General features: G+C 71.1%; 40 protein-coding genes and 1 riboswitch. Of the genes, 19 read left to right on the forward strand and 21 right to left on the reverse strand.

Features of this window, described 5'->3' with window-relative positions; translation table 11 throughout:
- Nucleotides 1–59: 59 nt before the first annotated feature.
- Nucleotides 60–386, reverse strand: coding sequence for a transposase domain-containing protein (locus ACIG5F_RS46890; RefSeq protein ID WP_396526891.1), 327 nt, complete (start codon nucleotides 384–386; stop codon nucleotides 60–62).
- Between the two features lie 210 nt (nucleotides 387–596).
- Nucleotides 597–1,337 (reverse strand): class I SAM-dependent DNA methyltransferase, encoded by a 741-nt coding sequence (locus ACIG5F_RS46895; RefSeq protein ID WP_396526832.1) that lies wholly within the window; start codon nucleotides 1,335–1,337, stop codon nucleotides 597–599.
- Nucleotides 1,338–1,408: 71 nt separating this feature from the next.
- Between ACIG5F_RS46895 and ACIG5F_RS46900 the strand changes: the two genes are divergently transcribed.
- Entirely contained in the window at nucleotides 1,409–2,584 is a 1,176-nt protein-coding gene (locus tag ACIG5F_RS46900; RefSeq protein WP_396526834.1) for an XdhC family protein, read from the forward strand.
- Here ACIG5F_RS46900 and ACIG5F_RS46905 read toward each other — a convergent pair.
- The gene (locus tag ACIG5F_RS46905; protein ID WP_396526836.1) at nucleotides 2,562–3,986 is read right to left on the reverse strand and encodes an aminobutyraldehyde dehydrogenase; all 1,425 of its coding nucleotides are present in this window, start codon (nucleotides 3,984–3,986) and stop codon (nucleotides 2,562–2,564) included. The two genes, ACIG5F_RS46900 and ACIG5F_RS46905, sit on opposite strands and share 23 nt — an antisense overlap.
- Nucleotides 3,987–4,033: 47 nt before the next feature.
- Complete coding sequence (locus tag ACIG5F_RS46910) at nucleotides 4,034–5,308, reverse strand: cytochrome P450 (protein WP_396526838.1); 1,275 nt, start codon at nucleotides 5,306–5,308, stop codon at nucleotides 4,034–4,036.
- Nucleotides 5,309–5,555: 247 nt separating this feature from the next.
- Between ACIG5F_RS46910 and ACIG5F_RS46915 the strand changes: the two genes are divergently transcribed.
- Genes ACIG5F_RS46915 through ACIG5F_RS46960 form a run of 10 tightly spaced genes read left to right on the forward strand, consistent with a single transcriptional unit; the run spans nucleotide 5,556 to nucleotide 21,728 of the window.
- Nucleotides 5,556–6,911 (forward strand): Rieske 2Fe-2S domain-containing protein, encoded by a 1,356-nt coding sequence (locus ACIG5F_RS46915; RefSeq protein WP_396526840.1) that lies wholly within the window; start codon nucleotides 5,556–5,558, stop codon nucleotides 6,909–6,911.
- Nucleotides 6,908–7,474, forward strand: a complete 567-nt coding sequence (locus ACIG5F_RS46920; protein ID WP_396526842.1) for an aromatic-ring-hydroxylating dioxygenase subunit beta — start codon at nucleotides 6,908–6,910, stop codon at nucleotides 7,472–7,474. The genes ACIG5F_RS46915 and ACIG5F_RS46920 overlap by 4 nt, the downstream gene beginning before the upstream one ends.
- 15 nt (nucleotides 7,475–7,489) lie before the next feature.
- Nucleotides 7,490–7,732 (forward strand): hypothetical protein, encoded by a 243-nt coding sequence (locus tag ACIG5F_RS46925; protein ID WP_396526843.1) that lies wholly within the window; start codon nucleotides 7,490–7,492, stop codon nucleotides 7,730–7,732.
- A complete protein-coding gene (locus ACIG5F_RS46930; RefSeq protein ID WP_396526845.1) occupies nucleotides 7,729–8,595 on the forward strand; it encodes an FAD binding domain-containing protein in 867 nt (288 codons plus the stop codon). Before ACIG5F_RS46925 ends, ACIG5F_RS46930 begins: the two co-directional genes overlap by 4 nt.
- A 5-nt stretch (nucleotides 8,596–8,600) precedes the next feature.
- On the forward strand, nucleotides 8,601–9,068 hold the full coding sequence (locus ACIG5F_RS46935; RefSeq protein ID WP_396526892.1) for a (2Fe-2S)-binding protein: 468 nt from the start codon (nucleotides 8,601–8,603) through the stop codon (nucleotides 9,066–9,068).
- Complete coding sequence (locus tag ACIG5F_RS46940; RefSeq protein ID WP_396526846.1) at nucleotides 9,065–11,407, forward strand: xanthine dehydrogenase family protein molybdopterin-binding subunit; 2,343 nt, start codon at nucleotides 9,065–9,067, stop codon at nucleotides 11,405–11,407. The genes ACIG5F_RS46935 and ACIG5F_RS46940 overlap by 4 nt, the downstream gene beginning before the upstream one ends.
- Nucleotides 11,383–12,945, forward strand: coding sequence for a benzoylformate decarboxylase (gene mdlC, locus ACIG5F_RS46945; protein ID WP_396526848.1), 1,563 nt, complete (start codon nucleotides 11,383–11,385; stop codon nucleotides 12,943–12,945). Before ACIG5F_RS46940 ends, mdlC begins: the two co-directional genes overlap by 25 nt.
- 13 nt (nucleotides 12,946–12,958) lie before the next feature.
- Nucleotides 12,959–13,243 carry a phosphopantetheine-binding protein gene (locus ACIG5F_RS46950; protein WP_396526850.1) on the forward strand — a complete coding sequence of 95 codons (285 nt, stop codon included), beginning with the start codon at nucleotides 12,959–12,961 and terminating at the stop codon, nucleotides 13,241–13,243.
- Complete coding sequence (locus tag ACIG5F_RS46955; RefSeq protein ID WP_396526851.1) at nucleotides 13,240–19,428, forward strand: condensation domain-containing protein; 6,189 nt, start codon at nucleotides 13,240–13,242, stop codon at nucleotides 19,426–19,428. The genes ACIG5F_RS46950 and ACIG5F_RS46955 overlap by 4 nt, the downstream gene beginning before the upstream one ends.
- 5 nt (nucleotides 19,429–19,433) lie before the next feature.
- A complete protein-coding gene (locus tag ACIG5F_RS46960; RefSeq protein ID WP_396526853.1) occupies nucleotides 19,434–21,728 on the forward strand; it encodes an amino acid adenylation domain-containing protein in 2,295 nt (764 codons plus the stop codon).
- A gap of 48 nt (nucleotides 21,729–21,776) precedes the next feature.
- On the opposite strand, the gene ACIG5F_RS46965 is transcribed toward ACIG5F_RS46960, so the two are convergent.
- Nucleotides 21,777–23,660, reverse strand: coding sequence for a KedN5 family methylcobalamin-dependent radical SAM C-methyltransferase (locus ACIG5F_RS46965; protein WP_396526854.1), 1,884 nt, complete (start codon nucleotides 23,658–23,660; stop codon nucleotides 21,777–21,779).
- A 102-nt stretch (nucleotides 23,661–23,762) separates the two neighbouring features.
- Between ACIG5F_RS46965 and ACIG5F_RS46970 the strand changes: the two genes are divergently transcribed.
- Nucleotides 23,763–24,488 carry a thioesterase II family protein gene (locus ACIG5F_RS46970; protein ID WP_396526856.1) on the forward strand — a complete coding sequence of 242 codons (726 nt, stop codon included), beginning with the start codon at nucleotides 23,763–23,765 and terminating at the stop codon, nucleotides 24,486–24,488.
- 1 nt (nucleotide 24,489) lies between these two features.
- On the opposite strand, the gene ACIG5F_RS46975 is transcribed toward ACIG5F_RS46970, so the two are convergent.
- From ACIG5F_RS46975 to ACIG5F_RS46990, 4 genes are read right to left on the reverse strand one after another with little or no spacing between them, the layout of a single operon-like run.
- Nucleotides 24,490–25,473: a ferritin-like domain-containing protein gene (locus tag ACIG5F_RS46975; RefSeq protein WP_396526858.1), complete on the reverse strand. Its 984-nt coding sequence runs from the start codon at nucleotides 25,471–25,473 to the stop codon at nucleotides 24,490–24,492.
- Nucleotides 25,473–26,756 (reverse strand): condensation domain-containing protein, encoded by a 1,284-nt coding sequence (locus ACIG5F_RS46980; protein ID WP_396526860.1) that lies wholly within the window; start codon nucleotides 26,754–26,756, stop codon nucleotides 25,473–25,475. The genes ACIG5F_RS46975 and ACIG5F_RS46980 overlap by 1 nt, the downstream gene beginning before the upstream one ends.
- Entirely contained in the window at nucleotides 26,753–28,552 is a 1,800-nt protein-coding gene (locus tag ACIG5F_RS46985) for an AMP-binding protein (protein ID WP_396526862.1), read from the reverse strand. Before ACIG5F_RS46985 ends, ACIG5F_RS46980 begins: the two co-directional genes overlap by 4 nt.
- The gene (locus ACIG5F_RS46990; protein ID WP_396526864.1) at nucleotides 28,549–29,739 is read right to left on the reverse strand and encodes an NAD(P)/FAD-dependent oxidoreductase; all 1,191 of its coding nucleotides are present in this window, start codon (nucleotides 29,737–29,739) and stop codon (nucleotides 28,549–28,551) included. Before ACIG5F_RS46990 ends, ACIG5F_RS46985 begins: the two co-directional genes overlap by 4 nt.
- A 112-nt stretch (nucleotides 29,740–29,851) precedes the next feature.
- Between ACIG5F_RS46990 and ACIG5F_RS46995 the strand changes: the two genes are divergently transcribed.
- On the forward strand, nucleotides 29,852–31,192 hold the full coding sequence (locus tag ACIG5F_RS46995; RefSeq protein WP_396526866.1) for a class I SAM-dependent methyltransferase: 1,341 nt from the start codon (nucleotides 29,852–29,854) through the stop codon (nucleotides 31,190–31,192).
- Nucleotides 31,193–31,235: 43 nt separating this feature from the next.
- Here ACIG5F_RS46995 and ACIG5F_RS47000 read toward each other — a convergent pair whose 3' ends face one another.
- The gene (locus tag ACIG5F_RS47000; RefSeq protein WP_396526868.1) at nucleotides 31,236–32,483 is read right to left on the reverse strand and encodes an MFS transporter; all 1,248 of its coding nucleotides are present in this window, start codon (nucleotides 32,481–32,483) and stop codon (nucleotides 31,236–31,238) included.
- Between the two features lie 205 nt (nucleotides 32,484–32,688).
- Between ACIG5F_RS47000 and ACIG5F_RS47005 the strand changes: the two genes are divergently transcribed.
- The 3 genes from ACIG5F_RS47005 to ACIG5F_RS47015 are packed head-to-tail and all read left to right on the forward strand — an operon-like array spanning nucleotide 32,689 to nucleotide 38,076.
- Nucleotides 32,689–33,927 carry a hypothetical protein gene (locus tag ACIG5F_RS47005; RefSeq protein ID WP_396526870.1) on the forward strand — a complete coding sequence of 413 codons (1,239 nt, stop codon included), beginning with the start codon at nucleotides 32,689–32,691 and terminating at the stop codon, nucleotides 33,925–33,927.
- A 13-nt stretch (nucleotides 33,928–33,940) separates the two neighbouring features.
- Nucleotides 33,941–35,431: a condensation domain-containing protein gene (locus tag ACIG5F_RS47010; protein ID WP_396526872.1), complete on the forward strand. Its 1,491-nt coding sequence runs from the start codon at nucleotides 33,941–33,943 to the stop codon at nucleotides 35,429–35,431.
- Nucleotides 35,428–38,076: a condensation domain-containing protein gene (locus ACIG5F_RS47015; RefSeq protein WP_396526874.1), complete on the forward strand. Its 2,649-nt coding sequence runs from the start codon at nucleotides 35,428–35,430 to the stop codon at nucleotides 38,074–38,076. The genes ACIG5F_RS47010 and ACIG5F_RS47015 overlap by 4 nt, the downstream gene beginning before the upstream one ends.
- A 1-nt stretch (nucleotide 38,077) precedes the next feature.
- Here ACIG5F_RS47015 and ACIG5F_RS47020 read toward each other — a convergent pair whose 3' ends face one another.
- From ACIG5F_RS47020 to ACIG5F_RS47070, 11 genes are all read right to left on the reverse strand, one after another.
- Entirely contained in the window at nucleotides 38,078–38,830 is a 753-nt protein-coding gene (locus ACIG5F_RS47020) for an SDR family oxidoreductase (protein ID WP_396526876.1), read from the reverse strand.
- Entirely contained in the window at nucleotides 38,830–39,642 is an 813-nt protein-coding gene (locus ACIG5F_RS47025) for an inositol monophosphatase family protein (protein WP_396526878.1), read from the reverse strand. The genes ACIG5F_RS47020 and ACIG5F_RS47025 overlap by 1 nt, the downstream gene beginning before the upstream one ends.
- Nucleotides 39,629–40,102: an NUDIX hydrolase gene (locus ACIG5F_RS47030; RefSeq protein ID WP_396526879.1), complete on the reverse strand. Its 474-nt coding sequence runs from the start codon at nucleotides 40,100–40,102 to the stop codon at nucleotides 39,629–39,631. The genes ACIG5F_RS47025 and ACIG5F_RS47030 overlap by 14 nt, the downstream gene beginning before the upstream one ends.
- Before the next feature lie 8 nt (nucleotides 40,103–40,110).
- Entirely contained in the window at nucleotides 40,111–41,268 is a 1,158-nt protein-coding gene (locus ACIG5F_RS47035; RefSeq protein ID WP_396526880.1) for a DegT/DnrJ/EryC1/StrS family aminotransferase, read from the reverse strand.
- Between the two features lie 16 nt (nucleotides 41,269–41,284).
- On the reverse strand, nucleotides 41,285–42,259 hold the full coding sequence (locus ACIG5F_RS47040; RefSeq protein ID WP_396526881.1) for an NAD-dependent epimerase/dehydratase family protein: 975 nt from the start codon (nucleotides 42,257–42,259) through the stop codon (nucleotides 41,285–41,287).
- Between the two features lie 34 nt (nucleotides 42,260–42,293).
- The gene (locus ACIG5F_RS47045; RefSeq protein WP_396526882.1) at nucleotides 42,294–43,640 is read right to left on the reverse strand and encodes a condensation domain-containing protein; all 1,347 of its coding nucleotides are present in this window, start codon (nucleotides 43,638–43,640) and stop codon (nucleotides 42,294–42,296) included.
- A gap of 70 nt (nucleotides 43,641–43,710) precedes the next feature.
- On the reverse strand, nucleotides 43,711–45,309 hold the full coding sequence (locus ACIG5F_RS47050) for an ABC-F family ATP-binding cassette domain-containing protein (RefSeq protein ID WP_396526883.1): 1,599 nt from the start codon (nucleotides 45,307–45,309) through the stop codon (nucleotides 43,711–43,713).
- Nucleotides 45,310–45,404: 95 nt separating this feature from the next.
- Complete coding sequence (locus tag ACIG5F_RS47055) at nucleotides 45,405–46,319, reverse strand: ParB/RepB/Spo0J family partition protein (protein ID WP_396526884.1); 915 nt, start codon at nucleotides 46,317–46,319, stop codon at nucleotides 45,405–45,407.
- A gap of 144 nt (nucleotides 46,320–46,463) precedes the next feature.
- Nucleotides 46,464–46,958 carry a ribonuclease E activity regulator RraA gene (rraA, locus tag ACIG5F_RS47060; RefSeq protein ID WP_396526885.1) on the reverse strand — a complete coding sequence of 165 codons (495 nt, stop codon included), beginning with the start codon at nucleotides 46,956–46,958 and terminating at the stop codon, nucleotides 46,464–46,466.
- 99 nt (nucleotides 46,959–47,057) lie between these two features.
- Nucleotides 47,058–47,945 (reverse strand): VOC family protein, encoded by an 888-nt coding sequence (locus ACIG5F_RS47065; protein ID WP_396526886.1) that lies wholly within the window; start codon nucleotides 47,943–47,945, stop codon nucleotides 47,058–47,060.
- Nucleotides 47,946–48,020: 75 nt separating this feature from the next.
- Nucleotides 48,021–48,311 carry a hypothetical protein gene (locus tag ACIG5F_RS47070; protein WP_396526887.1) on the reverse strand — a complete coding sequence of 97 codons (291 nt, stop codon included), beginning with the start codon at nucleotides 48,309–48,311 and terminating at the stop codon, nucleotides 48,021–48,023.
- 489 nt (nucleotides 48,312–48,800) lie between these two features.
- On the opposite strand from ACIG5F_RS47070, the gene ACIG5F_RS47075 reads away from it, so the two are divergent.
- The 3 genes from ACIG5F_RS47075 (at nucleotide 48,801) to ACIG5F_RS47085 (ending at nucleotide 51,633) form a co-directional block, all read left to right on the forward strand.
- The gene (locus tag ACIG5F_RS47075; protein ID WP_396526888.1) at nucleotides 48,801–49,781 is read left to right on the forward strand and encodes a LuxR C-terminal-related transcriptional regulator; all 981 of its coding nucleotides are present in this window, start codon (nucleotides 48,801–48,803) and stop codon (nucleotides 49,779–49,781) included.
- A 283-nt stretch (nucleotides 49,782–50,064) separates the two neighbouring features.
- Nucleotides 50,065–50,523 carry a helix-turn-helix domain-containing protein gene (locus tag ACIG5F_RS47080; RefSeq protein WP_396526889.1) on the forward strand — a complete coding sequence of 153 codons (459 nt, stop codon included), beginning with the start codon at nucleotides 50,065–50,067 and terminating at the stop codon, nucleotides 50,521–50,523.
- 9 nt (nucleotides 50,524–50,532) lie between these two features.
- On the forward strand, nucleotides 50,533–51,633 hold the full coding sequence (locus tag ACIG5F_RS47085) for an integrase core domain-containing protein (protein ID WP_396526890.1): 1,101 nt from the start codon (nucleotides 50,533–50,535) through the stop codon (nucleotides 51,631–51,633).
- A 196-nt stretch (nucleotides 51,634–51,829) separates the two neighbouring features.
- Nucleotides 51,830–51,910, forward strand: a riboswitch (S-adenosyl-L-homocysteine riboswitch).
- The last annotated feature ends 187 nt before the right edge of the window (nucleotides 51,911–52,097 follow it).

Consider the following 52,097-nt stretch of genomic DNA (forward strand, 5'->3'; position numbering starts at 1 on the left):
GCCGTGGTTGCCTCGTTGCTTGGTGAAGCGGGTGAGCATGCGCGGGGTGTCGGGCACGGTCAGGGTGGTGCCGTCGATCGCGCAGACCAGCAGGCTCGCCATCGGGTCCCGCGTTGTCCGGGGGTGGCCGCTGGGCCGCGCAGCAGGTCGAACAGCCATCGCAGGGGCGCTGTCCCGACTCGTTGGCGGGCCTGGGACAGGCCGCTGGGGGTGGGTGTGGCGGTGGGCAGGCCGTCCAGTGCGGCAGTCAGCTTGCGCCACACACCCGCATACCCGGTCTCGGGGAACAGGCAGGCGGCCAGCAGCAGGTAGACCACTACCCGGGAGGGCAGGTCCCGTAGCCGGGACTGGGTCGTCCTGGTCGCGGCCAGCGCTTGGTCGACCATGTCGAAGGGGAGGTGTTGGGTGAGTTCACCGAGGTGGCCGGGCGCGTATCGGCCCCCGGCCACGGTGATCGTGCGGGTGATGACAGACTGTGTGTCCAACGGAGTTTTTGCTAGCTGGTGATCTTGGTCGACACCGTTCTAGCAGGGACTCCGTTGCTTGTTTCAGGGGGTTGACACACCGCCTCACGCGCTAACTAAACGGCCTTGGGGCTAGCGCAGGGTGGCCCGCAACATCGTGAGGTGTGGGTTCGCCAGGTAGCCGTCATAGTAGCCGTCGCCGCAGCGGGCGGCTGAATCCGGGGAGGCCGTCAAGGGCGTCCACTCGATATGGGCGAAGCCGGCCTTCTGCAACAGATTCTCGTGGGTTTCCCGGAGCCAGTGGTAGTTCCGCACTTCGACGACGACGCGGTCGCCGTCGACGAACTGCTGGTGCAGCTCGGATCCGTTGTGCCGCGGCCCACCGAGCTGGTGGATCACGAAACCGTAGCGGGCGATGCTCGGGCCGTCGGGGTCGTAGTGGGCATCGTTGAGAACGGCGATGAAACGGCCACCCGGCGGGAGGTGCGCGGCGGCCCGCTGATAGATCCGCGCCAACTCGTCCTCGGTGCGGGCGTAATGCAGCATGTTCACCGCGACGACCAGGTCGAAACCGCCGAGATCGGGCAGCTCGTGGGCATGGTGCCGCAAATAGGTCAGCCGATCCCGGTCACCCGCGTGCGTTTCGGCCAGGAGCAGCATCTCCTCGGACTGGTCGACGCCGACGACCCGGCCGGCCCCCCGGTCGACCAGGAGCCGACCGACCCGGCCGTCGCCGCAGCCGAGGTCGAGCACCGCGAGGCCGCGCACGTCACCGACGGCCTCGTGCACCGAATAGTCGATGACGTCCCGCCGAAAATCGCTGTCCGTCGCCTGAAGATACTCGTTCGCGTAGTCGTCGTATGGAGCCTTCATCGGTTTCCTTTCCTGACTTCAACCACTAAGAAATGGACACGGAAAGCAGCGCGTTGCGAAAGGGGCGGATCATGCTCGAAATCGCGGACGAACTACTCGGGTGGAGCCGGGCCGGACGGCCGTTCGCGGTCGCGACCGTGGTGGCGGTGAGCGGCAGCGCGCCACGACAGCCGGGAGCGACGATGGCCGTCGACTCGGACGGAAACGCGGTCGGCAGCATCTCCGGCGGCTGCGTCGAGGCCGCGGTGTACGAACTCGGCCTACAGCTGCTGGCCGACGGCGAGGACGCGGTCTCCCGCCTCGAACGTTTCGGGTATTCCGACACCGACGCCTTCGCGGTCGGCCTGACCTGTGGCGGCGTGCTCGATGTCTTCGTCCAGCGTGTCGATCCACGGCGCCGGCCGGAGCTGCTCGCCGCGCTGGGGGCCGGCGCGAGCGGGCGGGCCGCGGCGCTCGTCCGGATCGTCGACGGCCCGGAACACCTGCTCGGCCGGGCGGTGCACGTCCACGCGGACGGCGAGTGCGAAGGCGGTCTCGGCGACCGCGAACGCGATCGGACCGCGATGGCCCTGGCCACCTCCGCACTCGCCACCGGCGGCGTCACGACCATCGAGAGCGGCTGTGACGAGCACCGGGTCGGACTCCTCGTCGAGACCCGCACCCCGCCGCCGCGGATGCTGGTGTTCGGCGCGATCGACTTCGCCGCCGCGCTGGTGCGCGTCGGCAAACTGCTCGGCCATCACGTCACCGTCTGCGACGCCCGAGCCGTTTTCGCCACCAGGCGACGGTTTCCCGACGCGGACGAGGTCGTCGTCGACTGGCCCCATCGCTACCTCGACTCGCAGTCGGTGGACTCGAGGACGGTCATCTGCGTGCTCACCCACGATCTGAAGTTCGACATTCCCCTACTGGCGCGGGCATTGCGGCTGCCGGTCGGCTACGTCGGGGCGATGGCCTCCCGGCGCACCCACCTGCGGCGCGTGGCCGCGCTGCGGGAAGTGGGTATCACCGAGGCCGAACTGGCCCGGCTGCGCTCCCCCATCGGCCTGGATCTGGGCGGGTCCACGCCGCTGGAGACCGCGCTGTCCATCGCCGCGGAGATCGTCGCGTGCCGTCACGGCGGCACGGGGCAGCCGCTGAGCAGTCTGAGCACTCCGGTCCATCATGGACGGACGTTGCCGGACGGCTCGGGTGCAACTGTGGGAAGTCCACGGTTGAACGCCCTCATGCACCGAACTCGTGCATGACGTGCTTGATCCGGGTGTAAGCGTCGAATCCGTACACCGACAGGTCCTTGCCGTAGCCCGAGTGCTTGAAGCCGCCCAGCGGCATCTCGGTCGGGAAGCCGAGCACCGTGTTCACCCACACCGTGCCGAACTCGAGCTGTCCGCTCAGGCGCATCGCCCTCGCGTGGTCGGTGGTCCAGACCGACGAGGCCAGTCCCTGCCGGACACCGTTGGCCAGCTCGACCGCCTCGCGCTCGTCGCGGAACGGCTGCACGGTGACGACCGGGCCGAAGATCTCGTTCTGGGTGATCTCGTCGTCCTGGCGGACATCGGCGATGACCGTGGGCGCGTAGAAGTACCCGACGTCGCCGTGCCGGTGTCCGCCGGTGACCACCCGCGCGTGCGCGGGAAGCCGGTCGACCAGTCCGTCCACCCGGGCCAGCTGGGCAGCGTTGTTGAGCGGGCCGTAGTGGGCGTCCGGGTCGGACGGCGGCCCCGGGCGGACCTTGGCCGCCGCGGCGGCCAGGCCGTCGACCACCTCCCGGTAGACCTCCTCGGCGGCCAGCACCCGGGCGGTGGCCGTGCAGTCCTGGCCGGCGTTGCCGACCGCGCCCTCGATGATCTTCTCGACGGCCGTCGGCACGTCGGCGTCGGCACAGACCACGACGGGTGTGTTGCCGCCCAGCTCCAGGTGCACGCGCTTGAGCCCGGCAGCGGCCGCGGCCGCCACGTTCATCCCGGCCTCGACCGAGCCGGTCAGCGACACCATCGCCGGCTCGCGGTGCTCCACCATCAGCCGGCCGGTGTCAGGTCCCCCGCAGACGACGTTGAGCACACCGGCCGGCACGAACTCGGCAACCAGTTCCGCGTACATCAACGCGGACAGCGGTGTGGACTCGGCCGGCTTGAGCACCACCGTGTTGCCGGCCGCGATGGCCGGCGCGCTCTTGAGAACCGCCATCAGCAGCGGGAAATTCCACGGTGCCAGCTGGGCGCACACCCCGACCGGTTCCCGGCGGACGTACGAGGTCCGGCCGGGGACGTACTCGCCGGCCGACCGTCCCTCCAGCAGCCGGGCCGCGCCGGCGAAGAACCGCAGCTGGTCGACCATCAGCGGAACCTCGCCCGCGGCGGCGGCGCTGCCGGTGCAGCGGGCCTCCGCGGCGGCGAACTCGTCGGCGCGGGACTCGAGCGCGTCGGCGATGCGCAGCAGCACCTGCTGACGGTGGTTCGGGGTGGTCGACCGCCAGTCACGGAAGGCTGCCGCCGCCGCGGTCATGACCGCGTCGACGTCCTTCGGCCCGCTGCTGGGCACGCTGAGGTAGGCGGCTCCCGTGCACGGGTCGAGCAGATCAACGTGATCGCCGTCCACGGGCTCGGTCCACTTGCCGTCGACGAAGTTGCGCAACCTCTCGTGCGCCATGGCTTTCTCCTTGGTGCGTCGGGGATGTGCGGAAACCGGGGCCGTGCTCACACGACGGCCCGGCCGGTGCCGACCCGGCTCTCAGCGGCCACCTCGAGCGCGGTGAACCCGTGGAAGCCGAGGTTGTTGTTCCAGTTCAGGCTCTGCGGGTTGGACTGGAGGTCGGGCATCCGCCGGTACAGCGTGGCCAGCGCGATGCGCGTGGTCTGGCGGACCAGCGGGTCGCCGAAGCACAGGTGCCGGCCGGCGCCGAAGGTCAGGTGCCGGTTGGGGGCCGGCCGGGTCAGCACCAGCTCGTCGGGCCGGTCGAACTGCTCGCCGTCGCGGTTGGCCGAACCCACGTAGAGGATCATCGGCCGGCCGGCGCCGATCCGGACCTGCTCGCCGCAGGCCGTGGTGTAGCTGAAGTCCTCCCGGGCGACCCGTCCGACGAACTGAACCGGCGTGCAGTAGCGCAGCAGTTCCTCCACAGCGTCCCCGACGGTGGCCGGGTTCAGCAGCAGCTGCCGCTCCTGCTTCGGCCGCTGCTCCAGCGCGTGCACGCTGTTGCCGATCAGGTAGCGGATCGACGCCACGCCGGCGAACAGCAGCAGCGCGGCCTGGGCCACCACGTCCTCGTCGCTGAAGCGATAGCCGTACACCTCGGCCTTGCGCAGGTGGTATAGCAACCCCTGGTCCCGTTCCGACTGCGCGAGGCACTGCGGCGACATCAGGAACTCGGTGAGCTCGCGGGTGCTGACCTGGGTGCGCTTGAGGTGTTCGACGGTCACGTGCGTCGAGCCGAACAGGTGCGCGATGTCGTCGGTCCACCGGGTCAGCTCGGCGTGGGCCTCGGTCGGCACGCCCAGCACGTCGGCGATGACCATGGCCGGCAGTGGGAAGGCGAACTCCGCCATCAGGTCGAAGCCGCGCGGGTCGACCTTGTCCAGCAACCCGTCCACGATCCGCTGGATCCTCGGCTCCAGCAGCTCGTCGCTGAACGGCATGTAGCTGCGGTTGGCCTGGCGGCGAGACCGGGTGTGCTGCTTGCCGTCGTGGAAGGCCAGCCAGCGCTCGTACACGCTGATCATGTCGGCGAACTCGTGGCGGTGGGCCTGCGGCAGGAACCACAGCGGCACCGCGGCCCGGGCGTTGGACAGCCGTTCGTCCTTCATCAACGCCAGACAGTCGGCATAGGAGAAGAACAGCCAGGCACCGCCAAAAATTCGCTCGGACTGATACGCAGGCTTCTCGGCGCGCATCTTCTCGAAGAACGGGAACGGGTCGGGAATGTACTCGAAATCGTTGTGCGAAAAGTCGGCAGCCGACAGATCCTGCGTCATCGAGGAACACCCTTCGTGCACAGTTTCATGAGCAACAGATACGCATCGACGGATACGCCTCCGCCACTAGAGCAAATTTCCGGACGATGAACAAGCCGTCGCCCGCGACGCCACGATCCTTGACAACACCCCGATCGACGGCCCGGGGTGCGGGGCAACCCGGCGACATTGACAGAACCGACGGCCGGCCCGGAGTATGCAGACCACGCCCTGTCCAGTCACGAATAGGACCCAGTCGGAGCGTGAGATGACGCAGGATCTCCCATGGCAGGACAACCTGCCCACATATCGGCTCGACCGGCCGGCGTTCACGGACGAGGCCGTCCTGAACCGGGAATACGAACATGTTTTCCGCACGTCCTGGCAGCTAATCGGCTTCGAGAGCGAGCTGACCGATCCCGGTGATTACCTGGTCCGACGACTGGGCAACGACAGCGTCATCGTGGCGCGCGACGAACTGGGCGAGATCACGGTGCTGCTGAACTCGTGCAGCCATCGCGGCACGCAGCTGTGCCGGGCCAGTTTCGGCAATGCCGCCCACTTCCGGTGCAGCTACCACGGGTGGACGTTCGCCAACGACGGCCGGCTGGTCGGCGTGCCCGGCCTGCGGACGCACTACCCGTCCGACTTCCGCAAACAGCGCTACGACCTGCCCCGCGCGCGGGCCCACAGCTATCGGGGTTTCGTGTTCGCCACCTGGGACGAGCAGGCCCCGCCGCTGGTCGACTACCTCGGCGACCTGCGCTGGTACCTGGACGCGATGCTGGACCTGACCGGCGGCGAGTGGGAGGTGTACGGGCCGCCGCAGCGGTCGGTGATGAAGGGCAACTGGAAGCTGGTCACCGACAATTTCGCCGGCGACGGCTATCACATGCAGACCACCCACAAGTCGGCGTTCGAGTTGGGCATCTACGGGGACTCGCTGGCCAGCGGCACGCTCGGCGCCCGGGAAATGGACCTGATCGCGATCAACGTCGCCACCCCCGGTGGTCACGCGCTCCGCGCGGGCTATGTGGTCGAGAAGGGGCAGCACCTGCTGACCCACGGCACCACGGATCCGATGTATCTGGGCTATCCGCAACAGCTGTGGCCGGAGTTCACCGCGGCCCAGACCGACGAGCAGGTGCGTTTCAATTCACACTGCGAGGTGGCCCATGGCATAGTGTTCCCGAACGCCGCGTTCCTGAGCGTCTCGCACGACCGGGCCATCGGGCGGGAGTCCGATCCACTCACCAAGTACTTCGTCTGGCGCACGCATCTCCCGATCAGCGCCCGCCGCACCGAATGCCTGTACTGGACGCTGGTGCCCAAGGGCATGAGCGAGGAGTGGAAACGCCGCTCGTACGGTTTCCAGGCGCGGTCGCAGTCCGCCGGCGGGATGTTGTTCGAGATGGACGACTTCGAGAACTTCGCGCGCATCGACAGGGCGATCAGCGGCTGCGTCGCCGACTCGGCGCCCACCGATCTCAGCCTGGGGCTGGGCCTCGGCGAACCCGTGCCGGATTTCCCGGGTCCCGGGCGGGCCGAATACAGCACGTTGTCCGAGCACAACCAGCGCGGATTCTACCGGCGCTGGGCCGAGTTGATGGGGGAACCACGGTGACCGACACGGTCGACGCCGACGCCAGGCCGGTCGAGCTGCGGCCCTTCCCGGCCCGCGGGGCCCGCCGGCCGGACCTCGACGCGGTGGCCGTCGCGCTGCTCGTCGAGGAGGGCGCCGCACTGGACGAATGCCGGTACGGGCAATGGCTGGACCTGATCGACGAGGACTTCCTGTACCAGGTGCCGGTGCCGCTGCTGCGCGAGGATCCCAGCCTGCCCCGGCACAGCGAGCGGGCGCTGCTGTTCGAGGCGACCAAGGGCGTGCTGGCGATGAAGCTGGGCCGGGCCGGCAAGCAGCACGCCTGGTCCGACCGGCCGAGCGCGGTCGTCCGGCATTTCCTCAGCGGCGTGCGGGTGTTCGAGACCGACGAGCCGCAGACCTGGCGGGTGGACTGCAACGTGCTCGCGGCCTGGCATCGGGGCCAGGACGAGTCCGCGTCCGCTACCGCCGCCCGCCAGGACGTCATCGCCCACCTCGGGACGCCCCAGGCTCGCCTGCTGCGCCGCCGGGTGCTGCTGGACACCGAGGTCGCCACGCACGAACAACTTTCCATCATCTTCTGACTCGGGGACTGTGTCATGAGCGGACTGGCCTGGGATGCCCCCCAACAACAAGAAGTCGAGCTGTGCCGGATCTTCTGCGAGTCGGCGGCCGTCACGGTGCTGGCCTTCCCGACCGGCAACGGCCAGCGGCTGAAGCTGGTCTCCGAGCGCTCCGGAGCGACGGTGCTGCTGGACGCGACCGTGCTGGACGCGCTGTGCCACCTGACCCCTCCGGCCGCAGCCGAGCTCGTCCGGCTGAGCACGGAGCAGGGCCGATGAAGCCCGTCGCCTTCGACTACCTGACGCCGAGCTCCGTCGCCGAGGCGGTCGGCGCACTGGCCAGGGCCGGCGGGTCGGCGGTCGCGCTGGCCGGCGGGCAGAGCCTGGTGCCGCTGCTGAACGCGCGCCGGGTCCGGCCGGCCACCGTGGTGGACCTCAACCGGCTGCCGGAGCTGGCCGAATGCCGAATCGGCGACGAGGTCGTGCGGATAGGCGCGATGGCCCGGCTGCACTCCCTGGCCGGGAACCCGGAGCTGGGCCGCGCGCTGCCGGTGCTGTCCGAGGCCGTCGCGACCGTGGCCCACCGGCAGATCCGCCACCGGGCGACCCTCGGCGGCTCGATGTGCCATGCCGATCCGGCGGCTCAGCTGCCCGCGGTGGCGGTCGCGCTGGGAGCGCGGCTGCGGCTGCGCTCGGCGACCGGCGCCCGGGTCGAGGAGGCGCAGTCCTTCTTCGGCGGGGCCTTCCACACGTCACGGCGACCGGACGAACTGCTGGTCGCGGTGGATTTCCCGGTGCACAAGGGTTTCCGGTTTCGATTCGAGTCGGTGACCCGGCGGGGTGCCCGTGGTTTCCCTTTCGTGGCAGCGTGTTTCGGCGTGCGGCTGACCGGCTCGGTGATCTCGTCGGCCCGGCTGGCCGCGTCCGGGGTCGCGGACCGCCCGGTGCGGCTGGCGGCCGCCGAACGGGCGCTGGCCGGCCGCGCCCTGTCCGACGATCTCGGCGACGTGCTCGACACCGCCGCGGCGGAGGTCGATCCGCCCGATGACATCCATGGCAGCGCGGCGTTCCGCGCCGATCTGCTGCGGACCGTGCTACGCCGTGCCGCCGCGCGGCTGACGACCCTGAGGGGCAGCCGATGAGAGACATGACCGTCACCCTGACCGTGAACGGCGAGCAGCGGTCGGCGCGGGCCGAGGCGCGCGCGCTGCTCAGCGACTTCCTGCGTCATGAGCTCGGGCTGACCGGCACGCACGTCTCGTGCGAGCAGGGCGTCTGCGGATCCTGCACGGTGCTGGTGGACGGCGAGCCGGTGCGGTCCTGCCTGATGCTCGCGGTGCAGGCGGACCGCTGCCGGCTGGAGACCGTCGAGGGCCTCGCCGACGGCGGCGAGCTGGGTCCCCTGCAAGAGGCGATGTTGGCCGAGGGCGGTCTCCAGTGCGGATTCTGCACGCCGGGCGTGCTGATGAGCCTCACGTACGCCGACCGGGCGGGGTTGTCCGGGACCGAGGCGGTCGACGAGGTGCTGACCGGTCACCTGTGCCGCTGCACCGGATACCAGGGCATCCGGGCGGCGATCGAACGGCACTGGCAGGGAAAGGACACCCCGAGGTGAGCGGCGCGATCGGCCGGCGGCTGCCGAAGCGGAACGATCCGCGGCTGCTGCGCGGCAACGGCCACTACGTGGACGACATCGACGACAGCGGCGCGCTGCACGCCGTCGTGCTCCGCAGCACGGTGCCGCACGGCCGGATCACCCGGTTCGACGCCGGCCCCGCGCTGGCCGCCGGCCGGGCCCGGCTGGTGCTCGGTCCGGACGAGATCGAGCGGGCGACCGACGCGATTCCCCTGGCCTGGCGGCTGCCCGGCCAGACGACGCAGCGGATCGACCTGGCCACGCGCACCGCCCGGTACGTCGGCCAGCCGATCGGGGTGGTGGTGGCGGCCAGCCGGCAGGAGGCCGAGGACGCCGCCGAACTCGTCGAGATCGAGTACGAGCGGCTGCCGGCGGTCGTCGGCATCGACGCGGCCCTGGCTGACGGCGCGCCGGTGCTGTATCCCGAGGCCGGCAGCAACCTCGCGGGTGGGATCCACTTCGGCGATCCGGCCGACGAGCTGGCGCGGATCATCGAGGGGGCGCCGCACGTCGTCGAGCGCCGGCTGGCCGTGCAGCGGATCTGTCACAGCCCGATGGAGCCGCGCGGCCTGCTGGCCGAATGGGTTGCCGCCACGGCGAAACTGACCGTCTGGAGCAGCACGCAGTCGCCGCACGTGGTGCGCCAGGAACTGGCCGCCGCGCTGCGGCTGCGGGTGGACCAGATCCGGGTGGTGGCGCCGGACGTCGGCGGCTCCTTCGGCGGCAAGGTGACGCTCTACGTGGACGACGCCCTGGTCTGCCTGGCGGCCATGACGCTCGGCCGCCGGGTCAAGTGGATCGAGGACCGCACGGAGAACCTCACGTCCAGCTACCACGGGCGCGGCCAGCAAGCGACGGCCCGGCTCGCGCTGGACGCCGACGGGCGGTTCCTCGCGCTGCACGCGCACATCCACGGCGATGTCGGCGCCTTCACCATCCAGGCCGGCAGCGGGCCGTTCCAGGTGGCGGCGCTGGCCATCGAGGGTCTCTACCGGTTCCCCGCGGCCGGCGCGACCGTGACCGCGGTGCACACCAACTCGGTGCCCACCGGCGCTTATCGCGGCTACGGGATGCAGGAGGCGGCCTGGATCCGGGAGCGGCTGGTCGAGGAGGCCGCCCGCGAGCTCGGCATGGACGCCACGCAACTGCGGCTGCTCAACATGATCCGGCCCGACGAGATGCCCTATACAACCCGAACGATGCTCACCTACGACTCGGGCGACTACCCGGCGGCGCTGCGCCGAGCCGCCGAACTGGCCGCCGAGCGGACGCGAGCGTCCTCGAACACGGTGCGACGCGGTACCGCTGTGACGGCCAACGTGGAGATCAGCGGTTTCGCGCCGAGCGCGCTGCTGGAGATGTTCCAGATCGACTGGGCTGGGTGGGAGGGCGCGCGACTGCGGGTCAACCAGGACGGGACCGTCACCGTGTTCTCCGGCGTGATCTCGTTGGGCCAGGGCATCGAGACGGCGCTCGCGCAGATCGCCGCCGACCGGCTCGGCGTGCCGATGGACCTGGTCGCGGTCGAGTTGGGCGACACCGCCACCGCCACCTACTCGGATCTGTCCTCGCAGGCCAGCCGTTCACTTGCGCTCGCGGGCGGGGCCGTGTCCCGGGCCGCCGACCGGATGCGGGCGCGCATGCACGGCCTGGCCGCCAGTTACCTCGGCGGCGACGTGACTTTCGACGGCACCGCGTTCCACGGCGACGGGAAGTCGATCAGCTGGCGGGACGTCGCCTTCCGAGGCTGGAAGGGCTGGGGCCGCGCCGAGCCGGACCGCGTCCAGCTGGAGGAGACGGTGGACTTCGATCCCCCGGCGATCACCTACTCCTACTCCGCGCACGGCGCCGCGGTCGCGGTCGACCTGGAGACGGCCAAGGTCACCGTCGAGGACTACTGGACGATCAGCGACAGCGGCGTGCTGGTCAACCCGCTGGTCGCCGACGGCCAGATCGTCGGCGGCATCGCGCAGGGCCTGGGCATCGCGCTGCTGGAGGAAGTGGTGTACGACCCGGCGACCTGCCGGCCGCTGACCGCCAGCTACCAGGACTACGTGCTGCCCACGGCGGCGGACGTGCCCAGGGTGGCGCTCGAGCACCGCTGCACGCCGAGCGAGGTGATTCCCGGCGGCTTCAAGGGATTGGGCGAGGGCGGCACGATCCCGACGCCGGTGACCATCGCCAACGCCGTCGCCGCGGCGGTGCCGGCCATCGCCGAGCAGCTCGTCACGTCACCGCTCTCGCCGCACCGGATCTGGTCGGCGCTGGGCAACGCCAAGGGAGAGGAGCGGACATGGCCACCGTGCGGGACGCCGTGATCGACCTGCTGCGGTCGTTCGGCCTGACCTCGGTGTTCGGCAACCCGGGCTCGACCGAGCTGCCGATGCTGTGCGACTTCCCGGCCGACTTCCGTTACGTGCTGGGACTTCAGGAGTCGGTGGTGCTGGCCATGGCCGACGGGTACGCCCAGGCGACCCGCAACGCCGCGCTGGTCAACCTGCACTCCGCGGCCGGGGTCGGGCACGCGATGGGCAGCCTGTTCACCGCCTACCGCAACCGGACCCCGCTGGTGGTGATCGCGGGCCAGCAGGCCCGGTCCATGCTGGCCGGCGAGCCGTACCTGTTCTCCGACCAGGCGGCCGAACTGCCCAAGCCGTACGTGAAGTGGAGCCGCGAGCCGGGCCGCGCGCAGGACGTCCCGGCGGCCGTCGCGCGCGCCTACCACCTGGCCATGGCGCCGCCGAAGGGGCCGGTGCTGGTGTCGGTGCCGGCGGACGACTGGGACCAGCCGGCCGAACCGCTTGCCCCGCACCGGATGAGCACCGCGCTGCGCGCCGATCCCGAACTCATCGGCGTGGTCGGCAAGGCCCTGGCGGCGGCGAGGAACCCGGCGTTGGTCGTCGGCGCCGCGGTCGATCAGGAACAGGCGTTCGACGAGGTGGTGGCGCTCGCCGAGGCCCATCAGGCCCGGGTGTGGGCGCAGCCGATGTCCTCGCGATGCGCCTTCCCGGAGTCGCACCCGCTGTTCGCCGGTTTCCTGCCGCCGTGGCGTGAGGGCGTCGTCGCCGAGCTCACCGGTCACGACGTGGTGTTGTCGTTGGGCGCCCCGGTCTTCACCTATCACGTCGCGGGCGCCGGTCCGTTCGTGCCGCCCGGCTGCGAGCTGTTCCAGCTCACCGACGATCCGCAGACCGCAGCCTGGACCCCGGTCGGCACCTCGGTGGTCACCAGCATCCGGCCCGGCGTGCGAGACCTGCTCGACTTCCCGCCGCCGGCGCCGCGCGCAGCGCCGCGCCGACGGGAGGCCCCGGCCCGGGTCGTCGCCTCACAGGTGATCACGGAGCCGTTTCTCATGCAGACCCTGGCCGACGTGCGCCCGGTCGACAGCGTGATCGTCGAGGAGGCGCCGAGCAGCCGGCCGGTGATGTGCGAGCACCTGCCCAACACGCGGCCCGACAGCTTCCACACCTGTGCCAGCGGCGCGCTCGGCCATTCGCTGCCGGCCGCCGTCGGCATCGCGCTCGGCCGGTCGGAACGGCGGGTCGTCGCGGTGATGGGCGACGGGTCGAGCATGTACTCGATCCAGGCCCTGTGGTCGGCGGTCAAGCTCGGCGTGCCGCTCACCGTCGTGGTGGTGAACAACCGCGGTTACGCCACGGTGGACCGCTTCGCGCAGCGCTTCGGCATCGGCAAGACGGTCGGCACCACGATCGGCGGCATCGACTTCGCCGGCATCGCCCGGGCCCAGGGCTGCGCCGCCGACCAGGTGCGCGCGCCGGAGCGGCTGGCCGACGCGCTGCGGACCGCATTGACCGCACCCCATCCCTATCTGCTCGACGTCATCGTCGAGCCGTGACGGAAAGGCAGACATGACCCAGCGCACGCAGGACCAGGTCCGGCGGCAGATCGCCGAGCTGGCACTGGCCATGGCCCCGGCGCCCGGCGGTGCGACCGGCATCGACGACCCCGACCTGGTGGACGACCTCGGCTACCACTCGCTCGCCCTGCTGGAGTTGGCGTTCGCGCTCGAGGACGAGTTCGAGCTGCCACCCATCGACCAGGAGCGGGCGCAGCGCATCCGCCGGGTCGGCGACGTGGCCGACTACGTCGTCGAGCAGCTGCGCATCGGCACCGCGGCGGGAGGGGTCCAGTGATCGACGGGGTGCTCGCCGACGTCGTCGCCGCCGGCCCCGAACGCGTCGCGATCGCGTTCGGGGACCGCCGGATCAGCTATGCCGAACTCGCCGCGGACATCGCCGGCCTGCGGGCCGGGCTGCGTGGCCTCGGCATCGGCCTCGGCGACTGCGTGCTGCTCGTGCTGCCCAACTGCCCGCAGTTCGTGGTCGGGTACTTCGCCACCGCCGGCTTGGGGGCCACGGTGCAGGCGTTGGACCCGCGACTGGCCGAGGCCGAGCTCGTCGCGCACATCGCCGAGTGCAAGCCGGCGGTGGTGCTCACCACCCAGGGGTCGGTCGAGCGGCTGCGGCGGCTCGCGGCCTCGCTCGAACTGACGCCCGAGGTGGTCGCGGTGGACGGGCCCGAGTTCGCCCGGCTCATCCGCGGCGACGACGACGGGCCGGAGCAGCACGACGGCCCGTGGGTCTACACCTACACGTCCGGGTCGAGCGGCGAGCCGAAGCGCATCTGTCGCAGCAAGGCCAACCAGCTGGCCGAGGCCCGCAACATCATCACCAGCGCGGGCATCACCCCGTCCGACGCGATCCTGTGCGCGGTGCCGCTGTTCCACGCGCTCGGCCAGCTGTGCTGCATGATCGTGTCGATGTGCGCGGGCGCGACCCTGGTGCTGGCCGAATCGGACCGGGTCGACGTCGGCGACATCCTCGGCCTGGCCCGGGCGCACCGGGTCACCGTCTTCCCCGCCGTGCCCTACCTGCTCGGCGCGCTCGCCGACTGGCCGACCGACCGGGACGCCGACCTGTCCTCGATCCGGTTGTGCCTGTCCGGCAGCAACTTCCTGTCGGCCGACATCCGCCAGCGGTTCCTGGCCCGGTTCGGGGTGCCGGTCCGCCAGACGTACGGCAGCTCGGAGGCCGGCAGCGTGTCCTGGGACTGCGATCCCGAGACCTTCGTCGAAGAGTCCGTCGGGCGGCCGCTGTCCGGTGTCCGGGTCGACATCCTCGACGACCACGGGAATCCGGCGCCGGCCGGCGCCGTGGGCGAGATCGCGGTCGGCGGCGACTCGGTGATGGTCGGCTACGCCGAACGCGGCGGTCTGCGCGGCTCGGGCGGCCGGCACCTGACCGGCGACCTCGGCCGACTGGGGCCGGATGGTCGGCTGTACCTGTTGGGCCGCAAGCGTTTCCTGATCGACAGCGGCGGCCACAAGGTCAATCCGGTCGAGGTGGAGGAGGTGCTGGCCGGCCACCCGGACCTGGTCGACGCCGCCGTTGTCGGCCTCCCCCTGAGCGAGGGCGGCGAGCTGGTGGTGGCGGCGGTGGTGTCCCCGAGCGCCGTCAACGTGGACCTGCTGCGCGCCTACTGCCGTGAACGGCTCGCGGACTACAAGGTCCCGGCCCGGTTCACGGTGGTCGACGCCGTGCCGCGCACCGCCCTGGGCAAGGTGCGGCGGGCCGAGCTCACCGCGCTGGTGGCCGCCGAGCAGACCGACTCGCCCGCCGACCGGACCGTCGCCGAGCAGCTGGCCCGGATGGCGGCCGTCATCCTCGGCGTGGCACCGGAAGCGGTCGCCCCCACGACGCCACTGCGCGAGCTCGGCCTCGACTCGTTGGGCGCGCTGCGGCTGAAGATGGCCGTCCAGGACGGATTGCGGCGGACCGTCGGCCTGTCCGACCTGCTCGGGCGGGCCACGGTGGAGTCCCTGGCCCAAGAGCTCGCCGGGCAGGAGGAGACCTCGCCGGTAGCGCACAGCCGGCAGGTCGGCGAATTCCCGCTGTCGCACAACCAGCTGTCCATCTGGCACGCGGACCAGGTGGCGCCGGACAGCGCCACCTACAACGAGAACTTCGCGGCGCGGCTGATCTCGGACTTCGACGTGGACGCGCTGCGGCGGACCTTCCAGGCCCTGGTCGACCGGCATCCCGTGCTGCGCACCACTTTCGGCGTGCGCGACGGCGTGCCCTTCCAGCGGGTGGCCGCATGGTCCACTGTGGACTTCCAGGTGGCGGCGGGGGACCCGAACGAGGAGGCGTACCGCCCGTTCGACCTGTGCGCCGCGCCGCCGCTGCGGGTCCGCCTGTACCCGGACACCGACGGCGGGCCGGTGCTCCTGGTCAGCGTCCACCACATCATCACCGACTTCTGGTCGCTGGTGACGATGCTGCGCGAGATCGGCGTGACCTACGCGATGGAGCACGCCGGCGGGGACGTCTACCGGCCCGCGCCGCCGTACTCCTACACCGACTACGCCCGCTGGCTCGACGACATGGTCGCCGGTCCCGAGGGCGAGCGGGACTGGAACTACTGGCGGGATCTGCTCGGCTCCCCACCGCCGGCGTTGGAACTGCCGACCGACAAGCCACGTCCGGTCGTGCCGGCCCGACGGGGCGCCACCTACTTCCACGACTTCGGCCGGGACTGTGTGGACGCGGTGCGCGCGTTCGCCCGGGACAACGGCACCACCGTCTACTCGGTGCTGCTGGCGGCGTTCACCGCTTTCCTTCACGGCTACACCGGTGAGCGGGACGTCGCGTTGGCGACGATCACGACCAGCCGCCAGCGTGCCGAATTCCGTGACGTGCTGGGCTACTTCGTGAATCCCGTCGTGTCCCGGACGCGAGTCGAGCCGGCGACGTCGTTCGAGGCGCTGCTGGACTCGGTGCAGCGGGGACTGCTGGCCGGGCTGGAGCACCAACTGCTGCCGTTCGAGCTGATCGTGGACCGGCTCGGGATCAAGCGGCACCGCAGCCGCGCCCCGCTGGTGGAGTACGCGTTCGGCCAGAGCAAGTCCCACGAGGCCGATCTGCTCGTCCTGACCCGGTTCCTGTCCGGCCGCCCGGGCGAGCCGCTCCAACTCGGCCTGCTGGCGCTGGAGCCGGTCGCGCTGCGGCAGCGAGGTGTGGTCTACGACCTGTCCGGCGCGGTCTACGAGTCGGGCGACGAGATCTCGGTGGCCTGGGAGTACAGCACGGAGCTGTTCGAGGACGGGACCGTGCGGCGGATGGCGGCCGGGTACGAGCGCCTGCTGATGGCGCTGCTCGACCGTCCACAATGTCCGGTCGGGCAGATCGAGCTGGTCGGCGGTGACGAGCGCGCGTGGTTGCTCGACGCCTCCCGCGGCGCCGACCGCGGTCCCCGACCGGAGACCGTGCCGGCGATGATCGCCGAGCTGGCCGGGCAACGGCCCGACGCGGCGGCGGTGCGCAGCGGGGCCGCCGGCCTGAGCCGCGCCGAACTGGTCGAGCGGGCCGCCCGGCTGGCCGGCGCGATCAGGAGTTCCGGTGCGGAGCCGGGGTCGACCGCCGTGCTGTGGCTGGCGGACCCGATCGACCTCGCGGTGGCCGGGCTGGGCGTGCTCACCGCCGGCCTCGTCGGCGACGCCGTCGACGACCTCGACGGCGAGCCGGCCGGCGCGCTGCTGATCACCACGGCGGATCGGCTCGGCCGGAGCACCTCCGTGCCGACCATCTGCGTCGACCGCGCCACCGCGGCTCCGGCGTTTTCGCCCGAGCCCGACCCGGACGGGCCGGCGCTGGTGCTGCGCAGTTCGGGCGTCACGGGTCCGCCGCGGGCGGCCCGGCTCGCCCACACGGCGCTGGCTGACTGGGCGGAGTGGCAACGCGATCACTACGGCCCGCTCGGGGATGTGCTGGTGCAGAACGGGTTGCGCGCGGATCGCGTCCTCGCCCGGCTGCTCACCGCGGTGGCCGCGGGCGGGACCGCCGTCTGCGGACCGTTGACCGCAGGCCGGTCCTACGACCTCGTCACCGTGACCGCGACCGAGCTCGCCGACCTGCTTCGGACACCGACCGGCGTTCGCGCGTCGACGTTGGTCGTCGCCGGCGAGACGGTGCCCGGCCGGCTGGTGGCCGACTGGCGCGCGCTGACCGGGAACGGCCGGGTCGTCCACGAGTACGGCGGGGTCGACACGGCGCCGGTGGTGTCCGCCTACGAGGTGCCCGAGCACCTCGACGGACCGATCCCGGTCGGCAAACCGTTGCCGGGCATGCAATGCCGTGTGCTGGACGACTCGGGACGGCTGTGCCCCGTGGGGGTCGTGGGCGAGCTGCACGTCGGCGCGACCCCGACCGGCGACCTCGGCCGCTACCTGCCCAGCGGCGACCTGGTGGTGCTCGGCCGGGCCGAGCACGTGACCACGGTGCGCGGGTACCGGGTCCTGTTCGGGCAGCTGGAGCAGGCCCTGCTGGGCAGGCCGGGCGTCACGGGCGCGGTGGTGTCGGCCGACGACGGCCGTGGGCTGGTCGCCCACGTCGCGACCGAGGATCCCGCCGGCCTGCGCGAGTGGCTACGCGAGCGCCTGCCGGAACACCTGGTGCCGACGGAGATCGTCGTCCTCGACCGGCTGCCCCGAGCCGGCAACGGCAAGACCGCGCGGACCGGGCTGGCCGGGCCGGCCGTGGGCGAGGCGGCCGACGCCGACGCCGAACCGCTCACGCCGACGGAGGCCGCGCTCGCCGCCATCTGGGCCAAGGTGCTCGGGCTGGACGTGGTGCGGCCGACCGACGACTACTTCGACCTCGACGGCGACTCGATCACCACCATGCGGATCGTCGCCAAGGCCGCGGAGCTCGGCATCCGGATCGTTCCCCGCCAGCTGTTCACCGCGCCGACGGTCCGGGAACTGGCGGCCGTGGCGGAGCTGGTCGACGCCGAGCCGGTGGTCAACCCGGTCGCCGAGCCGGACCGGGGCGGGCCGGTGGCGCTGTCGCCGATACAGGGCTGGTTCTTCGAACACGACTTCGCCGAACCGTCCCACTGGAACCAGGCGATCCTGTTGCGGGCGCGGCAGCCGCTGGACAGTGGGCACCTGCGGGCGGCGCTGCACGCCGTCGCCGACCACCATGCGGCGTTCCGGCTCAGGTACTCGCGGACCTCGGACGGATGGTCGCAGCACGCCGACCCGGCGGCCCAGGCCGTCCTCGTCACCGAACACGACGGTCCGGTGTCCGATGTCGCCGCCGCCACCCAGGCGTCCCTGGACATCGAGCGCGGTCCGGTGTTCGCCGCCGTGATCGTCCGTGACGGCGCCGAGTTGTCCGTGTTGCTGGTGGCGCACCATCTGGTGGTCGACTTCGTGTCCTGGCAGATCGTCATCGACGACCTGGCGCTGGCCTGCGACCAGCTCCGGTCGGGTGACCAGGTGCGGCTGCCCGCCACGACCACGTCCTTCGCCCGGTGGACCGAGCTCACCACCGAGCTGGCCGATTCCCCGGGCCTGGCGGCCGAACTGGACCACTGGGCCAGCCTGGCCGGCGACGAGCCACGGCCGGTGGCCGACACGCCGCACCGGCAGTCCACGGTGGTGACCACGACCCTGTGCGCGGCCGACACCGAGCAGGTGCTGAGCAGCGGTGGGGAGGAAACGGTCCTCGCCGCGGTGGCGCACGCGGTGGCCGGCTGGACCGGCGAACGCCGGGTGCGCGTCGATGTCGAGGGTCACGGTCGCGAAGACCTCTTCGACGGCGTCGATCTCAGTCGGACGGTCGGCTGGTTCACCGCCGCACACCCGGTCCTGTTCGAGTTTCCCCCGCAGGCGTCGCCGGCCCAGGCCCGGCAGGTGGCGCGCGAGGCGCTGCGGCGGGTGCCCGGCAAGGGCATCGGGTACGGCCTGCTGCGGCACAGCTGCGGCGATCCGGCCGTCCACCGACGGCTGGCCGAGGTCCCCCGCGCCACGGTCAACTTCACCTATCTGGGCCGGATGGGCCGGCTGCTCGACGGGGCCGACAGCGCCGCCGACGGGCGCGGCCTGTTCGAGGCACTGCCCCTGCCCGACCACCTCGACCGAGCGCCGGACGGCGCACGCCCGTACCCGCTGGAGATCAGCGCGATGGTCACCGGCGATCGGCTGTCGGTCCGGGTGGTGCACGGCGAACCGGAACGCACCGATGTCGGCGACCTGCTCGCGCGCGTCGTCCACGAACTCACGAACGGGAGGCAACCCATGCCACCGACCCAGACCGCCGACGTGGCGACGCTGGTCCGCACCGCGTGGTCGGGAGCCCTGCGGCACCGGTCGTTCGGCGACGACGACGACTTCTTCGCCATCGGCGGCCATTCCCTGATGGTCGCGCGGATCATGGCGGAGCTGGGGCGCGCGGTCGGCCGGCGGCTGCCGCTGCGGATGTTCTTCGATCACCCCACCGTGTCCAGGCTGTCCGACGCGATCGCCGACGGAAGGTGAGTGCCGTGACCCAGCCACCCCCCGAGTGGAACGACACGGCCCGCCCGTTCCGGCGCGACGCCACGATCCCGCAGCTGGTGCGGGAGGCGGCCGAGCGGCACCCGGACCGCCCGGCGCTCGTGTCCGCGCAGGAGATCCTCACCCACGCCGAACTCGACGCGTGGACCGACCGGTTCGCCCAGCTGCTGCACGAGCTCGGCATCGGGCCCGGCAGGTTCGTGGCGCTGCACAGCGACCGGACCCCGCACGCGGTCGCCGCCCTGGTCGCGGTGCTCAAGGCCGGCGCGAGCTACGTGCCCCTCGACCCGGCGTGGCCGCGCGCCCGAGTGGTGTCCCTGCTGGCCGAACTAGACGTGCGCTGCGTGATCGCCGGCCGTGCGCAGCTGCGCGCGGTGCAGGAGCTGCGCTGGGCGACACCGTCCGTCCGGGACGTCGTCTGCCCGGAGATCGCCCCGCCGAACACCTGGGACGAGGTGCTGGACCGGGAGATGGTCGAGGAGTTCTTCGACTTCCTGTCCGGGGAGCCGGACCCGTTGGAGGCGGCCGGGTTCAACCTGCGCCGCTCGCACCGGCCCTACCGGCCGCAGGACGTGACCGACTACCGCGACCACGTGGCCCGGCTGGCGCTGGACGCGGTCGGGGAACAGGGGGCCATCCTGGAGGTAGGCTGCGGCTCCGGGCTGATCACCGAGGCGCTGGCGCCGACCGCGCGCCGCTACGTCGCGACCGACCCGTCCGGCGTCGCGGTCGAGCGGAACATCGCCACGGCGGCCGAGCTGGGCCGGGCCATCGAGGGCACGGCGTGCTACGCGCACGAGGTCGCCGACAAGGTGAGCGGCCCGTTCGACCTGATCATCATGGCCAGCACCGTGCAGTTCCTGCCGGACATGGACTACTTGCTGGCCACCCTGGCGTCCTACCGTCGGCTGCTCCGGCCGGGCGGCCGGATCCTGCTGGCCGACCTGATCGACCCGGAGATCGAGTCGCATGCCGGGCTGCGCGTGCCGCCCGCCCTGCTGCGGCGGCTGCCGGAGCTGGTCGACGGCATCGTCGACGCGCGGGTGCTGCGGCGGCGTCCGGAGGCGTTCGCCGGCGAGCTGTCCACCCGCTACGACGCCGTGTTGGAGGTGGGCGCGGGCGACGGTCGGACCCGTCGGGCCGGCCGGGTGTGGACCGGGGCCGACATCACGGCTCGGCCCGCGGCGCCGCTGCCCGACGCGGCCACCGCCGACGACATCGCGTACGCGATCTTCACCTCCGGCTCCACCGGCAAGCCGAAGGGCGTCGTGGTCGACCACCGCTCGGTGGTCAACCTGGTGGACTGGCTGAACCGGACCTATCAGGTCGGCCCGGACGACCGGCTGCTGTTCATCGCCTCGTTCTGCTTCGACCTGTCCGTGTACGACATGTTCGGCGTGCTCGCCGCGGGCGGCTCGGTGCGGGTGTGCGACCAGGCCGAGCTGAGCGAGCCGGAGACCCTGATCGACATCATCGGGCAGGAGCCGATCACCATCTGGGACTCGGCGCCGGCCGCGCTGTGCATGCTCACCCCGTACCTGCTGCCCGACACCGGCGATCGGCTGCGGCTGGTGCTGCTCAGCGGGGACTGGGTGCCGCTGACGCTGCCCGACGAGATCTGGGCCGGGTATCCGAACGCGTCGGTGGTGGCACTCGGCGGCGCCACCGAGTGCACGGTGTGGTCGAACCACTTCCCGGTCGGCGAGGTCGACCCGGCGTGGCCGAGCATCCCGTACGGGCGGCCGATGGACAACGCCCGCTACTACGTGCTGGACGCGGACCTGCGCCAGTGCCCGGTCGGCGTGGCCGGGGACCTGCACATCGGCGGGGACTGCGTGGCGCTGGGCTACATCGGGGCCCCCGGGCTGACCGCGTCGAAGTTCCTGCCCGACCCGTGGGCTCCCGGCCCCGGCGAGCGGATGTACCGCACCGGCGACCGGGCCCGGTGGCTGCCCGACGGGAACGTGGAGTTCCTGGGCCGCACCGACGACCAGGTCAAGGTCCGCGGCTACCGGATCGAACTCGGCGAGGTGCGCGGCGCGCTGGCCCAGTGCCCGGGGGTCCGGGCGGCCACCGTGGTCCCGGTGGAGACGCCGGGCGGCAAGGATCTCGCCGCGTTCTACGTGCCGGCCGGTGATCCGCTGTCCCCCGAGGAGGTTCGCGGCTTCCTGGCCACGGTGCTGCCGACGTACATGATCCCGGCGCGCATCCTGCCGGTGGAGTCGTTCCCGCTGCGGGACACCGGCAAGGTCGACCGGGCCGCGCTGATCAGCCGGCTGTGAGCGGAGGGGGCCTTCCCCGCGGCGACGCGGGAAAGGCCCCGTCGGCCGTCAGACCTTCAGTTCCCCCATGAAGTGCACGATCTCCTCGTGGTTGGTGGACATCACCGCGTTGAGAGCGCCGGTGCGGTAGTAGATGTCCAGGCTGGTCGGGTCCGGGCTGGTGTCCACCGTCTCGCCGGCCCGCAGCAGGGCCAGCGCGGCCGGCACGTTGTGGCTCAACGACACGCCCGCTCGCAGGTAGTGCCCCACGCCGTCCACGTCGATCTCCGGCAGCGGGCCGGGCTCGCAGACCGGTTGGGTGAGCAGGTCGTACCGGAAGACCTCGTCGAGGAAGGCCCGGTGTTCGGCCGGCAGCCGCGGGCTGACCTCGTCCCGCCACCAGCTCTCCAGCACCCGCCGGCCTTCCGGCGAGGTGAACAGGTAGCCGATCGCCTTGGCGTAGGCCGGCGCGCCACCACCGTGGCCGCGGATCGCGGCCTCCCGCAGCGGGACCGCCTCCGGGGTGGTGGTCGTCTCGGTCCAGTCGGCCAGGCTGTTGAGCACCTCGGACTGCTTCCACCCGGCCAGCGTCCGCAGCGGCAGCCAGCAGTGCCGCAGCACGGCGTTCTCGGCGATCACCCGCGCCCAGAACAGGAACCGCTGCATCCGCGCGTTGTCGGCGAAGCTCATGGTCCGGTGGGCCAGCACGTACTCGAAGTCGTCGTGGTCGCCGCGCAGGGCGACGATCCCATGCACGTCCTTGTTCGACGAATACTCGGTGTTGGGCAGCAGCATGATCGGGTAGACCGCGATCCGGGACACGTGCTCGGCCAGTTCGTCGTAGCCGCGCAGGAAGGACTCCACGGTCTCGCCGGGCGCGCCCCAGATCAGCTCGGCGTAGCAGTCCAGCCCCTCCTGGTTGAGCCACTCGACCAGGTCGCGCCAGTCGTTGACCTTCATGTTGCGCCGCCGCATGGACTCCAGCGCGTCCGGGCTCAGCGATTGCAGGGCGAGGGTGAACGAGCTGCGCATGCCGGCCTGCTTCATCCGCCGGACGATCTCGTAGAACACCTTCGACTTGTTCTTCGCCCACGAGGTCTCGAACGCCCGGGGAAATCCGTGCCGCTGCTTGATCTCGATGAGGTCGTCGACCAGCTCCAGGTCGATCGGCAGCATGCCGAAATTCGCGTCGCAGGCGACGACCGTGTGCACGCCGAGCTTGGCGAACAGTTCCATTTCGGCCCGCAGCCGCTCCCGAGAGAACGCCCGCACCCGCTGCCCGACGGCGCCGCCCCAGTAACAGAAGGAGCACTTGTACGGGCAGCCCCTGTTCGTCTCGATGAGCGCGACATCGTAACGAAACTCCCCATTGTCGTCAAGGAGTTCGATCGCGCCGGACAGAAAGGGGGACGGAATGATGTCGAGGTTCTCGATCCTCGGCCGCTCCTCATTCGTGACCGGCATTCCGGCCGGGTCCCGGAACGAGATCCCCAGCAGGCCGCCCAGGTCGGTCGGCGCCCGGCCGGCCAGCTTGGCCGCGACCACCTCGGGGAAGGTCAGCTCGCCCTCGCCGTTGACGATCACGTCCACGCCGGGGCAGATCCGGAACACCCGGTCGGCCTGCCCGCTCACGTGGGTGCCGCCGAACACCACCCAGCCGTCCGGGTTGAGCTGCTTGAACGTGGCCGCCAGGGCGCCGAAGGCGCGCTGGTTCCAGCCGAGCACGGAGAAGGCCAGCACGTCGGGCACGCCGCCGCCGAACAGCCGGTCGGCCATCTCCCCGTGCGTGACCCCGCCCCGGAAATTGCATATCTCGACGGACACCCTGTCCCGCAGCCCCGGGTCCTCGTCGATCATGGCCTTGAGATATCCGGAAGCCAGCGGCATGGATTCGAGCGGCATATCCCAGACACCCTGTTGAACCAATACAACCGTCAGTCGTGACACCGACATCCCCACCTTCACAGTATCGGAAAGAATGCGCGTTCAACTGGCGATCCACCACAGTTGAACGGACGCCGACCGCCGTCCCCATTCTCACCTAGAATCGAACTCATGACGAATTACCGATGGCTGGTCCGCATTTCCGGCGACGAGACGTATCGGCACGTCCTGTACGCGATTCCGCACGCCGGGGCCGGCGCGGCCGCGGTGAAGAAGACCTGTCACGCGCTGGCCGAGCGCTGCGCGACGGTCGCGGTCCGGCTGCCCGGCCGGGAGTCCCGGATGGACGAGGAGCCGATCACCGATCTCGACGTGCTCGCCGACGAGCTGGCCGAGCAGATCGCGGGGCACGCCGGCGGCCGCCGGATTTTCCTCTACGGGCACTGCTCGGGCGCGGTCGTCGCCTACGAGGTCGCGCGCCGGCTGCCCGCGGAGCGGCTCGGCCACCTCGTCGTCTCCGCGCACCAGGCGCCCGACCGCATCCCCGCGATCGGCGCCTGGCGACTGCCGCGCGACCCGTTCCTGGCCCGGGTCGCGGCCGACGGCTACCTGCCGGCCGAGATCCTGGACGAGCCGCAGCTCGTCGAGCTGGTGGAGCCGGCGCTGCGCGCGGACTACCAGGCGGTGGAATGCCACCGCAGCTCGATGGAGGTGCTCGGCACGCCCATCCTGGCGCTGCTGGGAACCGAGGAGCACTCGGTCGACGTGGCCGACGTGCGGGCGTGGTCCGCGCTCACGTCGGTCGGCTTCCGCCTGCGTTTCCTGCCGGGCGGGCACAACCTGTTGCTGGAGGGGCACACGGAGGTGGCCGACGCGCTCGCGGCCGTGATCGGCTGAGTCAGCTGCCGGCCCGCACCCGCTCGACCGTGCGCAGCGCCACCTTGTCCAGCAGGTTCAACCGGTCCAGGCCGGCGACCATCCTGGGCGTGAGCAGGCCGATGTGCGCGAGCATCGCGATCACGCGGGAGAACAGCGCCTGCCGGTAGCCGACCAGCCCGGGGTCGACGACCGCGAAGGCCGCGCCCCGGGCGCGATCGACGCCGAAACGCTCCCACACGTCGCCGAGCAAGAACCGGCGGTGCATCGCGGCCACCGACTCCAGCACGAACTCCTCGCGCGCGGCGAACTCCGCGCTGGACATCTGCGGCAGCACATCCTTGAGCAGCAGCACACCGAACGACACGTGGCGGGCCTCGTCGCGCGCGATCATGGCCACCACCTGCTTGATGAGATCGTCGTGGAACGTCGCCCCGGCCAGCCGGAACCCGGCCAGCGCGATCGGCTCGACCAGGCACTGGATGGCCAGCGCGGTGAGGTCCCACTCGCGGGCGCCGAGCGCGTCCCGAAACAGCGACCGCAGCGCCTGTGACACCGGGTACGGCTCGGGCAGGTGCTCCCGCACGTACCGGGAGAACGCCTCCGCGTGCCGGGCCTCGTCGCCGGCCTGGCTGATCGCGTACAGCTTGGCCTGCACGTCCGGCAGCACCTCGGCCAGCCTGGCGCTGGCCACCAGCGCGGCCTGCTCGCCGTGCAGGAACTGGCACACCATCCAGGACTGGACCTCCCAGCGGAACGCGTCCCAGGTCCGCCGGCCCCGGTCGGCCAGCGGCGACGCCCGGAAGGTGCCCACCGCGTGCGCGGCTCCCTCGGGCAGGGGCGCCCCGAACGGCACCGGGACGGACCAGTCGATGTCGGTGGACGCGTTCCACTGGGCCTGCTTGGCCGCCTCGTACAGGGCCGCGATCCGGGACGTCGGCGCGTCGTAGGACCAGCTCAGGACGGCGGCCACCTCGGCGTCGACGACCATGTCGCGGCCGGCCATCACACGCTCGCCCGCTCGGACACCACGTGGGTCGGATCGGCCGCCGCCCGCACCAGCACGGCCTCGAACTCGGCGGCCAGCTCGCGGACCCGGTCCGTGTCGAACCGCCGCCGGTCGTGCCAGACGATGCCCTGCACCGCGTCCGGGCCGGGGATCAGGGCGAACTCCAGGTCGAAGCGGCTGCCGGCGCCGCTGGGCGGCCCGATCTGGGCGACGTCGAGGCCGTCCAGCCGCAGCCGGTACTCCGGCCCGGCCATCACCTGGAACAGGATGTTCTCCAGGCCGGGGCCGCGCTCCCCCGGCTTCTTGGGGACCACGTGGTAGGGCACCTCCTGGTTGTCCAGCGCGTCGAACACCACGTCGCGGGCGGCCGCCAGAACGTCCAAAAAGGACGGTCGCGTCGGCAGGGTGAGCCGCAGCACGAGCAGGGTGGTGAGGAAGCCGACCGTCTCGGCGAGCTCGGGCCTCGACCGGTTGGCGAACATCGACGAGACCGCGAAGTCCGTGTCCCCGGTGCGCGCGCACAGCACGGCGGCGAAGGCGGCCAGGCCGACCACGAACGTCGACGCCCGCTGGCTGCGACACAGCTGGTGCAGCGCGGCGGTGGCCTGCTGTCCGAGGTCGAACAGGTGGGTGGCCGGCTGCTGCGGCTCGTCGTCGCGCCCCGGCGGCAGGCCGGGCGGCTGCGCCCCGGCCAGCCGCGAGCGCCAGAAGTCCTGCTGGCCGGCCAGCTTGCCCGACTCCGAGCGGGTTCGCTGCCATTCGCAGAAGTCGAGATACTGCCAGGCCGGCGCCGGCAGCGACGGGGCCCGGCCGCCCGGGCGGTAGAGCCGGCCGAGGTCGCCCGTCAGCACGCCGCCGGACCAGCCGTCCGTGGACAGATGGTGGATGTTGACCATCAGGACGGCGTCGTCCGGCGCGATGTCGAACAGCGCCACCCGTACCGGCGACACGGTGAGGTCGAACGGGGCGCGCGCCCGCGCGCGCATGGCCTCCGACAATGCCTCCGGGTCATCGCCGACCGCGTGCCGCTCCAGTTCGACCGGTTCGGGGGCGTGCACGGTCTGGGTCAGGCCGCGGCGTTCGAGCTGATACGTCGTGCGCAGCGCCTCGTGCCGGGCGACCAGGCCGTTGACCGCGCTCTCCAGCGCGGCGCGGTCCAATTCCCCGCGCAGCCGGTAGAACACCGGCACCGCCAGCGGAGACTCAGCTCCGCGGTAGTGCTCCATGAACCCGAGCAGCCGCTGACCGAGCGATCCCGGCGCGGTGCGGATTGCCTTCATGGCGCCACCTCCGTGCGCAGCCGCAGGCTCAGGGGCCGGATGTCGGTCCACACTTGTTCGATGTGGGCCAGACATTCCTGTTCCGTGCCAACGGTTCCCTCCGCCGTCCAGCCGGCCGGCAGCTCCCGCTCGACCGGCCAGACCGAGTACTGCCGCTGCGCGTTGACCACCACGCGACACCGCTCGGACATGTCACCACCCTTCCTCGTGGAACACAGGATTTCCGCCGGCTCGGGTCGGGCCGGCGCCGGCCGCACGTCCAGCGGCCGCCCGAGCTCGCCGGCCACGAACGCGTCCCACATGGCCCGGCGACACGGTTTTCCGCTGGAGGTCCGGCGGACGATCCCCCGGTGACCGGCGACGACCAGCACGTCGATGCCCTCGACATGGCCGCGCACCACTCGCGCGGCCTCGTCCGCCCAAGGCCCCGGCCGGGTCTCGGCCACCACCACCGCGGTGTCCACGCCGCCGAGCGCGCCGAGCAGCACGACCGGCCGCACCGGAAGCAGACCATCCACTGCGGACAGTCCGAGCTCCACGTCTTCGGCGAACACCGTCCTGGCTCGGCGTTTGAGGCTGTCCCCCATCCGACCGAGCACATACAGCTGACCCTCGCGCAGGAACCCGGAATCGCCGGTGCGCAGCTGCCCGACGACGATCTCGCCGACGACTCCGTCCGGGACGGGATCGCCGAGCTGGTCGGCGACCCACACGGATCCGGCCGCCGCCAAGGGCGCGCCGCAGCCGACGACCGGCACGGTGTCACCGCGATCGACGACGACCCGGCCACCGGGAGTGAGCGTCCGGCGGTCGGCCCACACGACGCGGGGCTCCTCGTCGACCGCCGTTCCGGTGACCGCCAGCGTCGCCTCGGCCAGGCCATAGGCCGGCGTCAGGGTCCGCGCCGAGAAACCGTGCGGCTCCAGCAACTCGGTGAACGCGTCCAGGACGCGGGGATCGATCCGCTCCGCGCCCGTGATGAGCGACCGCCAACCACCGAAGTCCATCCCGTCAAGGTCCTCAGCGGACACACGCCGCGCGACATGGCCAAGTCCGAACGTGGGCGCCGCGGACAGGCCGGCGCCGTGCACACCGAAACAGCGCAGCCACTCGACCGGCGAGCGGACGAAGTCCTCGGGCCTGATCACCCACAGGTCGGTGCGGCTGACCACCGGCGTCAGGAGCGTGCCGACCAGTCCCATGTCGTGGTGGAACGGCAGCCAGGTGGCCGTGACGTCCGCGGGTCCCATGCCCAGCCAGCGACGGATCGCCTCGATGTTCGCCCGCAACGCCGACGCGGTGATGGCCACCGGCTTGGGCTCGCCGCTCGAACCGGAGGTGAACTGCACCAACGCATGCTCGGCCGGATCGCCGGCCCGCCCGGCGCAGGCGGTGGGGGCGTCAGTGATCAGCGACGGGCCGACCCCGGCGAGCACGGCCCGCCACTCCGGTCGGGTCACGACCCGCTTCGTCGGCACCGAACGGAAAACCCGACCGAGTCGACGGCGATACGCGGCACCGTCCTGCAACGGCATCGGCCTCGCGACCGGCATGGGCACCGCGCCCGCGGCGAGCGCGCCGAAGTACCCGCCGACGAACTCCGGCCCGGACCCGAGCGCGATGGCGACGACGTCTCCCCGCCCCACTCCGTCCTCCCGCAGCCGGCCCGCCATCCCGAGGGCCTGCCCGGCCAGTTCCGAGTACGGATGGAACGTCCAACCACCGTCGCGGTCGTACCGCCGCAGCCCGCGGTCGGCGGGCGGATCGGCCAGCCAGTCGAGCAGGCCGGTCGTCATGCGCTCGCCGCCATCAGGCCGGCGATGTTGGCCGGGGCGAAGAACTCCTCCAGCCGCCTTGCCCCGGCGAACACACCGAGCATGTCCCGGGCCGCGCGCTCGTTCGAGCCCAAGACGGTCAACAACCGCGCCAGTTCCCCGTCGACCGGTTCGAGCATCGCCTGCCGGCAGGTGAAATCGAACATCGCCGACCGACCGGCGTTGCGGCGCGCCTGATAGCGGGCCAGTGCGCGGTCCATGTCCATCGCGCCGGTCAGGCCGTCGTGGACCGCCGCCGCGAGCGTGTGCGCGTCGGTGAAGGCGTCCGAGATGCCCCGGGCCGCGATCGGATCCTTGTGGTGTCCGGCGTCTCCGGCCAGCGCCCAGCCGGGTCCGTGGGACTGCCGGTGGAAGTTGCGCAGGTTCGTCGCCGACAGCACCCGGCCCGCCAACCGCCCCGTGCCGACCAGATCGGCGACACCGGATCGCGCCAGCGCGTCCAGGTAGGTCCGCCGCGCGCCGTCCCGGCCGCGCGCGAGGAAGTGCGCCCGCCGCATCGTCGTCGACACGACGGTCAGCCCGTCGTGCGTCGGCCACAGCGAGACGCCCAGGCCGGGCTGGAAACCGGTGCGCACCTCGGACACCGGCAACCCCGACCAGTACCCGTACGCCGTCGCGGCCAGCACACCGCAGTCCTCGGTGATCCGCGCCCCCACCGCCCGGGCGATCGTCGAGTTGCGGCCGTCGGCCCCGATGACCAGGCGGGCCCGCGCCGTTTCGCCGTCCGGGCCGACGACGCCGCAGACCCGACCGTCCTCGCGGATGACGTCCCGAACGGCGAACCCCTCCCGGAGTCGAGCGCCCGCGTCGCGGGCCGCGTCGACCAGCAGCTGGTCGAGCACCACTCGGCGCGGCGCGTAGGTGACCGCGACGCCGTGCGGACCGGTCGGGGCGCCGGACAGCTCGCAGCCGCCGAAGTCCATCGACATCCGTTCGATCGGCGGGCAGCCCGTGCGCACCAGCGCCGGCAGCAAACCCCACTGCGCCAACAGCTCCACCCCGGGCCGCAGCACCCAGTGCGTGGACATGGTGTCGCTCGGGAACCGGCCGCGATCCAGCAGCAGCACGGAATGTCCCGCCCGGGACAGCACCATCGCCAGCGGCGCGCCGGTGCAGCGGGCGCCGACCACGATCACGTCGTAGGTCATGGCAATGGACGGTAGAGCGCCCGGCCGGAAAGCAAAACTGTCCAGTGCCAAGGGTTCGCCCTAGAGTCGGGGCCTGGAAGAGTCGTCACATCCGTGGTCTGGGGTGGAGCACATGAGCGAACTCGATCGCGCGGCGGCCGTCCTGCGCGCACTTCCGTGGATCCGCGACACCGCGGTGCGCGACACCGGCACCGGGCCGGCGATCTCCGTGCTGCCGCGCGCGGACGACGGGGTGGTGGAGTCCTGGCAGGCGATATTCGAGGACTGCTACGAACTCGCCGCGGCCGACGAGTGCCCGGAGACCGCGGCGACGACCGGCTGGACGAACAGCTTCACCGGTGAGCCGATCCCGGCCGACCAGATGGCCGAGTGGGTGGACACGACGGTGTCCCGCATCGCCGGCCTGCGGCCGCGACGGATCCTCGAAATCGGGGTCGGCACCGGAATGCTGTTGCGGGAGCTGGTGAACCGCCTGGAACCGACCGAGTACACGGCCACCGACCTGTCGAGCCAGGCGGTCGATTTCCTGCGTCCGGTGGTCGACGAGCTCGCCGCGGCCCACCCCGGGGTCGCGCTGTCGGTCACCCAAGCGCCGGCCGACGCGCCGCCGCCGTCCCGACACCCCGGATACGACCTGGTGCTGGTCAATTCCGTCGTGCAGTACTTCCCGTCGACCGTCTACCTGGAGTCCGTCCTCGCCGGCGCGCTGGCCGAGCTGGCCCCCGGCGGCCACGTCTTCCTCGGAGACCTGCGGAACTCGCTGCTGCTCAAGGAGTTCGCCTGCCTCAAGCACGAGCACCGGGGCGCCGACCTCGTCGCCGAGGAGCTGGACGGCGACGGCGAGCTGAGCCTGTCACCGGCCTATGTGGACGGTCTGGCCGGCCGACTGGCCGGTGTCACGGCGGTGGAGGTCGCACCGCGGCGTGGTCACGCGGACAACGAGATGACCATCTTCCGCTACGACGCCGTGCTGCACACGGGATGCGCGGTCCCGACCACGAGGCGCGGCTGGATGGATGGCGGGAACATGACGATCGATCAGGTGGACGGCCTGCTCGCGCACAGCGGCGAAGCCTTCGGCCTTGCCGGAGTCCGCAATGCGCGTCTGGCGCGGGCCCGGCAGTTGACCGGCGACGCGGATGCCGCGGACCGTCCCGGCATCGATCCGGAGGCGCTGTGTCGCCTCGGCGAACGGCACGGCCGGCGCGTGCTGCTGCGATGGAGCCGGGCGGCCGCCGCCGGGGACCTGGACGTGTGGTTCCCGGTTCCCGGCGAGGACACGCACTTCCGGGTCTCCGTGCCCGACGCCGCCCGGCCTACGGGCGAGCCGGACCAGCCGGTGTTCCCGCCCGGCTCGGCACGGCAACGCCGCGACGAACTGGTGTCCCTGCTGGCCCGGGAACTGCCCGGCCTGCCGACGCCCGAGCTGGTCTTCGTGGCTTCGCTGCCGTAGCGGCTGGGGCTTTCCCGTGCGGTGCACGGGAAAGCCCCAGCCGCTATCCCTCGACGACGACCGACTCGCCCACCTGCCCGGCGATCGGCGCCCGGCGGACGGTGCGGTTGACCGTGGTCAGCACCGCGAGGCAGACCATCCAGCCGCCCAACACCAGCACGAGCACGTGCGCGCCGAGCGCGGTGAGCAGGAAGCCGCCGAGAATCGTGCCGATGGACAGCGCGCCGGTGGTCACGGTCGACACCGCGCTGGTGGCCCGGCCACGCAGCTCGTCGGGCGTGATGGCCAGCCGATAGGTCGACATCGCGACCGAGTAGACCGGTGCCACCAGCGACTCGACCGCCGCGATCACGGCCAGCACCAGCGGGTTGGGCGCGACGGCGTACAGCGGGAAGCCGAGCGCCTCCACCCAGAGCATCACCACGGCGATCCGGCCGAGCGGGAAACGCTTGGTGACGCGGTCGGACACCAGCGCCCCGAGCAGCGCGCCCACGGCCGCCGCGCTGAAGATGACGCCGATCTCCAGCGCGGAGGCGCCCAGTCCCTGCGCCAGCACCACGATGACGAGATAGCCCGCCCCGTAACGGATGTTGTCGGCCGCGCTGATCAGCGTGAGGAAACGGATCACCGGACGGCGCCACACCCAGTCCAGGCCGGCGCCGATCTCCTTGATCAGTTTCGACGGCCGCTCGTCGGTGCGCTTGTCCTGGAACTCGACCCGCATGAACCGCAGCGTCACCGCGGACACCGCGAACGAGACCGCGTTGACCGCGAACGGCACCACCCGCCCCAGCGCGTACATCGCGCCGGCCGCCGTGGCGCCGAAGACGCGGACGGTGTTGTTGACCGTTTCCGTGTAGCCCAAGGCGGTCGACAGTTGGTCGGCGCCGACGACGTTAGGCAGCGCGGCGCTGTTGGCCGACTGGAAGAGCGTCGTGAGCGCACCGGACACGATCGAGACCAGGTACAGGTGCGGCAGGCCCAGGGCGCCGACCGCCATCGCCGCGACGACGGAGCCGACCAGCACCGCCCGGCCGGCCTCGCACCAGATCATCGTGGTCTTGCGGTCCCACCGGTCGACCAGCGCGCCGGCCACCACCCCGAACGCCAGGAAAGACACGGTGCTCAGCCCCATGACGACACCGGCCTGGGTCGGCGAGCCGGAGATCGCCAGCACCACCAACGGCAGGGCGAAGAACTGGGCCTGGTCACCGACGAAGGAGACGGCCTGCCCGCTGAGCAGGAGCCAGAAGTCCCGATTGCGTGTGACGCTTGCCCGACGCTGATCCATGCCACCCTCTCTCCCTAGAGCGAATCGTGGTGCCACGGTACCGCCATGATCACCGTCGCAAGCGCTTCCCGTGCAAGTGAAACCGGCTCACAGTTGAACGCGCTGTCGGCCGCGGCGCACGCCGTTGTACGGTCCGATTCGGCGCGGCGATCGCCCGCGCTCTGCGGTTCGACCGAGACTTGCCCGGCGGCGGGAAGGGTGAACTGTGAGTCAATCGGCACGACCGGTGGACGGCCGGCTGCGCGTGATGTTCGACGAACCGTTGGCGGCGCGGCACTGCGAGGATCTCGCCAGATTCGTCTACTTCATCGACGAGGAGATCGAGGACTTCGAATTCATTCCGGAACCGGGCGGCGCCATCGCCGGCATCAGCCTCGGCCTCGCCCTGCCGGACGACGACCGCATCCCCGCCCCGCGCGAAGAGCTGCTGCGCGACAAGCTGCTGCGCGTCGTGTCCGACGACATCAGCAAGCGGATCGTGGTGCCGTCCAAGGAACTGTGGCGGCTGCCGGGAGCTGGGCCGGCGCGGGACGTGTTCGCTGAGCTCGTCGACACCGGCGCGGCGTTCCGCCCGGGGCCGGGCCAGGTGGCCGTCGGCGGCCCCCTGTTGAAAGTGATGAGGTATTTCGACAACGAGCTGCGGAATATCGTGCTGGAGCGGCACGACGCGGTCGAGTACGAGTATCCCACCCTGTTGCCAACCGAGGTCATCGACCGGTGCGGCTATCCGGAGTCGTTCCCGCAATTCCTCATGTACGTCACCTCGTTGCACCGGGACGTCGACTCCTATCAGCAGTTCGCCGAGCTGCGGCGACGGGGCGACGCCATACCGCCGGGCATTCTCACGAACGTGAGCCACTGTCTCCCGCCGACCATGTGCTTCCACACCTATCACCACTACGCCGGCCGGCGGTTCGACCACGCGCAGACTGCGGTGGTTACCAGCGTCGGCAAATCGTTCCGGCACGAGTCGAAGTACGAGCACGGTCTCGAACGGCTCTGGGACTTCACGATCCGCGAAATCGTCTTCTTGGGGGACAAGGACTTCGTCCAGGAGACCAGGCGCCTGCTGATGGACCAGGTGCGGGACCTGCTCTGCGGGCTCGGGCTCGCCGCGTCCTGCGAGGTGGCCAACGACCCCTTCTTCCTCGGCGCCGACCGGAGCCGCCGGATGGCGTTGCAGGCGCTGGCCGAGTCCAAGTACGAGCTGCGGATGCCCGTGGGCGACGGCCGCACCCTGGCCGCCGGCTCGTTCAACTACGCCGACGACTTCTTCACCGGCCGCTTCGACATCGGCTATGCCGACGGCGCCCCGCTGCGGTCCGGCTGCGCGGGTTTCGGCCTGGAGCGGCTGGCCTACGCGTTCCTGTGCCAGTACGGCCCGTGCGAGCGGGACTGGCCGCCCGCGGTGGCCGCCCCGACCCGGCCCGACCCGACTCCGTGAGGTGGTTGCCCGTATGCGGTCCGAACCAGAGGCCGGCCAGCTGACGGCCCTGCGGCTGACGCTGGCGCGAATCTTCAGCCGGGCGCTCGGCGACCGGCCGGTCGATCCGGACAGCCACTTCTTCGACCTGGGCGGCAACTCGATCGCCAGCATGGTGATCAGCGCGCAGGCCCGGGACCTGGGCCTGCCCGTCACCGCCCGAATGATCTTCGACCATCCGACCGTCCGCGAGCTGTCGGCCGCGCTGATGGCGGCCAGCCCCGACGACGGCGCCCGCGCCACGACCGCCGTCGTGCGGTTGGCCCCGGACCAGATGGCCTTCCTGACCGACCGGGACGGCGCCGTCGACGGCCGGCTGGTGCGGCTGGCCGACTGGGTGCGGCCCGAGTCGCTGCCGGCCGCGCTGAGCGCCGTCATCGGCCGACATGACGCGCTGCGCCCACGGGTCGGCCCCGATCGGGTGGCCGTCGCCAGCGACCGCACCGCGGCCGTCGCCCACTACGACGGCGTCCGCACGGAGGAGGTCGTGGCCACCACCGCGGGCGTGCTCGATCCCGAAAACGGCCCGCTGCTGGCCGCCGCCGTGCTCGCCGACGGCGACGGTCCGCCGCTGCTGATGCTGCTCGCGCACCGGCTGGCGGTCGACGCCACTTCGTGGTCACTGCTGCTGGACGATCTCGCGCTCGCCTGTGAGCAGTCGGCCCACGGCGAACCGATCGCCCTGCCGGCGCCCCCGACGTCCTTCAGCAGTTGGGCCGGGATGCTCACGGAATGGGCCGCCGGGCCGGAGGCCGCGGCCGAACGTCCGCACTGGTCCGCCCCGGTGGCCGAGGCCGCCGGAGAAGCGAACTCCGTGCGCACCGTCGCGATCGAGGTCGCCGCGATGCCCGCGGAAGCGGTGTGCGACGCGCTGGTCGCCGGTCTGCTGGAGCAGTCCGAAACGGTCGACCTGCGGTGTGACGGCCGACGGGGACTGTTCGCCGACCGCGACTTCTCCCGCACGGTCGGGCCGTTCACATCCTGGTTCCCGGTCACCGTCGACCTGGACCCGGCCGACACCGCGGCCGAGCGGATGCGGGCCGTCACGAAGGCGCGGGCCGGCGCACCCCACGGCGGTGTGGGCTACGGCGCCCTGCGGTGGCTCGTTCCCGGGCTCGACCGGCCGCCGGCCCGGCTGGGGGTGGAATGCCTGGACCTGACCGGCCGAACCTCGGCGTTCACCGTGGTCGGCCGGCCCGACGGGCTGCCGCGGCGGGCCCGGATCGGTCGCGCGGACGCGGTCGATGTGCTCGCGCTGGCTTATCCCGACCGCCTGGTCGTCGAGGCGAGCTTCGATCCCTCGCAGCACGACGAGCAGGCGATCACGCGGCTGCTCCGGCACGCCGTCGCCGCGGCCCCGACGACCACCACGACGACGGAGTTCCCGTTGTCCGGGCTGGATCAGGCCCAGCTCGACCAGCTGCTGGCACGACTGGACACGGCCGGGAAGGGCGGCGACCAATGACCGCGAGCATCGACGACGTCTACACGCTGGCGCCGCTGCAACAGGGACTGCTGCTGCACGCGCTCCGGGACGGCGATCCGGGACTGTTCGTCAACCAGCTGGTGTGTCGGCTGGCCGGGCCGGTCCGCGACGACACGCTGGAGCGGGCGTTCGCGGCAGTGGTGGCGCACCATCCGGTCCTGCGGACCTCCTTTCACTCCGGTTCGTCCGAGCAGCCTGTGCAGGTGGTGCATCGCGCCCCGGCCGTCACCGTGGAACACCGTGAAGTCGATTCCGAGGCGGAGCTGGCGCGGCTGCTGGTCGAGGATCGTCGCCGGGGGTTCCGGCTCGAACACGCGCCACTCACCCGGCTGACCCGGATCTCGTTGCCGGACAAGCAGGACGTGCTCCTGTGGACCTACCACCACCTGGTGCTGGACGGGTGGAGCGGCCACGTCGTGCTGAACGAGCTGCTCACCGCCTACGACGTGGTGAGCCGCGGTCGCGAGGTGCGACTGCCGTTCCACCGGCCCTTCCGCGACTACATCGCGTGGCTGGGTCGTCAGGACATCACCGCCGCGATGGACTGCATGCGCCGGCGGCTGAAGGATCTCCCCGGGCCGACGGTGCTGCCGGCCAGCGGGGACGGCGGCGATCATCCCCGCGGCGAGCAGACGGTCGTCCTCAGCCGGGAACGGACCCGGTTGCTGCACTCCCGCGCGCGGCAGGCCGGCATCACCGTCAACAGCTTGATCCACGCCGGGTGGGGTCTGGTCGTGAGCCGGTACAGCGGCTCGCCGGACGTGGTCTTCGGCACCACGATGACGGTCCGGCCGCCGGAGTTGTCCGGCGCGGACGGCATGGTCGGCGTTCTGCTCACCACGCTGCCCACCCGGGTCCGGGTCGACCCGGACCGGTCGCTGTCCGACTGGCTCGCCGACATCCACACCGCGCAGCTGGAACTCCAGCAGCACAGCCATCTGCCGCTGTCGCAGGCGCTCACCGGCAGCGGGCTGCCCGCCGGCACGGCGCTGTTCGACACCGCCGTCGTCGTGGAGAACTACCCCATCGACCGCTCCGGCTGGGAGCACGACTCGATCACCTTGCGCCACATCGACTACGTGGAGCAGAGCAACTTCTCCGCCGTGCTGGTCGTGGTCGACGAGGCCGAGATGCGGCTCGGGCTGGCCCACGACCGCGGGGTGTTCTCCGACGACCACGCGGGGCTCTTGCTCCAACACCTCGTGTTCGCGCTCGAATCCCTTTGTCGGACAACGGACTGCCGGCTGGCCGACCTGCCGACGGCGCCGGCCGGGTCGCGAGAGCCGGACCTCGCGCGGCCGACGCATATCCCGCCCGACCCCGACCAGCTCGCAGTGGTCGACGGCGAAAGGGAACTGACCTATCGGGAACTCGAGCGACGGTCCGACCACATCCGGCGGTGGCTCGTCGACCAGGGCGCACGGCCGGGTGACCGGGTCGAGGTGCGGCTCCCCCGCGGGGTCGACCAGGTCATCGCCGTTCTCGGGGTGGTGAAGGCGGACTGCGTGCCGGTCGAGACGGACCCGGCGGTGGTGATCACCACGATCGACATCCCGGCGGTGGACCTCGCCGCTGAGCCGCCCGGCGAGACCGTCGCGCGCCTGCGTGATCTCGCCGACCGGCACGGTCTGACCGGCGCTGACACGGTGCTGGCCATGTCGACCGCCTCCGTCGAAGACGTGGTCATGCCGCTGACCGTCGGGGCGACCGTCGTGTTGGACGCCCCGGCGCGGTCCCGGCCGATCACCGCGCTGCTCGGTGTGGCGCCGCACGTGTGGCGCACCTGGGATGCGCCGCCCGGCCACCCGATCCGGCTCGTGGCTTTCCGCGGCGGCCGTCCCGACGACCTGGACGCCGCCCGGGTGTCGTCCCTGTTCGGGCCGGACACGGTGCTGGCCAACCAGTACCGGCCGGCGGGATGCCGGTGGGCGGTCGCCGTCCACGTGACCACGGCGGGACAGGCGCGCGCCGGTGTGCTCCCGGCCGGTCGGCCGGTGCCGGACGCCGAGATCGAGATCCTCGACCGGACCGGGAATCCAGTCCCGCCGGGCGCGCCCGGCGAGCTGTGGGTCGGCCGGGAACGGTGCGCCACTGGTCGCCGCTGGGGCGACGGAACCCTGGAACTGCTGGACGATCCCGAGGATGTCGCGGGTCGGACGGCCCGGCAGCTGCGGGGGCACCCGGCCGTCGCCGACGCCGTGGCCGTGGGTGATGCGGACGTGATCCACGCCTACGTGGTCCCGCGCGGCACGCCCCTGCCGGCACCGGAGCTCGTCCGGTGGTCCACGTCCGCCGCCGGCCGATCCGTCACGTGCACCGTCGTGGACGCGCTGCCGCTGACCGCGACCGGAGACCTCGATCCGGCCCGGCTGCCGCGGACCACCGGGCCGTCCCCGACCGTGAGCAGTGCGGCGGAACGGATCCTCACCGAGATCTTCGCGGCCGTGCTCGACCGGCCGGACGTCGGCCCGCACGACTCGTTCTTCGAGCTAGGCGGCAGCTCGCTGGCGGCACTGCGGATGATGAACCAGGCCAGCGAGGCGCTCGGCGTGGAACTGCCGCTGGAGACGCTGTTCGTGACTCCCACCGTCGCCGGCCTGCTCGCCGCGGTCCCCCCGGCGTAGATCACCGCACCGCGAGGCCGCCGTCGGGCCGGAGCACCTCTCCGGTCATGCCGGCGGCCTCAGGCGAGGCCAGGAACCGGTACAGCGGGGCGAGCTGGCGGGCGGTCAGCACCACGCCCAGCGGGTTGAACTCCTGGATGACCCGGCTGATCTCGTCGGGCTGGTCGAAGACCTCGGCGGTGTCCTCCCCGCCGACCGCCGCCCGCAGCCCGGTCACCACGCCTCCCGGCGCCACCGCGTTGACCCGCACCCGTGGCGCCAGGTCGGCGGCCAGGTGCCGGACGACACCGAGCGCGGCGTGCTTGGCCGCCGCGTAGACCACGCCGGAACCGTTGCCGCGCACCACGAAGGAGGCATCGGACAGCGTGAAGATCATCGTGCCGCCGGCGCGGATGAGTGGTTCGGCGGCCGCCCGGGCGGCCAGCAGGTAGCCGACCACGTCCACGTCCAGCACCCGCCGGGCCAGCTCGGCCAACTCGTCGCCGTCCCGGTCGCACAGGCGCACCCCGCCGTCGTGCAGGCCGGCGTTGGCCACCAACACGTCCAGCCCGCCCAGGCGCAGCGCCGCCTCGACTGCGCGCTCGTTGTCCCGCGGACTGCGGACGTCGCCGCGCACCAGCACCACGTCCGGCGGGAACGGCTCACGTGGTTCCTCGCGGTCCAACACGACGACGCGGTATCCGTGCTCGGTGAACTCGTCGGTGACGGCACGGCCGATCCCCGACGAACCACCCGTCACCAGCGCGACCGGCATCACGACTCCTTCCAGGCGATGATCTCCCGCAGCGGCTGGGCCAGGCCGGGAGCCGTGACGCACACGGCGAACGTCTCGTCCACCCGGTCGACGGGGCAGGTCCAGTCCAGCAGCCGGCCGGCGAGGTCGGTGCACGCGCCGCCGGCGGCCGTGACCAACGCGTCGATCGGGGCCACGTCCCAGATCCGCATCCGCCGGTGCACGAAGGCGCCGTACACCCCGGTCGCCACCATCACGGCGTCGAAGACGCTGTTGCTCATCCGGACACCCCGCACGCAGCGGGTCAGCGACTCCAGCAGCCGCCAGTCGGCCCGCGTCTGCGCGGGCGATCCGACGTCGAGACCGTAGGCGACTAGACTGTCCGCCAGTCGGCCGGGCGCCGCCGGCTCGACGGGCTGCCCGCAGCTGCGCAGGCCGTGGCCGGCCTCGGCGCTGTACCAGTGGCCGAACGCGGGCAGCGCGACGCCGGCGGCCACCGGCCGGCCGTGCTCGACCAGGGCCAGCATGGTCCCGTACAGCGGACTGCCCGCGACGTAGTTGCTGGTCCCGTCGACGGGATCGACGATCCACACCTGGTCGCCGGTCCCGGTGACCACGCCGGATTCCTCCTCGATGACGGTCGCGTCCGGGAACTCGTCCCGGATGCGGCCGACCAGCAGGGCCCCGATGCGGCGATCGGCGTCGGTCACCACCTGATTCCGGTCGCCGGCCTTGGTTTCCGCGCTCCGGCCCCGGATGGCGAGGGCGAGCGCGCTCGCCTCGTGCAGGCAGTCGTCGAGGAAACCGCTCAGTCGCGGCTCAGCCACGGCCATCGGGCCCGAACCGCGCCAGGTAGCAGGCGATGATCGGCCGCTCCGGGGGCAACAGCTCGCGCGGCAGGTCGGTCGGCTCGAAGAAGGCCGCACCGCGCAGCTCTCCCGGATCGGCCGTCGGCACGGCGTCGCCCAGACACGACGCGACATAGGCCGCGGTCACGTTGAACACCTCGTCCCCGTGCGGATAGCGGTAGTAGTACTCGGGGCCGGAGAACACGTCGAGCAGGCGCATCGGCCCGATCTCCAACCCGGTCTCCTCCATGACCTCGCGCCGCCCCGCCTGCTCGAACGACTCGCCCGGCTCCATGAAGCCTCCCGGCAGTCCCCAGTCGCCGGTGTCGGCCCGCTTCACCAACAGCAGCCGCCCCCGCGCGTCGGTGACCACGACCGACGTGCCCGGCAGGATCAGCGGCCTGGTCCCGACCAGTCCGCGCAGTTCCTTGATGTAGTCGCTCATCGTCGCCCTCACGCCGCCAGCCGGTCGCGAACGGTCGTCGCGTGCTCGGCGATCGAACGGATCGCGCCGCACACCCGATCGACCACGTCGACCTCCATCTGCGAGTGCAGCGGCAGGGTCAGCAGGCCGGCCGAAAGGCGTTCGGTGACCGGAAGCGGCACGGCGCCGGGCACGTCGCGGTAGACGGTCTGTCGGTGCAGCGGCGGGTCGAAGTAGCCGCGCGTGTCCACGTTGTCCCGGTGCAGGCACTCGGCCAACTGGGTCCTGGTCAACCCGAACTCCTCGGTGACGTGAATGGTGAAGTCCTTGTAGGAGCTGACGGCCCCGTCCGGGATCTGCTGGAACGACAGGCCCGGCACCTCCCGCAACGCGGCCAGGTAGCGCCGGGCGAGCCGGCCGCGACGCTCGATCCAGTGCGGGAACCCGGCCAGCCCGGCGCGGCCGAGGATGGCCGCGGTCTCGGTCATCCGGCCGTTCAGGCCGACCAGCACACTGTTGTAGCTGCCCGGATTGCCGTACTCCCTGGCGATCCTGAGCTCGGCGGCCAGCGCCTCGTCGTTGGTGGTGACCAGGCCGCCCTCGCCGGTGGACAGCGGCTTGGTGGGGCTGAGGCTGAACGCCTCGGCGATCCCCTTCGTGCCGATCATCGACCCGTCCGGGTAGCGACCGCCGAAGCCGTGCGCGGCGTCCAGCACGACCGGGACGCCGAGATCCTCCAACCGCCGCACGTCACAGGGCGAGCCGAAGGTGTGGGTCGCCAGCACCGCGCCGCCGCCCGCGGCCGCCGCCGAGTCGGGGTCGATGGTCCACGTGCGGGGACCGCAGTCGGCGAAGGTCACCGAGGCACCGCTCCACAGCACCGCGTGACCGCTGGCCATGAACGTGAAGCTGGGCACCACCACCGGCCCGCTCAGGCCGAGGCAGCGCAGCAGCAGCATCAGCGCGCTGGTGCAGCTGTTCACCGCCACGACGTGCGCCACGCCGAGGTAGTCGGCGATCTCCGCTTCGAAGGCCCGGACCTGTCCGGCATTGGTGATCAGGCCCGAGCTCAGGGTCGCGTCCATGGCGTCCGACAGCTCGGCCACGGTGGGCAGAACTGGCCGGGCGACGGGCAACAGGGTGTCGAACGCGGGCTCGCCGCCGAGCACCGCCGGTCGGTCGGACATGATGATTCTCCCCCGTTCACTGCGCGGCGGCCGTGACCGCCGTCAGGTAGTTGCTGTACCTCGGCGCACGGTGGTCGGTGAACTCCCCGGCCGCCATCGCATCGCGAATCTCCCGCACGCTGTCGGCCACTGTTCGCTTGGGGCGGAAGGACAGTTCGGCGCCGATCCGGCCGAAGCTCACCCGGTAGCTACGCGGGTCCGTCTGCTGTGGATGGTGTTCGACCCTCGTTCCCGGCACCTGCTGGGCAATGACGCGGGCGACCTCCGACATCCGCAGGTTCTCGGCGTCGCTACCGCAGTTGTAGATGCCGGTCGCGAGGGTGGCCAGGGCGCGGGTGATCGCCGTGGCCGCGTCGCGCACGTGCAGGAACGGCCGCCACTGCGTCCCGCCGTGCACTGTGACCAGACCGTCGCGCACCGCGTCGGCGGTCATCACGTTCACCGCGAGGTCGAACCTCATGCGCGGGGAAAGCCCGTGCAGGGTGGCGAACCGCAGGATGCACGGCCGTGGCCCGTCCTGATGCGGAGAGAGCAGGTAGTGCTCGGCGAGCACCTTGCTGCGGGCATAAACCGACTGTGGGTTCAACGGCGACCAGATGTCCACCTCCTCCTCATCGGCCACCCCGTAGGTGCTGCACGTCGAGGCGAACACCAGCCGGCCCACGCCGGCCCGCCGGCACGCCTCGGCCACCCTGATCGTGCCGAGATAGTTGGTCTCCCAGGCCAGATTCTCGTCCACCGAGCAGGCCGGATCGCCGACCACCGCGGCCAGGTGCACCACCGCGTCCACACCGGACAGCACCCGCTGCCAGTCCGAGACGTCACGCACATCGGCCGACAGATAGTCCACACCGGACTGTTCGGTTCGGACATCGGAGAACCGGCCGTTGTCGACCACAGTCACCCTGCTGCCGCCGCCGGTTAACGCGGCGCCGACGACCGAGCCCAGATATCCCTGCCCACCGGTCACCAGCACACTGCGCTGTCGCATCGAGTCTCCCTTGCACACCGGAAAAGTTGACTGCTCAGCACGCCCGGTCCAGTCCGCAGACGGCGCCGAGGTCCGCGGTGCGGACCCCGCCCTCCGCCTCGGCCGCCAGCAGCCGCCGCAGCCCGTCGAGAAACGCGCGGAGATCCCGTCGCGGCAGGAACCTCGTGTCCGCCCAGAGGGAGATCTCGGCGATCTCGTCCAGCCGGTGCACGGAGAAGTAGGCCCGCACGGGAATGAACTCGTCCGCCACGATCCGCAGCCGGTTCACCGCGGACCCGACCGCGAGCCGGACTTCCGACCGCGACGTCGGGATGACCTGGTCGTTGTACACGCAGTCCCGGCTGAATCCGAAGCCGCGCTCGGCGGCGACCCGGGCCAGCACCGCGTCCTGGGCGTGCGGATCGACCGGGCTGTTCGCGTACGCCGTCAGCGACGCCGTCCATACCCGCCGAACCAGCTCGTCGAAGGTCTCGGTCGCCGTGTCCACCACGACGACGGCATCCTGGGCCATCTGCCCGACGTAGCGGTCGGTCTCCGCGCGCATGCGGTTGGCCGCGATGGAGCTGACGGCGCAGACCGGACCGCACGCGCGCAGGCCGAGCAGCGCCAGGTACGCGGCCAGCAGCACCGCCGAGCGGCTACGCCCGGTCCGCTCGCTGATCCACGCCAGCACCTGCGCGAGTTCGGTCGACCGCAACCAGCCCCGCAGGTACGGGACATCCTCGTGCGGACCGACCTCGGCGAGCGTCGCGAACGGCGCCCGCCGATAGGCATCGTCCAAATAGGACACCGCCTTGGCGCACTGCCGGACACCGGCCGGCGAGCGCTCGTGCTCGGCGAGGTCGAGCGGCTGCCACGTGGTCACCGCCGGCTTCGGCCGGGCCAGCATCAGGTCCGTCAGATCGTCTCCGAGCACCCCCACGGCGATGCCGTCCACGGCGACATGCGTGAACACACAAGCGATGCCGACCGGCCTGCCGCCGTTGAGGATCACCGCGCAGCGCAGCGGCGGGCCGGCCGCGAGGTCGAACGGCTCGCCGCTGAACTCGGCGACAATCCGCGCGCTCGCGGCCTCCGGGTCGGTCGAGTCGATGACCTCGACCACCAACTCGCCCGACCCGTCCACCACCTGCCGGCCGGCCTCCGGATAGCGGGTGCGCAGCGACTCGTGCGCGGACACCAGTCCCGCCAGCGCCGAAACCACTGCCGCCAAAGGGATCCCTTCCGGAACCGGCAACGTGAGCGGTAGACAGCTCAGCGCCCGCCCGCCGTAGAAGTCGTCGATGTCCCGGAACATCTTGGCCTGCCCCCAACTGAGCGGGCCGGTCCGCGCCGAGGCTCCCGAGAAGACGATCCGCCTGGAAGTGCGTGTGTCTGACATCGCCACCTGCCTCCGGAGGTCGTTGTCCTGCAACCTACCGCCAGCAAGGAAAAGCGACCAGCTTCGTCGGTCACGCCAGCCGGACGAGATCGGCGTAGTCCTCCTGCCACAGGTCCTCGACGCCGTCCGGCAGCACCAGCACCCGCTCCGGCGCCAGCGCGTCCACGGCGGCCTCGTCGTGGGTCACGAGCACGATCGCGCCCCGGTAGTCGCGAATCGCGCCGAGGATTTCCGCGCGGGAGGCCGGATCGAGGTTGTTGGTCGGCTCGTCGAGCAGCAACACGTTGGCGCTGGAGCAAACCAGGCAGGCAAGCGCGAGCCTGGTCTTCTCGCCACCGGACAGGACGGCGGCCGGCTTGTCGGCGTCGTCCGCGGAGAACAGGAACGAGCCCAGCACCGTCCGGCACTCGCCGTCGGACAGGTGCGGGGCCGCGGCGGCGATGTTGCGCCGAACGGTTCCCGCCATGTCCAACGTCTCGTGCTCCTGCGCGTAGTAGCCGAGGCGGAGCCCGTGCCCGGCCACCACCCGGCCGGCGTCCGGCCGCTCGCGTCCGGCCAGCACGCGCAGCAGCGTGGTCTTGCCCGCGCCGTTGAGGCCGAGCACGACGACCCGACTTCCCCGCTCCACGGCCAGATCCACCGCCGTGAAGACCTCGAGGGAGCCGTAGGACTTCGACAGGCCGACGGCCGCGAGCGGAATCCGGCCGCAGGCGGCCGGCTCGGGCAGGCGGATCCGGGCCACCCGGTCGGCCCGGCGCTGCGGCTCCAGGTCGGCGAGCATCCGGTTGGCCCGGCGGGCCATGTTCTTCGCCGCCACAGCCGTCTTCACGTTGGCCCGCATCTTGTCCGCCTGCGTCAGCAGCGAACTCGCCTTGCGTTCGGCGTTGGACCGCTCGCGCCGACGGCGGCGTTCGTCGGTGGCCCGCTGGGCGAGATAGGTGTCCCAGTCGACGTTGTGCACGTCGAGGCGCTGCCGGTTGGCGTCGAGGTGGAACACCCGGTTGACGGTCTTGGCGAGCAGGTCGACGTCGTGGCTGATCACGATGAGCCCGCCCTGATAGGAGGTGAGGAACTCTCGCAGCCAGCCGACGGAGTCGGCGTCGAGATGGTTGGTGGGCTCGTCGAGCAGCAGCGTGTCGTGCTCGGCGAACAGGATGCGGGCCAGCTCCACCCGTCGCCGCTGGCCGCCCGACAGCGTCCGCAACTGTTGCTCCAACACCCGCTCCGGCAGGCCGAGGCCGGCCGCCACGCGGCCCGCCTCGGCATCCGCCGCGTAACCGCCGCAGGCCAGGAAGTTCGCTTCCGCGCGGACATAGGCCCGCATGGCCCGATCGCGCGTCGGCCCGTCGGCCGAGGCCATGCCGACCTCGGCCGCACGCAGCGACCGCACGCACTCGTCGAGGCCGCGCGCGGACAGGATGCGGTCCCGGGCGGTCGAGTTCTCGTCGCCGGCCCGGGAATCCTGCGGCAGGTAGCCGACCGAGCCGGTCCTGGTCACCGTCCCGCCGGTGGGAACGCCTTGGCCGGCAAGGATTCCGCTCAACGTGGTCTTGCCGGCGCCGTTGCGGCCGACCAGGCCGATCTTGTCCCCGGCGGCCACCCGGAAGGACACGTCGTCGACCAGCTGACGCGCGCCGACCCACACACAGACATCGCTAACGGTAATCATATCGATACACTCCGTATTTACCAGCGGGCAGTGATCACCTGGGGATCTGTGCCGGCGCTAGGAAATCCGGGGGGTGGACATGCCGCCAGCGTAACCTAGGCCGTGTCGCAGCGGCGCAGATTTAGCTGCTCGGCGAACTCCTGCCAGACGGTCGCGCACTCGATGGCGACCTCGGCGATGACCCCGACACAATGCGGCGGCACGCTGTCGCTCAGGTGCAGCCACTTGTCGGCGTCGACCGAGTAGACGTCGAGCAGACGCAGCAAGGCCCGGCCGGCCTCGGTGAACCGGAGCGAGGGGTCGTTGCGCAGGCGGTGCAGGATCTCGCCGCGATTGCGCACGGCCTCCCGAACGGCCGGCCGCGGCTGGTCGCCGCCCTCGCTACCACCCCGCTGCCGTGGCGGCACCGGGTCCTCGCCGCGACGCATGCGCTGCCGGACGTCGCGCGCCGTGCCGATCGAGATGTTGGCGGCCTTGCCGATCTGGCGCAGGGAGGCGTTCGGGTTGCTGGCCATCAGTTCGCTGGCCAGCCGGCGCCCGTCGGAGCAGTCCAGCGGCCTGACCCGACCGTCCCGGCCGACCCGCACCCGCAACTGGGGAACGTCGACGGCCGCCCGCCGCCGGATGACGCCGACGGTCTTCGCCGACAGCCCGGTCACCGACGCGATGGCCCGGTCGGACCACTGCGGATGCGTCTGGAGAATGCGTTCGACCGCGGCGCCGCGGTCCGCCGCGGACAGCGGAAGGCCGTGCACGACATTGGTTTCGACGGCCAGGACGAACGCGTCCTCCGCGCAGCCGTTGAAGAACCGCACGTCGATCTGGTCCACGCCGCGCATCCTGGCCGCGCGCAGCCGGTGCATCCCGTCGATCACCCGCATGGTCGCCCGGTGGACGATGATCGGCGGCAGGGACTCCGCCGATTCGGCCAGCACCTTGACGTGCTCGACGTTCTCGCCGTCGAGTCGCGGCGAGTCCGATGGAAGCACCGAGTCGATCGCGATCTTCACGACAGGTTGGCTTTCGAGCCGGACCGCCTCAACCTCACTCTTCACTGAACCCCCATGATTGATCCCACCCGCCAGCGGATGTGCCTCGAAAAAAGTTTCGAAGTTCGCGCGGCTACGAGCGACATCCAACACCAATTCAGGTGTTCAATCGCAACCCTTTGTCAGTTGAACACGGGGCAGCACGACAACCCCGTCCTCGTCGGCGAAGACCGTGTCGCCCGGCGCGAAGACCGCGCTGCCGAAACTGACCGGGACATCGACCGCCCCGGCTCCCGTCCGACCGCTGCGCCGCGGATTGCTGCCGAGCGCCTTGATCCCGATCGGCAACAGACGCAATTGAGCGACGTCGCGAACCGCGCCGTTGACGACCAGTCCGCACCAGTCGTTGTCAACCGCTGATCCGGCCATCATGTCACCCAGCAGTGTCGAATGCAGCGATCCGCCGCCATCGACGACGAGCACGCTTCCCACACCCGATGTGCGCAGGACGTCCCACACGAGACCGACGTCCTCGAAACAGGAGACGGTGCGTACCCGACCCGAGAAGGCCGCACAACCGCCGAACTGATGAAACTGCGTGTCGCACACGGACAATATTTCACCGTTTTCATCGGCGACGTCCGCGGTGCGGAACGACATCCGAGAATCCATCCCCTGCACCGCGTCCTCTCGTCACCAGTGGTCCACGGGTTCACGACCCCGACCGAGGATCAGCCACGACAATCGCGCCCGGTCCGGTCACACCGGCGGCGGCGCCCACAGGCCGGGGTCGGGCCGGCCGCGCATCAGGCTGCGCACCGCGTCGTCGAGTTCGTTGGCCGTGCCCCAGCGGTCGATGTCATTGGCCGGATACACCTTCGGCACCCAGCCGTGCTCGTCGTCGATGAGCTGGAGCTCGGTCGTGTACTCCATGACGAACCCGCTCGACGGGTCCTGGAAATAGGAGAAGGTGTTGTTCCCGACCCCGTGCCGCCCCGGGCCCCACACCGGCTGGAAACCGCGGCGCATCATTCCGCCGGTGGCCCGCATGAACTCGTCGAGACCGTGCACCTCGAAGGCGACGTGGTTGAGCGAGGCGTGCGCGGACCGGGTGAAGGCCAGGATGTGGTGCGCCTTGCCGGTACGCATGAAACAGAAGAAGTCCTCCACCCAGTCCGACACCTTGAACCCCAGCACCGACTCGTAGAAGGTCCTGGTCGCCGTGAGGTCGGGCGTGTTGAACACGACGTGGCTGATCGTCTTCGGCCGGCTGTCGGCCGCGCGCACCGGTTCGAACGCCCGGCCGACCACCTCGGTGGCGACCTCGACCGTGCGTCCGTCGCAGTCGAGGAACCGTAGGCCGTAGCCGCCGCCGAGATCCTGCCGGGTCGCCGGTTGCGCGACCATGCGGGCCAGCGGATGCCGGGCGACCCGCTCGGCCACCCCGTCCACGTCGGCCTGGGTGTCCGCGGCCAGCGAGATCAGGTCGACCCGGGGCTGGTCGGTCGCCCGCAGCCGCAGCACGTGGCTCTCCGGGCAGGCCGCGCCCAGGTAGAGCCGGTCGTCATCGGCGTCGACCACCTCCAGCTGCCAGTGTTTCTCGTAGAATTCGCGGGCGTCGGCCAGATTCGCGACACCGAGACCCACACTCCGCACATGGGAGATCACTCGAGCTCCGATCGTCGATAGCGAGAAGAAACCACCGGGTCCAGGCCGACGGCATCAGGGTTCCAGCCAGAACCCGACATCGACCTGGCCGCACTTGTCGACCGACCATCCCCTGAGCGCCGGCGCGACGGCCAGCACCCGCCGAACCAACCCGAGCGCCACGTCCTCGACCCGACCGGGATCGACGACCGCGAGAAACAGGATCAGGTCGGCCTGGGAATCGGACATCGACACCCGAATATGCTCAAGTCCGCCATCGGCATCGACCAACGCCCAGAAAACATCGGCTATGACGGCACCGCTCGGCGCATCGCCCGCAGCGCGCCCCGGAACCAGCGAGACCAAGACGGCACGCAAGACGCTCTACAAACCGATGCCACTGCGCGGCGCCGAACAGCCAGGTCTAATCCCATCCGAAACCGTTGTCATCGTCCACCAGAAATCCCATTCGAGTACAGCCGACCGCCACGTGCGCACAGCTGGAAAGGATGCCGTTCACAAGTCCCCCTTGACAATTCCTAACGTTGACACCCATCACCTTGCCCACCCGGCGGCGGCGTGTCAGCACTTTTGCCTGACAGCTAGCGGCCTGGCGCGATAGTGCCGCGCGACCGCAATCCGGACACGCCCGCCACCTGCCAAAAGGTCACCGTTGCACCTTGCTGCCAGACCACAACGCGCCACCGATTCACGGCGAATAGTGATCTGCATCACAATCGACCGGCCGAACCGTGCCGGCCACTGGCTCTGCGTATAGACTCGTCACAGTCTGCGACGATGCGGTGCCCGGACTTCGCGGAGTGCCGCGTGTGTCACTCCCGGGGGGGACGCATCTTGCTGGAAGCGCTTGGCCTGGCACCGACCGCGGAAACCATCTATCGAACGGTTCTCGAACACCCGGACTGGGGAGTCGCCGAACTCGCCGCGCAGCTGGGCTGGCCCGAGCTCAAGGTGCGCGCCGCCCTCGACGAGTTGGCGGACCTCTATCTGGTGCGACGTCGCGCCGACAACCCGAACCTGGTCAGCCCGGTCGATCCGCGACTCGCGCTGGGCTCGCTGCTGTCGCGCAGCGAGGCCGAGCTGAAGAGGAGGACCCGTCAGATCGAGGCGACCCGCACGGCGGTGGCGACGCTGGCCGCGCAGTACAGCACCGATCAGGCGGCCTTCGCAGAAGTGATCGAACGCATCGAGGGCCTCGACAACGTCCGGCGCCGCCTCGAAGACCTGGCCGAGCACGCGCAGCACGAGTGCCTGTCCTTCGCGCCGGGCGGCGCACAGGAGCCGGACACGCTGGAAGCGAGCAAGCCTCTCAATACCCGCGCGCTGAACCGAGGGGTTGTCATACGCACCCTCTACCAGGACAGTTTCCGCAACGACGCCAACACCGTGCGGTACGTGCGGTGGCTGACCTCGCTGGGCGGCCAGGCTCGCACGGTGGCCTCGCTGCCGCTCCAGATGGTCGTGGTCGACCGCGAGACGGTGCTGCTGCCGCTGAATCCCGACGACTCCCGACGGGGCGCGATCGAGGTCCGCAGCATCAGCGCCGTCACGGCCATGGTCGCCCTGTTCGAGCAGGTGTGGAGCGTCGGCACCGATTGGGGCGACGCGCCGGTCCGGGACAGCCGCGGACTGTCCGCCCAGGAGCAGGAGCTGCTGCGGCTGCTCGCGAACGGCGACACCGACGAGCTGGCCAGCCGCAAGCTGGGCGTGTCACTGCGCACCGTGCGGCGAATGGCGTCGGATCTGATGGCCCATCTCAAGGCGCGCAGCCGGTTCGACGCGGGCGTCCGCGCCGCCAAGCGCGGCTGGGTGTGAGGCGCCGGCCGCTCCCTGTCGGACGCGCCGGGGCGAGTGTGCCCCGGCGCGGTCGAGTCGGACGGCGGCCTGTCGGGCATGCCGGTGGCGGCTTCGAGGCCGAGAATGACGAGTGCTGATCGCTCGTGTTTCGCTGTTCTGGTTGGTCATGTTCCGGCGGCGGCCCAGGCTGCGAGGACGGCGTGGGTTTGTTCGGGTGTGGCCTGTGGGGTTCCAGAAGTCGGCCCACGCATCTAACCTGCGGCGACAGGCACGGTCAACGGACGCGGCATGATCGCCAGCCATGGCGCTGCGTCTGCTCTACCTGATCTTCCTCCGACTGGTCGGCCTGCTGGTGTTGCTCAGCCGCTCGTCAGCGTCCAAGGACGTCGAGTTGCTGGTGCCACGCCACGAGATCACCGTGCTGCGCAGAAGCAACCCGAAACCTCGCCTGGACTGGGCCGACCGGGCTGTGTTCGCCGCGTTGGTCCGCCTGCTACCCAAGGGGCCGCGGCCACACCGGTTGGTCACCCCGGGCACGATCCTGCGCTGGCACCGGCGCCTGATAGCCGCGAAGTGGACCTATCCACACCAGGTCGACCGTCCACCCGTCGACGAGGCGATTGCCGGGCTGACCGAACGGATGGCCACGGACAACCACAGTTCGGGCTACAAAAGGATTCAGGGTGAGCTTGTGCGTGCCGAAAAGTACATCCGTAAAGGTCACGGACGTCGGTGCGTCGCTGGCCGTGGTCCGGCATGATCGCGACCCGTGCTGGTCCGCCTCGTCTACCTCGCCGTCACCCACGCCTTCGCCGCGCTGCGGCTACTTCCGATGACCGACCGCGAGAAGGACGTCGAGATCCTCGCCCTACGCCACCAACTCACCGTCTTACAACGACAACTCGGCGACCAACGCCCACAACTCTGGCCCGAGGACAGAGCGCTCCTCGCCGCACTCCTCACGCCACTGGCCCGCACAACTCTGCGCCGACTCCGGCTCCTGGTCAGTCCGGACACGGTCCTGCGATGGCATCGTGACATGGTGAAGCGTCGCCATGCTCGGGCGAGCGGGCGCCGTAAACCTGGGCGTCCGCGCACCATCGCGTCGATCCGCCGCCTTGTCCTGCGCCTGGCTGCCGAGAACTCCTCGTGGGGCTATCGGCGCATCCACGGAGAACTCACCCTCCTCGGCATCACGACCGCCCCGTCCACAGTGTGGGAGATCCTCAAGACCGCTGGCATCGCCCCCGCCCCGCAACGGGCAACCGTCACGTGGGCTGCCTTCCTGCGCTCGCAGGCCGAGACGATCCTGGCGATGGACTTCATCGAAACCATCACTCTCACCGGGCAGCGCCAGTACATCCTGGCCGCCATCCACCACGCCGGTAGGCGCGTCCACGTTCTCGGCACCACCGCGCATCCCACACATGCCTGGGTGACGCAGGCCGTCCGCAACCTGCTCATGGACCTCGAGGACGCCGGCAGCCTCGCGCGGGTCAGGTACCTCATCCGTGACCGCGACGCCAAATACTCTGCACTGATCGACGAGATCCCCAGCAGTGCCGGGGTGACCACGGTGCTGACCGGTGTGCAAATGCCCCGGATGAACGCGATCACGGAACGCTGGGTGAAGACGCTGCGCGCCGAGCTGCTGGACCGCACCCTGATCTGGAACGAGGCACACCTCCGGCACGCGCTGCGCGAGTACGAACGGCACTACAACCTGCACCGAACCCACCGATCGCTCGCCGCCGCAGCACCCCTGCGAGCCCGGCCTCAGCCGCTGGAACCCGACAGGATCGAACACCTCGCCGTACGCCGGCAGGACCGTCTCGGCGGGGTCATCCATGAGTATCGACATGCGGCTTGAACTGCGTGGACGTAGTTTTCGGCACACACAACATCGGGAAAGGGGCATGTTTCCGGCTTCTCACTCTTTGGGAGGACGAATTTTCGGCCCGGGCCGGCGCGTTATGCCAGCTGATCGCGGGGTCGACGGTGTCATGTCCGACTGGTGACACCGTGACCTCCTGTCGCGGACCAGTCGACTCCGGTAACCTGTAGGACAGGTCGAGAGGCGCTGCAACGGGCTCGAGCCCGCCACGCTCGGCTTGCACCACGCAACGCAACAAGGGCGCCTCCCGGGATCGGGAGGTGTCTGGTGGGCGCAGAAGCGCTGAAGTCTTTGCTGGACCAGCGGATCGTCGTGCTCGACGGCGCCTGGGGCACGATGTTCCAGAACGTGGGACTCACGCCCGAGGACTACCGGGCCGGGCGGTTCGACAACCACTCCAGAGACGTCGTCGGCGACCCCGACCTACTCAGCATCACCCG

It is taken from the genome of Kutzneria sp. NPDC052558, assembly GCF_044547355.1.
Lineage (GTDB): Bacteria > Actinomycetota > Actinomycetes > Mycobacteriales > Pseudonocardiaceae > Kutzneria.

Coding starts and splice junctions, on each gene's coding strand:
- ACIG5F_RS46890 (WP_396526891.1), bottom strand. CDS start 386: ATGGTCGACCAAGCGCTGGCCGCGACCAGGACGACCCAGTCCCGGCTA.
- ACIG5F_RS46895 (WP_396526832.1), bottom strand. CDS start 1,337: ATGAAGGCTCCATACGACGACTACGCGAACGAGTATCTTCAGGCGACG.
- ACIG5F_RS46900 (WP_396526834.1), top strand. CDS start 1,409: ATGCTCGAAATCGCGGACGAACTACTCGGGTGGAGCCGGGCCGGACGG.
- ACIG5F_RS46905 (WP_396526836.1), bottom strand. CDS start 3,986: ATGGCGCACGAGAGGTTGCGCAACTTCGTCGACGGCAAGTGGACCGAG.
- ACIG5F_RS46910 (WP_396526838.1), bottom strand. CDS start 5,308: ATGACGCAGGATCTGTCGGCTGCCGACTTTTCGCACAACGATTTCGAG.
- ACIG5F_RS46915 (WP_396526840.1), top strand. CDS start 5,556: ATGACGCAGGATCTCCCATGGCAGGACAACCTGCCCACATATCGGCTC.
- ACIG5F_RS46925 (WP_396526843.1), top strand. CDS start 7,490: ATGAGCGGACTGGCCTGGGATGCCCCCCAACAACAAGAAGTCGAGCTG.
- ACIG5F_RS46930 (WP_396526845.1), top strand. CDS start 7,729: ATGAAGCCCGTCGCCTTCGACTACCTGACGCCGAGCTCCGTCGCCGAG.
- ACIG5F_RS46935 (WP_396526892.1), top strand. CDS start 8,601: ATGACCGTCACCCTGACCGTGAACGGCGAGCAGCGGTCGGCGCGGGCC.
- mdlC (WP_396526848.1), top strand. CDS start 11,383: ATGGCCACCGTGCGGGACGCCGTGATCGACCTGCTGCGGTCGTTCGGC.
- ACIG5F_RS46950 (WP_396526850.1), top strand. CDS start 12,959: ATGACCCAGCGCACGCAGGACCAGGTCCGGCGGCAGATCGCCGAGCTG.
- ACIG5F_RS46965 (WP_396526854.1), bottom strand. CDS start 23,660: ATGTCGGTGTCACGACTGACGGTTGTATTGGTTCAACAGGGTGTCTGG.
- ACIG5F_RS46970 (WP_396526856.1), top strand. CDS start 23,763: ATGACGAATTACCGATGGCTGGTCCGCATTTCCGGCGACGAGACGTAT.
- ACIG5F_RS46975 (WP_396526858.1), bottom strand. CDS start 25,473: ATGGCCGGCCGCGACATGGTCGTCGACGCCGAGGTGGCCGCCGTCCTG.
- ACIG5F_RS46980 (WP_396526860.1), bottom strand. CDS start 26,756: ATGAAGGCAATCCGCACCGCGCCGGGATCGCTCGGTCAGCGGCTGCTC.
- ACIG5F_RS46985 (WP_396526862.1), bottom strand. CDS start 28,552: ATGACGACCGGCCTGCTCGACTGGCTGGCCGATCCGCCCGCCGACCGC.
- ACIG5F_RS46990 (WP_396526864.1), bottom strand. CDS start 29,739: ATGACCTACGACGTGATCGTGGTCGGCGCCCGCTGCACCGGCGCGCCG.
- ACIG5F_RS46995 (WP_396526866.1), top strand. CDS start 29,852: ATGAGCGAACTCGATCGCGCGGCGGCCGTCCTGCGCGCACTTCCGTGG.
- ACIG5F_RS47000 (WP_396526868.1), bottom strand. CDS start 32,483: ATGGATCAGCGTCGGGCAAGCGTCACACGCAATCGGGACTTCTGGCTC.
- ACIG5F_RS47010 (WP_396526872.1), top strand. CDS start 33,941: ATGCGGTCCGAACCAGAGGCCGGCCAGCTGACGGCCCTGCGGCTGACG.
- ACIG5F_RS47015 (WP_396526874.1), top strand. CDS start 35,428: ATGACCGCGAGCATCGACGACGTCTACACGCTGGCGCCGCTGCAACAG.
- ACIG5F_RS47020 (WP_396526876.1), bottom strand. CDS start 38,830: ATGCCGGTCGCGCTGGTGACGGGTGGTTCGTCGGGGATCGGCCGTGCC.
- ACIG5F_RS47025 (WP_396526878.1), bottom strand. CDS start 39,642: ATGGCCGTGGCTGAGCCGCGACTGAGCGGTTTCCTCGACGACTGCCTG.
- ACIG5F_RS47030 (WP_396526879.1), bottom strand. CDS start 40,102: ATGAGCGACTACATCAAGGAACTGCGCGGACTGGTCGGGACCAGGCCG.
- ACIG5F_RS47035 (WP_396526880.1), bottom strand. CDS start 41,268: ATGTCCGACCGACCGGCGGTGCTCGGCGGCGAGCCCGCGTTCGACACC.
- ACIG5F_RS47040 (WP_396526881.1), bottom strand. CDS start 42,259: ATGCGACAGCGCAGTGTGCTGGTGACCGGTGGGCAGGGATATCTGGGC.
- ACIG5F_RS47045 (WP_396526882.1), bottom strand. CDS start 43,640: ATGTCAGACACACGCACTTCCAGGCGGATCGTCTTCTCGGGAGCCTCG.
- ACIG5F_RS47050 (WP_396526883.1), bottom strand. CDS start 45,309: ATGATTACCGTTAGCGATGTCTGTGTGTGGGTCGGCGCGCGTCAGCTG.
- rraA (WP_396526885.1), bottom strand. CDS start 46,958: ATGTCGTTCCGCACCGCGGACGTCGCCGATGAAAACGGTGAAATATTG.
- ACIG5F_RS47080 (WP_396526889.1), top strand. CDS start 50,065: ATGGCGCTGCGTCTGCTCTACCTGATCTTCCTCCGACTGGTCGGCCTG.